General features: G+C 68.8%; 50 protein-coding genes and 1 tRNA gene (2 of these 51 only partly in view). 21 read left to right on the top strand and 30 right to left on the bottom strand.

Annotated elements, in window-relative coordinates; translation table 11 throughout:
* Positions 1-278: the end of a phytoene desaturase gene (locus FMM06_RS02955; RefSeq protein ID WP_143554720.1), read on the top strand. It extends 1,213 nt beyond the left edge of the window; 278 of the gene's 1,491 nt are visible here — the last part of the coding sequence; its start codon lies beyond the left edge, outside the window; it ends in the stop codon at positions 276-278.
* 4 nt (positions 279-282) lie between these two features.
* Here FMM06_RS02955 and FMM06_RS02960 read toward each other — a convergent pair whose 3' ends face one another.
* Together FMM06_RS02960 and rpoZ are read right to left on the bottom strand one after the other, a co-directional pair.
* On the bottom strand, positions 283-1,053 hold the full coding sequence (locus FMM06_RS02960) for a 3-hydroxybutyrate dehydrogenase (protein WP_143554721.1): 771 nt from the start codon (positions 1,051-1,053) through the stop codon (positions 283-285).
* A gap of 155 nt (positions 1,054-1,208) precedes the next feature.
* The gene (gene rpoZ / locus FMM06_RS02965) at positions 1,209-1,550 is read right to left on the bottom strand and encodes a DNA-directed RNA polymerase subunit omega (RefSeq protein ID WP_143554722.1); all 342 of its coding nucleotides are present in this window, start codon (positions 1,548-1,550) and stop codon (positions 1,209-1,211) included.
* Between the two features lie 226 nt (positions 1,551-1,776).
* Here rpoZ and rpsD point away from each other — a divergent pair, with 226 nt between their 5' ends.
* Positions 1,777-2,388 (top strand): 30S ribosomal protein S4, encoded by a 612-nt coding sequence (rpsD, locus tag FMM06_RS02970; protein WP_143554723.1) that lies wholly within the window; start codon positions 1,777-1,779, stop codon positions 2,386-2,388.
* A gap of 134 nt (positions 2,389-2,522) precedes the next feature.
* Here rpsD and FMM06_RS02975 read toward each other — a convergent pair whose 3' ends face one another.
* Genes FMM06_RS02975 through FMM06_RS02985 form a run of 3 tightly spaced genes read right to left on the bottom strand, consistent with a single transcriptional unit; the run spans position 2,523 to position 4,983 of the window.
* A complete protein-coding gene (locus FMM06_RS02975) occupies positions 2,523-3,299 on the bottom strand; it encodes a DsbA family protein (protein WP_143554724.1) in 777 nt (258 codons plus the stop codon).
* Positions 3,296-4,654, bottom strand: coding sequence for a M48 family metalloprotease (locus FMM06_RS02980; protein ID WP_143554725.1), 1,359 nt, complete (start codon positions 4,652-4,654; stop codon positions 3,296-3,298). The genes FMM06_RS02975 and FMM06_RS02980 overlap by 4 nt, the downstream gene beginning before the upstream one ends.
* Before the next feature lie 47 nt (positions 4,655-4,701).
* Positions 4,702-4,983 carry a YciI family protein gene (locus FMM06_RS02985; RefSeq protein ID WP_143554726.1) on the bottom strand — a complete coding sequence of 94 codons (282 nt, stop codon included), beginning with the start codon at positions 4,981-4,983 and terminating at the stop codon, positions 4,702-4,704.
* Between the two features lie 137 nt (positions 4,984-5,120).
* Between FMM06_RS02985 and FMM06_RS02990 the strand changes: the two genes are divergently transcribed.
* The 3 genes from FMM06_RS02990 to FMM06_RS03000 all read left to right on the top strand — a co-directional run bounded on the left by FMM06_RS02990 (position 5,121) and on the right by FMM06_RS03000 (position 6,513).
* A complete protein-coding gene (locus FMM06_RS02990) occupies positions 5,121-5,573 on the top strand; it encodes a PA2169 family four-helix-bundle protein (RefSeq protein ID WP_143554727.1) in 453 nt (150 codons plus the stop codon).
* A 101-nt stretch (positions 5,574-5,674) separates the two neighbouring features.
* A complete protein-coding gene (gene rpmB / locus FMM06_RS02995; protein WP_143554728.1) occupies positions 5,675-5,986 on the top strand; it encodes a 50S ribosomal protein L28 in 312 nt (103 codons plus the stop codon).
* 68 nt (positions 5,987-6,054) lie between these two features.
* A complete protein-coding gene (locus FMM06_RS03000) occupies positions 6,055-6,513 on the top strand; it encodes a RidA family protein (protein WP_143554729.1) in 459 nt (152 codons plus the stop codon).
* Here FMM06_RS03000 and FMM06_RS03005 read toward each other — a convergent pair.
* On the bottom strand, positions 6,479-7,507 hold the full coding sequence (locus FMM06_RS03005; RefSeq protein ID WP_143554730.1) for an esterase-like activity of phytase family protein: 1,029 nt from the start codon (positions 7,505-7,507) through the stop codon (positions 6,479-6,481). The genes FMM06_RS03000 and FMM06_RS03005 overlap by 35 nt on opposite strands.
* Positions 7,508-7,543: 36 nt before the next feature.
* Here FMM06_RS03005 and recQ point away from each other — a divergent pair, with 36 nt between their 5' ends.
* The gene (gene recQ / locus FMM06_RS03010; RefSeq protein ID WP_143554731.1) at positions 7,544-9,325 is read left to right on the top strand and encodes a DNA helicase RecQ; all 1,782 of its coding nucleotides are present in this window, start codon (positions 7,544-7,546) and stop codon (positions 9,323-9,325) included.
* Between the two features lie 144 nt (positions 9,326-9,469).
* Here the strand turns inward: recQ and FMM06_RS03015 are convergent, their stop codons facing one another.
* Positions 9,470-10,042 carry a glycine zipper 2TM domain-containing protein gene (locus FMM06_RS03015; protein WP_143554732.1) on the bottom strand — a complete coding sequence of 191 codons (573 nt, stop codon included), beginning with the start codon at positions 10,040-10,042 and terminating at the stop codon, positions 9,470-9,472.
* 163 nt (positions 10,043-10,205) lie between these two features.
* On the opposite strand from FMM06_RS03015, the gene FMM06_RS03020 reads away from it, so the two are divergent.
* Positions 10,206-10,511 carry a hypothetical protein gene (locus FMM06_RS03020; protein ID WP_143554733.1) on the top strand — a complete coding sequence of 102 codons (306 nt, stop codon included), beginning with the start codon at positions 10,206-10,208 and terminating at the stop codon, positions 10,509-10,511.
* Between the two features lie 136 nt (positions 10,512-10,647).
* On the opposite strand, the gene cobT is transcribed toward FMM06_RS03020, so the two are convergent.
* From cobT to FMM06_RS03040, 4 genes are all read right to left on the bottom strand, one after another.
* Entirely contained in the window at positions 10,648-12,495 is a 1,848-nt protein-coding gene (gene cobT, locus FMM06_RS03025; protein WP_143554734.1) for a cobaltochelatase subunit CobT, read from the bottom strand.
* Between the two features lie 6 nt (positions 12,496-12,501).
* Entirely contained in the window at positions 12,502-13,002 is a 501-nt protein-coding gene (locus tag FMM06_RS03030) for a DUF3291 domain-containing protein (RefSeq protein ID WP_143554735.1), read from the bottom strand.
* Positions 12,999-13,961, bottom strand: coding sequence for a cobaltochelatase subunit CobS (cobS, locus tag FMM06_RS03035; RefSeq protein WP_144237046.1), 963 nt, complete (start codon positions 13,959-13,961; stop codon positions 12,999-13,001). The genes FMM06_RS03030 and cobS overlap by 4 nt, the downstream gene beginning before the upstream one ends.
* Positions 13,962-14,034: 73 nt before the next feature.
* Positions 14,035-14,610, bottom strand: a complete 576-nt coding sequence (locus tag FMM06_RS03040; protein WP_143554736.1) for a J domain-containing protein — start codon at positions 14,608-14,610, stop codon at positions 14,035-14,037.
* Positions 14,611-14,675: 65 nt separating this feature from the next.
* Between FMM06_RS03040 and FMM06_RS03045 the strand changes: the two genes are divergently transcribed.
* Both FMM06_RS03045 and FMM06_RS03050 read left to right on the top strand, forming a co-directional pair.
* A complete protein-coding gene (locus FMM06_RS03045; protein WP_143554737.1) occupies positions 14,676-14,951 on the top strand; it encodes a BolA family protein in 276 nt (91 codons plus the stop codon).
* A gap of 34 nt (positions 14,952-14,985) precedes the next feature.
* Positions 14,986-15,058 (top strand) — tRNA-Thr (locus FMM06_RS03050).
* Positions 15,059-15,300: 242 nt separating this feature from the next.
* Here FMM06_RS03050 and FMM06_RS03055 read toward each other — a convergent pair.
* From FMM06_RS03055 to FMM06_RS03080, 6 genes are read right to left on the bottom strand one after another with little or no spacing between them, the layout of a single operon-like run.
* A complete protein-coding gene (locus FMM06_RS03055) occupies positions 15,301-17,034 on the bottom strand; it encodes an ABC transporter ATP-binding protein (protein ID WP_235889209.1) in 1,734 nt (577 codons plus the stop codon).
* Positions 17,034-17,495 (bottom strand): hypothetical protein, encoded by a 462-nt coding sequence (locus tag FMM06_RS03060; protein WP_143554739.1) that lies wholly within the window; start codon positions 17,493-17,495, stop codon positions 17,034-17,036. Before FMM06_RS03060 ends, FMM06_RS03055 begins: the two co-directional genes overlap by 1 nt.
* The gene (asnB, locus tag FMM06_RS03065; protein WP_143554740.1) at positions 17,492-19,270 is read right to left on the bottom strand and encodes an asparagine synthase (glutamine-hydrolyzing); all 1,779 of its coding nucleotides are present in this window, start codon (positions 19,268-19,270) and stop codon (positions 17,492-17,494) included. Before asnB ends, FMM06_RS03060 begins: the two co-directional genes overlap by 4 nt.
* Positions 19,257-20,384: a hypothetical protein gene (locus tag FMM06_RS03070; protein ID WP_143554741.1), complete on the bottom strand. Its 1,128-nt coding sequence runs from the start codon at positions 20,382-20,384 to the stop codon at positions 19,257-19,259. Before FMM06_RS03070 ends, asnB begins: the two co-directional genes overlap by 14 nt.
* A gap of 56 nt (positions 20,385-20,440) precedes the next feature.
* Positions 20,441-21,166 (bottom strand): FkbM family methyltransferase, encoded by a 726-nt coding sequence (locus tag FMM06_RS03075; RefSeq protein WP_143554742.1) that lies wholly within the window; start codon positions 21,164-21,166, stop codon positions 20,441-20,443.
* A complete protein-coding gene (locus FMM06_RS03080) occupies positions 21,163-22,281 on the bottom strand; it encodes a glycosyltransferase family protein (protein WP_143554743.1) in 1,119 nt (372 codons plus the stop codon). The genes FMM06_RS03075 and FMM06_RS03080 overlap by 4 nt, the downstream gene beginning before the upstream one ends.
* 112 nt (positions 22,282-22,393) lie before the next feature.
* Here FMM06_RS03080 and FMM06_RS03085 point away from each other — a divergent pair, with 112 nt between their 5' ends.
* On the top strand, positions 22,394-23,599 hold the full coding sequence (locus FMM06_RS03085; RefSeq protein ID WP_143554744.1) for a DegT/DnrJ/EryC1/StrS family aminotransferase: 1,206 nt from the start codon (positions 22,394-22,396) through the stop codon (positions 23,597-23,599).
* A 38-nt stretch (positions 23,600-23,637) separates the two neighbouring features.
* Positions 23,638-24,729 carry a glycosyltransferase gene (locus FMM06_RS03090; RefSeq protein ID WP_268900672.1) on the top strand — a complete coding sequence of 364 codons (1,092 nt, stop codon included), beginning with the start codon at positions 23,638-23,640 and terminating at the stop codon, positions 24,727-24,729.
* A gap of 67 nt (positions 24,730-24,796) precedes the next feature.
* On the opposite strand, the gene FMM06_RS03095 is transcribed toward FMM06_RS03090, so the two are convergent.
* Positions 24,797-25,339: a L,D-transpeptidase gene (locus FMM06_RS03095; protein WP_207790225.1), complete on the bottom strand. Its 543-nt coding sequence runs from the start codon at positions 25,337-25,339 to the stop codon at positions 24,797-24,799.
* A 495-nt stretch (positions 25,340-25,834) separates the two neighbouring features.
* On the opposite strand from FMM06_RS03095, the gene FMM06_RS03100 reads away from it, so the two are divergent.
* From FMM06_RS03100 to FMM06_RS03110, 3 genes are read left to right on the top strand one after another with little or no spacing between them, the layout of a single operon-like run.
* Entirely contained in the window at positions 25,835-27,490 is a 1,656-nt protein-coding gene (locus FMM06_RS03100; protein ID WP_235889042.1) for a ShlB/FhaC/HecB family hemolysin secretion/activation protein, read from the top strand.
* A 14-nt stretch (positions 27,491-27,504) separates the two neighbouring features.
* On the top strand, positions 27,505-31,140 hold the full coding sequence (locus FMM06_RS03105) for an MBG domain-containing protein (protein WP_143554748.1): 3,636 nt from the start codon (positions 27,505-27,507) through the stop codon (positions 31,138-31,140).
* Between the two features lie 22 nt (positions 31,141-31,162).
* Positions 31,163-31,768 carry a L,D-transpeptidase gene (locus tag FMM06_RS03110; RefSeq protein WP_144237047.1) on the top strand — a complete coding sequence of 202 codons (606 nt, stop codon included), beginning with the start codon at positions 31,163-31,165 and terminating at the stop codon, positions 31,766-31,768.
* 172 nt (positions 31,769-31,940) lie between these two features.
* Here the strand turns inward: FMM06_RS03110 and FMM06_RS03115 are convergent, their stop codons facing one another.
* The 3 genes from FMM06_RS03115 to FMM06_RS03125 form a co-directional block, all read right to left on the bottom strand.
* Positions 31,941-34,442, bottom strand: coding sequence for a glycoside hydrolase family 3 protein (locus FMM06_RS03115; RefSeq protein ID WP_144237048.1), 2,502 nt, complete (start codon positions 34,440-34,442; stop codon positions 31,941-31,943).
* A gap of 22 nt (positions 34,443-34,464) precedes the next feature.
* Positions 34,465-35,781 carry a sugar MFS transporter gene (locus FMM06_RS03120; RefSeq protein WP_144237049.1) on the bottom strand — a complete coding sequence of 439 codons (1,317 nt, stop codon included), beginning with the start codon at positions 35,779-35,781 and terminating at the stop codon, positions 34,465-34,467.
* Positions 35,782-35,911: 130 nt separating this feature from the next.
* Positions 35,912-38,374, bottom strand: a complete 2,463-nt coding sequence (locus FMM06_RS03125; protein WP_143554749.1) for a TonB-dependent receptor — start codon at positions 38,372-38,374, stop codon at positions 35,912-35,914.
* Positions 38,375-38,521: 147 nt separating this feature from the next.
* Here FMM06_RS03125 and FMM06_RS03130 point away from each other — a divergent pair, with 147 nt between their 5' ends.
* Together FMM06_RS03130 and FMM06_RS03135 are read left to right on the top strand one after the other, a co-directional pair.
* On the top strand, positions 38,522-39,742 hold the full coding sequence (locus tag FMM06_RS03130; RefSeq protein WP_143554750.1) for an MFS transporter: 1,221 nt from the start codon (positions 38,522-38,524) through the stop codon (positions 39,740-39,742).
* Positions 39,739-40,782, top strand: coding sequence for a LacI family DNA-binding transcriptional regulator (locus FMM06_RS03135; protein WP_143554751.1), 1,044 nt, complete (start codon positions 39,739-39,741; stop codon positions 40,780-40,782). The genes FMM06_RS03130 and FMM06_RS03135 overlap by 4 nt, the downstream gene beginning before the upstream one ends.
* A gap of 89 nt (positions 40,783-40,871) precedes the next feature.
* On the opposite strand, the gene FMM06_RS03140 is transcribed toward FMM06_RS03135, so the two are convergent.
* From FMM06_RS03140 to FMM06_RS03180, 9 genes are all read right to left on the bottom strand, one after another.
* Entirely contained in the window at positions 40,872-41,108 is a 237-nt protein-coding gene (locus tag FMM06_RS03140; protein WP_185965012.1) for a DUF2171 domain-containing protein, read from the bottom strand.
* Positions 41,109-41,205: 97 nt separating this feature from the next.
* Positions 41,206-42,615 carry a YncE family protein gene (locus tag FMM06_RS03145; protein WP_235889045.1) on the bottom strand — a complete coding sequence of 470 codons (1,410 nt, stop codon included), beginning with the start codon at positions 42,613-42,615 and terminating at the stop codon, positions 41,206-41,208.
* A 14-nt stretch (positions 42,616-42,629) separates the two neighbouring features.
* The gene (locus tag FMM06_RS03150; protein ID WP_143554753.1) at positions 42,630-42,965 is read right to left on the bottom strand and encodes a DUF305 domain-containing protein; all 336 of its coding nucleotides are present in this window, start codon (positions 42,963-42,965) and stop codon (positions 42,630-42,632) included.
* Positions 42,966-43,029: 64 nt separating this feature from the next.
* The gene (locus tag FMM06_RS03155) at positions 43,030-46,053 is read right to left on the bottom strand and encodes a TonB-dependent receptor (protein ID WP_185965013.1); all 3,024 of its coding nucleotides are present in this window, start codon (positions 46,051-46,053) and stop codon (positions 43,030-43,032) included.
* Between the two features lie 90 nt (positions 46,054-46,143).
* On the bottom strand, positions 46,144-47,073 hold the full coding sequence (locus FMM06_RS03160) for an SDR family NAD(P)-dependent oxidoreductase (protein WP_143554755.1): 930 nt from the start codon (positions 47,071-47,073) through the stop codon (positions 46,144-46,146).
* A gap of 34 nt (positions 47,074-47,107) precedes the next feature.
* Positions 47,108-47,893, bottom strand: a complete 786-nt coding sequence (locus tag FMM06_RS03165; protein WP_207790226.1) for an alpha/beta fold hydrolase — start codon at positions 47,891-47,893, stop codon at positions 47,108-47,110.
* 75 nt (positions 47,894-47,968) lie between these two features.
* Positions 47,969-48,985 (bottom strand): SLAC1 anion channel family protein, encoded by a 1,017-nt coding sequence (locus FMM06_RS03170; protein WP_207790227.1) that lies wholly within the window; start codon positions 48,983-48,985, stop codon positions 47,969-47,971.
* The gene (locus tag FMM06_RS03175; protein WP_143554756.1) at positions 48,978-49,727 is read right to left on the bottom strand and encodes an SDR family oxidoreductase; all 750 of its coding nucleotides are present in this window, start codon (positions 49,725-49,727) and stop codon (positions 48,978-48,980) included. Before FMM06_RS03175 ends, FMM06_RS03170 begins: the two co-directional genes overlap by 8 nt.
* Positions 49,724-49,957, bottom strand: coding sequence for a hypothetical protein (locus tag FMM06_RS03180; RefSeq protein ID WP_143554757.1), 234 nt, complete (start codon positions 49,955-49,957; stop codon positions 49,724-49,726). Before FMM06_RS03180 ends, FMM06_RS03175 begins: the two co-directional genes overlap by 4 nt.
* 119 nt (positions 49,958-50,076) lie before the next feature.
* Here FMM06_RS03180 and FMM06_RS03185 point away from each other — a divergent pair, with 119 nt between their 5' ends.
* From FMM06_RS03185 to FMM06_RS03205, 5 genes are all read left to right on the top strand, one after another.
* Positions 50,077-53,142, top strand: coding sequence for a TonB-dependent receptor (locus tag FMM06_RS03185; RefSeq protein ID WP_143554758.1), 3,066 nt, complete (start codon positions 50,077-50,079; stop codon positions 53,140-53,142).
* Between the two features lie 142 nt (positions 53,143-53,284).
* Positions 53,285-53,797 carry an RNA polymerase sigma factor gene (locus tag FMM06_RS03190; RefSeq protein WP_143554759.1) on the top strand — a complete coding sequence of 171 codons (513 nt, stop codon included), beginning with the start codon at positions 53,285-53,287 and terminating at the stop codon, positions 53,795-53,797.
* Complete coding sequence (locus tag FMM06_RS03195) at positions 53,794-54,810, top strand: FecR family protein (RefSeq protein WP_143554760.1); 1,017 nt, start codon at positions 53,794-53,796, stop codon at positions 54,808-54,810. Before FMM06_RS03190 ends, FMM06_RS03195 begins: the two co-directional genes overlap by 4 nt.
* A gap of 82 nt (positions 54,811-54,892) precedes the next feature.
* Positions 54,893-55,714, top strand: a complete 822-nt coding sequence (locus FMM06_RS03200) for an alpha/beta fold hydrolase (protein WP_143554761.1) — start codon at positions 54,893-54,895, stop codon at positions 55,712-55,714.
* Between the two features lie 84 nt (positions 55,715-55,798).
* Positions 55,799-56,700, top strand: the 5' portion of a protein-coding gene (locus FMM06_RS03205) for an MBL fold metallo-hydrolase (RefSeq protein WP_207790228.1). The gene runs 76 nt beyond the window's last position; only the first 902 of its 978 coding nucleotides appear in the window; it begins with the start codon at positions 55,799-55,801; the stop codon falls past the right edge of the window.

Genomic DNA, 56,700 nt, shown 5'->3' on the forward strand with positions numbered 1-56,700 from the left:
TCCTGCCCGGCCTGCGGAACGACCTGGTGACGATGCGCACCTTCACCCCGCAGGACTTCTCGACCGAGCTTAACGCGCATCTGGGCAGCGCCTTCAGCCTCGAACCCGTCCTCTGGCAGAGCGCCTACTTCCGCACCCACAACCGCGACGACGTGCTGTCGAACCTGTACTTCGTCGGCGCGGGCACGCACCCGGGCGCGGGGATCCCGGGGGTGGTGGGCAGCGCGAAGGCGACGGCGAAGCTGATGATCGGCGAGGGGGAGCGGGTGGCCGCTTAGGCAGTCACTCCATGAACCACCCATGGCTCACGACCACGCTCTGACCAGTCAGCGCGTTGGTCGGGAACGCCGCCAGGAACACCGCGGTGCGAGCGACGTCGTCGAGGGTGGTGAATTCGCCGTCGACCGTGTCCTTGAGCATGACCTTGGCGATCACGTCTGCTTCCGACAGGCCCAAGGCTGCGGCCTGTTCGGGGATCTGCTTGTCGACGAGAGGGGTGCGGACGAAGCCGGGGCAGATGACATTTGTCCGGACATTGTGCGCGGCGCCCTCCTTGGCGACGACGCGGGCGAGGCCGAGGAGGCCGTGCTTGGCGGTGACGTAGGGGGCCTTCAGCACCGACGCGGTCTTCGAATGGACCGAGCCCATGTAGATGATGCTGCCGCCTTGGCCCTTTTGCATGTGGCGCAGGGCGGCCCGGGTCGTGAGGAAGGCGCCGTCGAGATGGACGGCGAGCATCTTCTGCCAGTCGGCGAAGCCGAACTCGGCGACGGGGGCGACGATCTGGATGCCGGCGTTCGAGACGAGGATGTCGAGGCCGCCCCATAGTTCCGCGACGGCGTCGATGCCGGCGTCGACCTGGGGCTCGCTGGTGACGTCCATCGCTACGGGATGGGCATTGGGGCCGAGCTCGGTCGCGGTCTTGGTCGCGGCTTCGAGACTCAGGTCGGCGATGGCGACCTTTGCGCCTTCGGCGAGGAAGACTTTGGCTATTTCTCGGCCGATGCCGGAGGCTGCGCCGGTGACGAGGGCTCGTTTGTTCTGGAGAAGCATGGGGTGGGGTTAGCAAAGTAAGAGCGTCGCGGCAAAGCCGCGCCGTCGGACGGGCGGCGGCGTTGGGCCGCCGCTCCGCCGGCCGGAATAAGCGCGAGTCCGCGTCTAAGTCGGGGAACGCGAAGACGCGTTCGCCGCCTTAGCCTCGGCCGCGCTTATTCGTAATCCGGACCCATATTCTGGTTCCGCGGCGGCTGAGCAGCCGTCAGGCGCAGAGCCTCAGCAGACGCCGCCAGCGACCCGACCGCGTCGGGCGTATCGTCGTTGTCCGCGATCACCCGCTGCATCGACGCGACGAGCGCCTCCTGCAGCACCTTCGGCTTGACTGTCTGCTCGGCGATTTCGCGCAGGGCGACAACGGGGTTCTTGTCGCGGTCGCGGTCGACGGTCAGTTCGCCGCCGCTGCTGATCTGGCGGGCGCGGGTGCCGGCCATCAGGACGAGCTCAAAGCGGTTGGGGATCTTGTCGACGCAATCCTCGACTGTGACGCGCGCCATAGGTAACTCCGGGGTGTTCGGGAAAGGCGGGGCACTACGCCACGCGGGCCCGTCCGTCAAGGAAATCACCTTGACTGGCGCCTCCGCCAAGACTAACGGGCGCGCTTCGCAATTGGCCCTGCACCCCCGGTGAAGCAGTGGCCGCGCCCGGCAACAGGCCGTGCGGTGCGAGACCGGGGTATGCGCTGGCACTCCGCCCGCGCAGTCATAGCGAATTGGACCGACATTGACCAAGCGTACTAGCTCGAAGCACAAACTCGATCGCCGGATGGGCGAGAATATCTGGGGCCGCCCCAAGTCGCCCGTCAACAAGCGCGAGTACGGCCCCGGCCAGCACGGCCAGCGCCGCAAGTCGAAGCTGTCGGACTTCGGCATCCAGCTCAAGGCGAAGCAGAAGCTGAAAGGCTACTACGGCGACGTCACCGAGAAGCAGTTCCGCGCGACCTATGCCGAGGCCGTCCGCATGAAGGGCGATACCTCGCAGAACCTGATCGGCCTGCTCGAGCAGCGCCTCGACATGGTGGTGTATCGCGCCAAGTTCGTGCCGACGATCTTCGCCGCGCGCCAGATCGTCAACCACGGCCATGTCATGGTCAACGGCCGCCGCTGCAACATCGCCTCGGCGCGCGTGAAGCCGGGCGACGTCATTGAACTCGGCCAGAAGGCCAAGGACATGGCGCTGGTCATCGAGGCGCAGAGCCTCTCCGAGCGCGAGACGCCCGAGTATGTCGCGGTCGACGGCACCAAGGCGACCTACGTGCGCGTGCCGACGCTCGACGAGGTTCCGTACGCTGTGAAGATGGAGCCGAACCTGGTCGTCGAATTTTACAGCCGCTAAGCGCGGCGAGTGGGTAGCGTGGCGAACGCACTTCGCGTTCGCCACGCTACGCGCCGACTCGCGCAAGGCCGGCCGGCGGAGCGGCGAGCACATCGCAGCCCGCCCGACGGCGCGGCCTTGCCGCGACGCCCTTCCTACTTGTTGCTAGCCCGCGCCTCGGCCACCGCCGTCTTCAGCGCCTCATACCCCACCGCCCCCGACAGGATGCGGTTTCCGACGATATAGCTCGGCGTCCCCGTCAGCCCGAGCGCGCGACCCAGGTCGAGGTTCTTCTTGATCTCGGCCTTCAGCGCCGGCGAGTTCAGGTCCTTCGCCGTGCGCATCTCGTTCAGGCCGGCGGTGCGCACCGCGGCGATGGTCTTCTCGTGGCTCACCCGCCCGGCGCTGTCGAAGATGCCGTCGTGGAACGCCAGGTAACGGCCCTGCTGCGCCGCCGACAGGCTCGCCATCGCCGCCTCGGTGGACTGGTCGCTGAGCACGGGGAAGTCGCGGAAAACGATCTTCAGCCGCTTGTCCTCAGCCATCAGCCGCCGCACGTCGTTATGCGCCGCTTTGCAGTAGGGGCAGGCGTAATCGAAGAATACCACCAGCCGCACGTCGCCCTTGGGATCGCCCGCGAAGGCGCCGGCGAAGGGCGTCTCGATCTCCTTGCGGTTGTTCTCGATCAGCTTGGTGACCTCGCGGTTCTGCAGGCCGTTGATCGCCTCGGGGATGATCTCCGGGTGCGAGAGAATGTATTCGCGGACGATCGCCTCGATCGCGGCGCGGTCCTTCGGCGCGACGTTGGCGGCGGGGTCGCCGCGCGCTGCGCCGCTCAGCAGGACCGCGACGGTCACGCCCAGCACCGCCGACGCACCCACCGCAAGCTTCATGCCGCTATCCCATTTCCTGACGTGATCGATCACGCTCATCGCCGCTTCTTCCGGTCGGCAAGCTCGTTCGCCGCGACCTCGGCGATGTCGTCGGCGCGCAGCCAGTCGCGTGTGCCCTGCGGCAGTTGCGACCGCGCAAAGCGGGCCTTGGCGGCGGCCGAGCGCGCGTCGCCCGACAGGTTGGCGGCCTCCGCCTGCGCGAGCGCGGCGCGCGGTTCGTCGCGCTTGCGGTCGAAAATGACGCCGAGGTTGTACCAGGCGAACGGGTTCTCACGGTCCTGCGCCAGCGCCTTGCGCAGCAGCACCTCGGCCTCGGCGAAGTCCTTGGGGTCCTCGGTCGAGACCAGGGCATGACCGAGCTGGGTCGCGATCAGCGGCTGGTCGGGGGCGGCGGCGACGGCGCGGCGCAAAATCGGCACGGCCTCGGCCGGCTTGCCGCCTTCGAGCAGGATCTGGCCCTTCAGCTCGAGGAAATACGGGTCGTTCGGGCGGCCTTTCAGCAGCGCATCAATCTCGACGGCGGCCTGGTCGGCATAGGCGGTGCGGTGCCAGGCATAGGCACGGGCGTAGCGTGCCCCCTCCGAACCGTCGCGCTCGGGATAAACGACGAAGACATGCGAAGGGTCGTCGACATAGCCGACCAGCTTGCCCTTCACGCGCTTGAACCGCGCCTCGAGATTGGCGTCGGGGGGCGTGTCGTACGAGGGATCGGCGCGGTAGACGGCTTCCAAATTGTTGATGCGCGTGCCCGACAGCGGGTGGGTGCGGTCGTATTCATTGTCCTGCGCGATCGCGAGGCGGAATTCCTGTCCCTGCAACTTCTTGAAGAAGTCGATCGAGCCCTTGCCCGAGATCTTCGCAGTGCTGAGGAACTGTGCGCCGGCGGCGTCGGCGCGCCCCTCCTGCTCGCGACTGAATGCGAGGAACTTGCCCTGCGCGACCGTCGTGCCCGCGCCCAGGATTGCCATCCCCGCCTCGCCCGCACCGAGCGCCACCGCCGCGCCGGCAGCGAGCAGCGACAGGATCGAGATATTGGTCGCCGGCCCCGCGCCCTCGTTGAAGCGCACGTTGTGGCCGCCCGACAGATGCCCGAGCTCGTGCGCGACGACGCCCTGCAGCTCGTTGACGTCGTCGGCGGCGATGATCAGGCCCGAGTGAATGAAGACGTTCTGGCCGCCGCCGGCAAACGCGTTGATCGTCGGGTCGCCGACCAGCACGATCTGCACCGACCGCGGGTCGAGCCCGGCGGCGAGGATCAGCGGGCGCGCGAGGTCCTTGAAGAACGCCTCGGTCTCGGCATCGCGCAGGATCGACGGGCCGGCCTGCTGCGCCGCCGCAGGGACAGCTGCGACCAGGGCGAGCGCGGTCGCGGCGATGCGGAGGATGGATGGCACGCTGGGCACTTGTGCCGTCTAGACTGAACTCGGCCTGAAGGCGAACCTCAGGCCGGGAACACCTTGTGCCACGCGGTGATTGAGCGTGACGCGAAGAGGCCCGCGAGGTGGTACGGATCGGCGGCGGCATAGGCGACCGCGGCGTCGCGGTCCTCGAACTCGGCAATCAGCAGCGTGCCCATCGCCCGCCCGTCGTCCTTCAGCAGCGGCCCGGCGCACAGCAGGGCGTCGCCCAGTGCAGCGACGTGCGGCAGATGCGCGGCGCGGGTCGCAGCGCGCAGTTCGCCCGAATCGGGCTTGTCGATGCAGTGGATCGCGAAATAGGGCATCGGGACCGATCACCTCGCTGCGGCTGCCCGAGGCTTAGCCGGGCACCACCGGAGTCGGAAGCGCTTTTCGTGTCGCTGCCATGCACCCTTGTCCGGCGCGACGCGTTAGGCCGGTCCAACTTCAAGGAATTCCGACCATGGCCGGCACCGACCACGACATCTCGACCCTCAATTCGCTGATCGCCACGACGATCGACAGCGTTGACGGCTACACCGAAGCCGCCAAGGAGGACACGAGCTACACCGCGCGCTTCACCGCCAACGCCGCCGAGCGTCGCGCCATCGCGACGCAGCTGCAGGCCGAGGTCGCCCGCCTGGGCGGCGAGCCGCAGGACGACGGCACCGCGCTGGCGGGTGCCCACCGCATGTTCCTCAACCTGAAGGCGACGCTGACCGGCCATGACGACAAGGCGATCGTCAACGAGGTCGAGGCGGGCGAGGATCACATCAAGGCGAAGTTCGAGGACGCTCTCGACGACCGCGAGCTGTCGCCGGGCGTGCGCGACACGATCGAGGCATGCTATACGTCGGTGAAGCGCGGCCACGACGAGATGCGCGACCTCAAGCACTCGCTGCAGGGCGCCAACTAAGCCACGCTTAGACGGCAAAGAAGAGCCGGTGCGCCTTGACGGCGCGCCGGCTTTTCCTTATGCGCCACCGCTTTCCAGAACTGATCCTGTAGGAACGAACGATGTCGCGCATCTGCGAACTGACCGCCAAGGGGCGCATGGTCGGCCACAACGTCAGCCACGCCAACAACAAGACCAAGCGCGTCTTCCTGCCCAACCTGCAGAACGTCACGCTGATGTCGGACATCCTGGGCCGCTCGGTGCGTCTGCGCGTCTCGATGAACGGCCTGCGTTCGGTCGAGCATGTCGGCGGCCTCGACAACTGGCTGATCAAGACCCGCGCCGAGAAGCTGTCGGATCGCGCGCAGAAGCTGCGCCGCGAGATCAAGAAGAAGGTCGCCGCGACCGCCGCCGAGGCCGCTCCCGCCGCCTGATTTCGTTACGGGCATTGCGAAACTGATCGACCGGCTCTAGCGGGGGATACCCCTGCTGGAGCCGTTTCATGTCTGCCCGCTACCTCGCTGCGCTCGCCCTGCTGACCGCCACCGCAGCGACCGCGCGCGATCCGGCGAACGTCATCATGCCGACCGACCCCCGGGCGCTCGCGCAGCAGCAGCAGTACGGCTACGCCGGCGCGGTCATCGCGGGCGACACCATCTATCTATCGGGCGTCATCGCCGGCCCTGCCGCGACGCCGGCCGACATGGAGCCCGCCTATGAGCGCGCCTTCGCCCAGATCCCGGCGATCCTGAAGCGCAGCGGTGCGAGCTGGGACGATGTCGTCGACATGACGACCTACCACACCGACCTCGCCGGCCAGGCGGCGGCGATCTCGGCTGTCAAGAACCGCTATGTGAAGGCGCCTTTCCCGGCGTGGACAGCGATCCAGATCTCGAAGCTATTCGAGCCGAGCGGGATCACCGAGATCAAGGTCGTCGCGCGGAAGCCGGCGAAGCGTTGAGCAGCTCGAACTTGAGCAGCAGGGTGCGCTGGTAGCCGGCGAAATTATCGTCCGACGCCAGATAGACGAAGGTGCGGCCGTCCGCGCGCATCACGGCAATCCCCTCCATATTGTCGGTAGTCAGCGGCGGCACGAGACGCGCGACGACCTCGCCCTGCATCACCGGCGCCACAGTGGCCAGCGTGACCACTGCCGACATGCCCTCCATCGGCGTGAAGCGGCGGTTGACGATCAGCACCCGGCCCGGCGCGACTTCGGCGGCGTCGGTCGGGCGGAAGCCAGTCGGGGCGGCGTAGAGCAGCGCCGATACCGTGCCGTCGGGCGCAATCCGCAGCGCGGGTGAGCGTCCCTCGGCGTCCTGCCCGTCCTCCGCGAACCACAGCAACGTGCCGTCGCTCAGCCGCACCAGCGTCTCGCCGCCGCCATTGTCGGGCCAGCCGCTCGTCGCGGGCGTGCGGATGATGCGCGCGGCGCGGGTGCGCAGGCTGTCGGGGCGCGCCGGATCGATGCGCGGATAGACCGCGATGCGGTCGTCCTGCTCGAAGCTGACCGACGCGGTGCCGTCGGCGTCCCACACCACCGCCTCGGCATCGCCGGCCTTCTTGACCAGTGCCGCGCCGCCGATCTCGTCGAGCAGGGGGGCAATGACGCCGTCAGTCACGCCGACCAGCCGCCCGTGCTTCTCGACCGTCCGGAAGCCCACCCAGTTGCCGGTGTCGCTGACCGCGAGCAGCCAGCCGTCGCGCCCCGCCGCCAGCCCCGACAGGCCGCCGAACGTCACGTTGGTCGATTGCAGCTCGACCCCGCCCATGTAGCGCAGCCGCCCAACGTCACGCACCGCCGGGTCGCGCGGCGCGAGCGGCACGGGCGTCGCGGTAAGGGGCAGCGGCGCGACCCCGTCGGCGGCGGGCGGTGCTGCGGCGAGCACGCCGCCCACCACGACACCGCCCGCCAGCACCAGAAGAATTCGCGGCCACATTTCGCCCGCGCGCATAGCATCGCGGGCGCGCAGCCGCTACCAGCAGCGGCGATGCGATCCCCCGAACAAGTGCTCCACGAAGTCTTCGGCTTCCCCAGTTTCCGCGGGCAACAGGAAGGCATCGTCCGCGATGTCTGCGCCGGGCTCGACGCGCTCGCGATCATGCCCACGGGCGCCGGCAAGTCGCTGTGCTACCAGGTGCCGGCGCTGGTGCGGCCGGGGTGCGCGCTCGTCGTGTCGCCGCTGATCGCGCTGATGAACGACCAGGTCCGCGCGCTCCGGGCCTACGGCGTGCGCGCGGCGGCGCTCAACAGCCAGTCGGGCGACGGCGGCGAGACGATCGACGCGCTGCAGAACGGTCAGCTCGACCTGCTCTACGTCGCGCCCGAGCGCGCCGCGATGCCGGGGTTCCGCCAGCTCATCGCGCGCAGCGACATCGCGCTGGTGGCGATCGACGAGGCGCATTGCGTCAGCCAGTGGGGCCACGACTTCCGCCCCGAATATCGCCAGCTGCGCGCGCTGTGCGACCTGCTGCCCGGCACCCCGCGCATCGCGTTGACCGCCACCGCCGACGTCGCGACGCGCGCCGACATCCTCGACCAACTCGGTATCGCACCCGACCGCATGGTCGTCGCCGGCTTCGACCGGCCCAACATCCGCTACGAGGTCGCCCCCAAGGTCAACGCCGCGAAGCAGCTGCTGGCCTTCCTCGACACGCAGCGCGGGCGTTCAGGGATCGTCTATGCCTCGACGCGCAGCCAGACCGACAAGACGGCTGCCGCGCTGGTCGCGCACGGCATCAACGCGCGCGCCTATCACGCCGGCCTCGACGGCGTGGAGCGGGCGCGCAACCAGGATGCCTTCGTCCGCGCCGAGGACATGGTGATGGTCGCGACGATCGCTTTCGGCATGGGCATCGACAAGCCCGACGTGCGCTTCGTCGCGCACCTCGGCCTTCCCAAGTCGATCGAGGCCTATTATCAGGAGACGGGCCGGGCAGGTCGCGACGGCGACCCGGCGGTCGCGCACCTGCTCTACGGCGCCGACGACATCGCGCGCGCCCGCGGCTTCATCGGCGAGGGCGGAGCGGAGAAGATCGCCGCCGACACCGCGCGCCTCAACGCGCTGATCGCCTTCTGCGAGACGAGCGGGTGCCGGCGCGTGCCCCTGCTGACCTATTTCGGCGAGCCTGCGCCGCCGCCGTGCGGTAACTGCGATACCTGCCTATCACCGCCCGCGATGCGCGACGCGACGGAAGCCGCGCGCAAGCTGCTGTCGGCAGTTGTCCGGACAGGTCAGCGCTTCGGGGTCGGGCATCTGGTCGAGGTGCTGCACGGGACGGCGGGCGAGAAGGTCCGCAAGTTCGGGCATGACGCGCTGTCGGTGTTCGGCATCGGCGGCGAGCTCGACGCCAACGCCTGGCGGTCGCTGGCGCGGCAGCTCGAGGCAGGCGAGGCGCTGATCCGCGATCCCGAGTACGGCGGGCTGAAGCTGGGGCCGCGCGCCAAGGCGATCCTGAAGGGCGACACGCCCGTCGAGCTCCGCATCGAGGCGGCGCGGCCCGAACGCGAGCGCCGCCGCCGCGCGCCGGGGGTGCCGCCGGCGGGGCTTTCGGATGAGGAGGGCGCGCTGTTCGACGAGCTGCGGCGCGTGCGGCGCGAGATCGCGGCCGAGGCTGGGATGCCGCCCTACGTCATCTTCCACGACGCGACGCTGCGCGCGATGGCGAGCGAGCGGCCGCAGACGATGGACGCGCTGGGGCAGATTTCGGGGGTGGGGGCGCGCAAACTCGAGGCTTATGGCGCGGCGTTCTTGGGGGTGTTGAGGGGGTAGGTCAGGGGCGTCGCGGCGAAGCCGCGCCGTCGGACGGCACCGGGCGGTGGTCGCCCGGGCCGCCGGCCGGCTTCGCGCGAGTCCGCGCGTAGTGCAGGAAACGCGAAGCCGCGTTTACCGCACTACGCGCGGCCGCGCTTCAGCTCAACAACGTCCGTCGCGCTCGATGGCCGTACCAGCCACCGCGCCGATCCCGGCGCCGATGACCGTGCCTGCGCCGCGGTCGTAGCGGCTGCTCGCGGCGTTGCCGATCAGGCCGCCCGCAATGGCGCCGAGGACCGTGCCACGGCCGCTGGTGCGGCAGCGGTAGTAGCCGCGCCCGCCGCGATAGCCGTCGTCGTAATAGGCGACCGGACCGCCGTAGCCGCCGCCGTAGTAGCCATCGTAATAGCCGCCGCCATAGCCATAGGCGGGAACGACGACGACGCGGTTGCGGTACGGACGCCCGTAGTAGCCGCGATAGCCGCTACGATAGGCCGGGCGGTAATAGTCGCGCCCGTAGTGGCCGCGGTAGCCGCTGCGATACGAATGGCCGCGATAGCCGTCGCCGCGGTAGCGATCGCCGCGATAATGGTCGCCACGATAGCCGCCACCGCGATAGCTGCTGCCGCGGTCGTGATCGCCGCGGCTGTAGCCACCGCGATCACCGCGATCGGCCAGGGCCGGAGTCGCCGTCAGCGTGACCACGCCCGCGAGTGCGATGAGTAAAGTCTTCATCCCAATTCTCCTCGACGCTTACCTTGCCGAATCTCGAAACGTCTCCGGCACCCTCGAATATTCGTGCCCGCGGCGTGAACCGCCTCTGAACGCTGCGTTCACCGGGAACCAAGCTTGGGCAATCTACATTGTGCGGACGTTACGGTCACACAAGGAGCTTGCCATGCGCATCATCAACAGTCTCGTCATCGCCTCATTCGCCGCCGCGTCGTTCGCCGCAGTGCCCGTCCAGGCCCGCAAGAACGACCGCTATTACTACGGCGACCAGAGCTATTCGAGCTATGCGGCGTGCAAGCGCGCGCGTGACCGCGCCGGCAAGCGCGGCACGGTGATCGGCGCGGTCGGCGCGGGTGCCGGTGCAGCGCTGCTCGGCGGCAATGTCGGCGAATCGCTGCTCGGCGCAGGTGTCGGCGCGGTTGCCGGGAACCAGATCGGGCGTGCGACCGAAAAGAGCTGCCGTCGCCGCTGACGTAGCGCGGCCAAGCTGACGGCGGAATTTGCTCTTCGCGAATTCCGCCTTCAGCTCGGACTCGCGCAAGGCCGGCCGGCGGCCCGGGCGACCACCGCCCGGTGCTGTCCGACGGCGCGGCTTCGCCGCGACGCCCTTACTTCCCTGAACGACCTTCCTCAAACAACCCAGCCAGCTGGTCGACAATCGTCCCCCCCAGCTGCTCGGCATCCATGATCGTCACCGCCTTCGCGTAATAGCGCGTCACGTCGTGCCCAATCCCGATCGCCACCAGCTCGACCGGTGAGCGTCCCTCGATCCACTTGATCACCTGGCGCAGGTGCTTCTCCAGATACGAGCCGGTGTTGACCGACAGCGTCGAGTCGTCGACCGGCGCGCCGTCCGAGATCACCATCAGGATCCGCCGGTCCTCGGGCCGCGCAAGCAGCCGGGCGTGCGCCCACAGCAGCGCCTCGCCGTCGATATTTTCCTTCAGCAATCCTTCGCGCATCATCAGGCCGAGGTTCTTGCGCGCCCGCCGCCACGGCGCGTCGGCGGCCTTGTAGATGATGTGCCGCAGGTCGTTGAGCCGCCCGGGCTTGGCCGGCCGCCCCGCCGCCAGCCACGCCTCGCGCGACTGCCCGCCCTTCCACGCGCGGGTGGTGAAGCCCAGGATCTCGGTCTTGACCGCGCAGCGCTCGAGCGTCCGCGCCATGATGTCGGCGCAGATCGCGGCGATCGAGATCGGCCGCCCGCGCATCGACCCCGAATTGTCGATCAGCAGCGTGACCACCGTGTCGCGAAACTTGGTGTCGCGCTCGATCTTGTAGCTCAACGCGTGCATCGGGTTGGTGATGATCCGCCCGAGCCGCGCGGCGTCGAGCATCCCCTCTTCCTGGTCGAAGTCCCACGCACGGTTCTGCTGCGCCATCAAACGGCGCTGCAGGCGATTCGCCAGCTTGGTCACCGCCCCTTGGAGATGCACGAGCTGCTGGTCGAGATAGCCGCGCAGCCGCGTCAGCTCCTCGGGGTCGCACAGCTCCTCGGCGCCGACCGTCTCGTCGTACTTGGTCGTGTAGCTCGAATAGTCGAAGTCGGGCGGCAGGTCGCTGAGCGGCGTGTTGGGGCGCCACGGGGTCATGCCCTCGCGGCCTTCCTCGCCCATCTCGGCCTCGGAAACCTGGTCGGCCTCCATGTCGACGTCGCGCGTCTCGGTATCGTCGGAGGGGGGCTCGTCGGACTGTTCGGCGCGCGTCTCGACCGACTGGTCGGCCGACGATCCGGCGTCGTCCTGCGCGTCGCCGTCGTCGCCGGGGGCCTCGTCCTCGGCATCCTCCTCCTCGCCGCCGTCGTCGGGCTCGGGGTCGGCATCGGGGTCGATGCCCAGCCCCAGGTCGCTCAGCACGCGCTTGCACGCCAGCCCGAACGCCGCCTGGTCGCCGATGTTGGCCAACAGCGTGTCGAGGCTGCCCCCCGCCTTGGCCTCGATCTCGGCGCGCACCATCGCGACCGGCCCCTCGGCGAGGCGCGGCACCGCCTGGCCGGTCAGCCGCTCGCGCACAACGAGGCCCAGCGCCGTCGCCATCGGGACCTCGTCGGGGGTGCGCGCGCGGACGATCGCGTCGCTGCGTACCCGCGCCTCGGTCATGCGGTCGAGGTTGAGCGCGACGCCTGCCATGTCGCCCGACCCGATCGCCTCGATCCGCGCCTGCTCGACGGCGTTGAAGATGTCGCGCCCGACGCCTGCGTCGGGCAGGTCGGCGGCGTGCTGCTTCGCGTCGTGGTGGCGCTTGCGCAGCGCGAAGGCATCGGCATAGCCGCGCACCTCGGCGACCTGCTCGGGCGGCAGCGACCGCGTCGGCTGCGGCACGCGCGCCTGGTCGCCGTAGCACGACGGCTTGTCGGCGGTGTACGCCAGCTCGAAGTCGGGCTCGTGCCCGAGCGCGCGCAGCGTCGCGGCGAGAGCGACGCGGAAATCTTCGAGGGGGTTTTCGGGGGCGGGCATCGCAGTCTAGGCCCGCCCGACGCACCACGGGTCGGGCTGCATGTCGACCGGCGGTCCGGCGGCGTCGGCGGGGAAGCGCGCCTTGAAGGTGAAAGCCTGCGGGCTCGGGCCGTAGCGGTCGAGTATCCACAGGCGCGACAAGGCCTCGTCGACAGTCGGGCGATACCCGGCGGGAACCCACCACAGCGCCTGGAACGCGCCGTCGAAACGTTCGAACCACGACCGGCGCTTTGCCATGCGCGTCGTGTGGCCGCTGCGATAGACGTAGTCGAACAGCGCTTCGGCGTCGGTCCAGACCGAGATATTGACGATGAACAGCGGGTCGGGCGTCGGCTGCAGGTCGGTTGCGTCGTTGCCCTCGCCCTTCAGCCGCCAGACGAAGCCAGGGCTCGCATCGGCGAGCGCGTTGACCGCATCGAGCTCGGCGAAGAACTCCGCCACTCGCGCGTCACCCTTCGGTGCGGCGAGCCGCCCGACGTTGGTCTGCGCGAGCTGCCAGCGGCTCACCGCTTGCCCTTGACCGCCACGCTCTCGGGCAGGTCTTCGCCGAACACGCGCTGGTAGTATTCCGCGACGATCGACCGCTCGGCCTCGTCGCACTTGTTGAGGAAGCTCAGGCGGAAGGCGAAGCCGATGTTCTTGAAGATCCCGGCGTTCTGCGCCCAGGTCAGCACGGTGCGCGGGCTCATCACGGTCGAGATATCGCCCGACATGAAGCCCTGGCGCGTCATGTCGGCGACCTTGACCATGTTGGCGACCTGCTTGCGGCCCGCCTCGGTATCGAAGCCCGGGGCCTTGGCGACGACGATCCTGGTCTCGACCGCGGGCGCCAGATAGTTGAGCGTCGTGACCACGTTCCACCGGTCCATCTGGCCCTGGTTGATCTGCTGCGTGCCGTGATACAGGCCGGTCGTGTCGCCCAGCCCGACGGTGTTCGCGGTGGCGAACAGGCGGAAGAACGGGTTCGGGCGGATCACGCGGTTCTGGTCGAGCAGGGTCAGCTTGCCCTCGACCTCGAGCACGCGCTGGATGACGAACATCACGTCGGGGCGGCCGGCGTCATATTCGTCGAACACGAGCGCCGTCGGCGTCTGCAGCGCCCAGGGCAGCAGGCCTTCGCGGAATTCGGTGACCTGCTTGCCCTCGCGGAGGACAATGGCGTCCTTGCCGACCAGGTCGATGCGGCTGATGTGGCTGTCGAGGTTGATGCGGATGCACGGCCAGTTCAGCCGTGCCGCAACCTGCTCGATGTGCGTCGACTTGCCGGTGCCGTGAAAACCCTGGACCATGACGCGGCGGTTGAAGGCGAAGCCCGCGAGGATCGCCAGCGTCGTGTCGGGATCGAACACGTACGCCGGGTCGAGGTCGGGGACGCGCTCGTCGGCGACCGAAAAGGCGGGCACCTGGAAATCGACGTCGACCCCGAACACCGCACGCGCATCGACATGCATGTCGGGCGCGGCCATCGCGGCGGGCGCGTGGTCGTGAGCGTCGGGCGTATCGCTGTCGGCGTTGAGAACGGTGGCCAAGTGACTAACCTCAGGCGGTCTTGAAGGCGGGGGCGGACCGCAGGTGCGTATAGGCTTGCACCACGTCCTGCAACCGCCGCTCGTGGCTGCGGTCGCCGCCATTGGTGTCAGGGTGAAATTGCCGCACCAGCGCCTTGTACGCGCGCTTGATCGTCACGAAGCTCGCGGCGGCGTCGAGGCCGAGCACTTTCAGCGCCCGCACGTCGGCCTCGGCCAGCACGACGCCCGCCTTGGTGCGCCGTCCGGCAAAGGCATCCTGCCCGAACTTGCCGTGCAGAGCGTTCAGCGGATCGTTGAACTTATAGCCGTTGACGTCGTGGACGACGTGCGCCCAGCCCGCGAGCGGCGATTGCGCCTCGCTGATCGCGTCGGGGCTCATGCCGTCGAAAAAGTTATACCCCGCGTTGAACTCGCGGACATGGTCGAGGCACAGCCATTGCCACCCGCCGACATGCCCCGCGACGCGGTTCGACGCGGGTGCACGGAACTCGGCGGGCTGGTCGCAGCCGGGGTGTCCGCACGGCGTACCCTCGGGCAGGTCGACGCGGCCGTGGAAGCGCGGGCGGGGGCGGGGATGATCGGACAAGCTGACTCACTGGCGGGAACGAACTTCGAGATATAGGGATTAGCCTCAACGACGGGAGATGGTCGATGGGCGCGCGTGCAGACGAAATCGAGCGGCGTCTCGTCGCGGCCCTGGCGCCGGCCAGCCTGACGGTCATCGACGACAGCGACGACCACAGCGGCCACGCCGGCCATTCGGGCGAGGGCGAAAGCCACTTCACCGTGCGCATCGTGTCGGACGCCTTCGCGGGCCAGTCGCGCGTCGCGCGCAGCCGCGCGGTCTATGCGGCACTCGGCGACCTGATCGCCCCCGACCGCGTCCACGCCCTCGTCATCGAAGCCCACGCCCCCGGCGAGGCTTGACCGCCGCCCGCGCTGGGCATAGCGCGACGCCAACGCCGGCTTAGCTCAGATGGTAGAGCACCTGATTTGTAATCAGGGGGTCGCGGGTTCGATTCCTGCAGCCGGCACCGTCTGAATTGCTAGTTTAGTTGGGCGGCGATGTCCTTCGCTAATGGTTTCCCAACAGGCGCGAGCGCTGCTAGCGAACAGCGTTGCCACTGGTGATCCGCAACGATCCGGCCGCTAAGCTGCCGGCGTGGCCTAGTTTGGCGATCGCCGAAGGCGAGATTGCGCAACTTTGACGTGACGGCCTTGCCCGGCGTCCAGTAATCTTCCGCACGACGTGCCGTCAGTCGTACAAGGCGTCACCCTACTGCCAGCCCGAGGTCACGAATCTTTCGAAGATCGGGTCTCGGGCCACGAGGTCATCGAACTGGCCGTGATCGACGATGCGGCCGGCGGACATGAAGACGATCACGTCGCACGCGCGGACGGTTGCCAGCCGGTGGGCTACCGTTATCGTCGTGCGCTTTCTACGCAAAGCCTGGAGCGTGGCACCGATGGCTCGCTCGGTTTCGCTGTCGAGGGCCGATGTCGCTTCGTCGAGGATCAGTACCGGCCGCGCAGTGTAGAGCGCGCGGGCGAGACCGACGCGTTGCCGCTCGCCACCCGACAGGCGGCAGCCATCCTCGCCGACCGCCCCGTCGAGGCCGTGCACCGCGACGACGCCCTCGAGCTGGGCGAGCCCGACGATATGGTGCAGCTGCTCGTCGTCGATGTCGGCGTCGGCGAGACCGAAGGCGATGTTGGCGCGGAGCGTCGCGTCGATGATCGTGACGTGTTGCGGCACATAGGCGATCTGCCGCTGCCAGCCGGCCAGGTCCGACGCGATATCGACCCCGTCGATGGTCACCCGGCCACGCGCCGGGGGCACGAGGCCGAGCATGACGTCGAGCAACGTCGACTTGCCCGCCCCCGATGCGCCGACGATGCCGATCGACTGCCCCTTGCGGATAGTCAACGAGACGCCGTCGAGGGCAGCCTGCGTCGCGCCCCCGAAGTCTACGCCGACGCCCTCGATGCGAATCGCCTCGGCGAGGTCGGCAAGCGGACGCTGCGGCGACTCGGTGGCGGCGGGGTAGGCGGCCAAGTCGGCGCTGATTGCCTCGATTGCCGGGCGATACGCCTTTATGCTCGCCACCGCGCCGAGGGTCCGCGTCAGCGACGGGATCAGCCGAAGTCCGCCGATCGCGAACAGGCCGAGCACGGCGACCGCATCGCCCAGCTGGTCGGGGCGCAGGGTGACCAGCCCGACGATGACGGCGACCCACGCCATGACGATCAGCGGCTCGAGGACGAGGCGTGGCAGGGCGAACAGCATGTTGAGCTGCTGCTGCACCGCGCCGTCGCGGGTGCGTGCCTCGGCATATCGGGCCTCAAACCACGCCGGGCGGCCGAGAATACGGATTTCACGCAACCCGTCGAGCGCGTGCCGGATGGCCTGGACGCGGTCGGCGACGACGGCGGTGCCCTGTTCGCCGAGCGCATGCAGGCGGCGGCTGCTGTAGCGGGATACGGGCCAGAAGACGCCACCGACGGTGCTCGTCGCGACGAGCATCGGCAGCGGCGCCGCCCACAGCATGACGCCGAGAACGCCGACCAGCACGAGCCCCTCGGTGACCAGCACGATATGACTGCGCAAGGTCGTCACGAGCGGCCAGGTGGCAGCGCCGTCGGCGATGCCGATCAGCGCCGCGGTATTGCGCTCGAGATGGCGGAGCCAGGGCGCGGCCATGTAGCGGTGCAGCAGCCGCCGCGAGATGTCGGCCGAGACGCGCTGATACCAGCCCTCCTGAAACCGCAGCAGCCCGAAGTTGTAAACGCTCTTCACGACGACCAGCGCGAGGAAGCCACCCGATGCCGCGATCAGCGCCCGGCCGTCGCCGACGCTCTTCGACCCGATCAATTGCAACAGTGGATAGACCAGCGCGACGGTCAGCATCTCGAGCCCCGCCGCGCCCACCGTCAGTACCGCGATCAGGCTCAGCGCGCGTCGCCCGCGCCGGTCGAGCAGCGCCGCGAGGGTGCGCAGATGCGGTACCATCACAAATCGAGGTAATAGACGATATTGCCCGTGCCCGCCTCGGCATGCGACGCTGTGAAGCCCATTTTGGCGGCTCCGCGCACTGCGGCTGCATTGGCGGGATGCACCTTGCACATCATCCGCGTCGCGCCGGCCAGACGGCTGGTCAGGCGCGCCGAGGCCATGGCGACGTCGAGCACCTCGCGGCCTCTGAAGGCGGCGCTGACGGCCAGGCCGAACGCGGGGATGTCATAGCCCTCGTCCCAGCCGCGCAGGCTGACGATGCAGATCAGCGCGCCGCCCCAGAACAGCCCCGAATAGACGTCGCGGCGCGTCGCGGCGAGCAGCGCGGCGGTCGCGGCGGCGTCGCTGCCGAAGGCGTGGAAGAAGCGGAGATACTCCTCCGGCTGGGCGTCGATCAGGTCGCGGATGATTGCCACGTCACCGGCATCAAGCGGACGCATGGTGAGGCCTGTGGTCATGGCGCGCACCCTAGCATCGCGCGCCACCAATGTTCGAGGACCAGCGCCTTGAACGACAGCGGGGAGATCGCGCCGGAGGGGAAGGCGCCCTTGGCCAGCTCCCGCGCCGCCGCGCCGTCGAGGACGCCGGCACCGACCAGCGCGCCATCGATCAGCATCGTACCGTGCGCCGCGAACAGCGCTGCGTGCCACGCGGCCACAGGGGGCTCAAAGCCGCGCTTGGGGGCGTCGATGATGCTGTCGGGCACGAGGCCCCTAGCGGCCGCCTTGAGCCACGCCTTGGGGGGCAGGCCGCCGTCGCTGCGACTCTTGCGCAGGCCGACGATGGTTTCGACCAGCCCGTGATCGAGCAGCGGCAGGCGCAGCTCGACCGACGATGCCATCGCAAGGCGGTCGCCCTGGACAATACCGTTGCCGCGCAGATAGGTCGCGCAGATCGCCGCGGTCAGCGCGACATCGATGCCGTCGTCGGTCGCGACGGCGAGGTCCCGGTTCGGCGCGACAGCCAGCCGTGCGGCGAAATCGAGACTGTACTGTTTGGCAGCATGCTGCCTCGCATGGCGGTAATCCGGTGCATGTTCGTAGAATCGCACAGGCGATGCGCCTTGCCCGGTAATCTTCCGCCATAACCGCGAACGGTGCGCCGCCGTGCGCGCCGCACGCAGCTCGGAGTAGCCCCAGAACAGCTCGTCGCCGCCCTGGCCCTTCAGCATGACCTGCACGCCGTGACGGCGGGCGGCGCGCATCACTGCGAAATAGCCGAACCCCGCGATGTCGGCGACGGGGTCGTCGGCGGCCGCGACGAGCTCGCCGAAGCTATCGACGACGTCGGCGGTCGCGATCTCGACCTCATGAAAGTCGAGACCTGCCAGCTGTGCGAAGTCGCGCGCGACGTGCCGCTCGTCGCTCGGTGGGCGTCCGGCATAGCCGACCGTGAAGGCCGTGACGGGCCGGTGCCGCGCTGCGAGTGCGGCGACCAGGCTCGAATCAAGCCCGCCGCTCAGCGCGACCCCAACCGGCACGTCGGCGCGGGTCGCGAGTTCGACAGCCTCGTCGAGTGCTGCGGCGATGACCTTGGGAGGGTCTCCCGTAATCGCTGGCGCGTCGGCCATCCGCCAGTAGCGATGCTCGCGGACCTGCCAGGGGGCGACGTCGACGACCAGCATCGTGCCTGCATCGAGCTTGCGGACCCCGGTGATAGCGGTTTGCGGCTCGGGTACGTACTGGATGTGGAAGTATCGATCGACTGCTGCGGAATCGAGCCGCGCCTCGACCAGCTCCGATCGCAGCAGCGCCTTCATCTCCGACGCGAAGACCAGCGCGCGGCCGACCTCGCACAGGTAAAGCGGCTTCTCGCCCATCCGGTCGCGCGTCAGCACGAGCCGCCGGCGGTTCTCGTCCCACAGCGCAATCGCGAACATGCCGCGCAGATGATCGACGAAGTCGAGGCCGTGCCGTTGGTACAGCGCAGCGATGACCTCGCCGTCGCCGCCGCTGCGGAACGCGCCGCCGAGCTGCGCGCGCAGGGCGGCGTGATTGTAGATCTCGCCGTTGAAGACGACCGCGATGCTGCCGTCGTCGCTGAACATGGGTTGCGTTCCCCCGGCCAGGTCGACGATCGCCAGCCGCCGCATCGCCAGCGCGACATGCTCTGCATCGAAAACCCCGTCACCGTCGGGACCCCGATGCACGAGCGCGTCGCCTATCCGCGCGACGGCGGCGCGTTGCGGCGGCGTCAACGGCGCGGCGGCGACGATGCCGCTAATGCCGCACATCGGGGCCCGGCATGAGGTCGCGAAACTGTGGGTAGCGCTCGATGACGAAGGCGATGCTCTCCGCCAGAGCCGCGGGAGACGTCTCGATGGGCATGAAGCGTGTCCGGAAGAACAGGTCGCGCGGGTCGCTGCCGTTGAAGACGATGTCCTGCAGGAAGTTGCCCGAACGGTCGCCGCCGATCAGCTCGAAGCAGCTGCCCGCATGCGCCGACGGCAGGATCATGTTTGAGCCGTGCACCCCGACGACGACGTGGCTCTCGGCGTAGCGCGCCAGCCAGTCGCGGTCGCTGGCGGCATATGGTTTGGGCACGCGATGGTCGGCGATCCACTCGGGTAGGCCGCCCGGCGCGCCAATCCCCGCGACCGCGACGTCGAGTGCGGGTAGGCGGCGGCGGAGCATGGTCAGCAGATCGATCACGGCGCGCGTCTGGTGGTGCCGCGCCGTGAAACGGGGCAGCCCCGGCAGCCACAGGCGATCCTCGCGCCAGATGAAGGTCAGCGTCGGCGGCAGCTCGCTCCAGGACGCGGGATCGAATGGGCGAACGCGGGAGAAATTCTCAATCGAGAAGGTCGAGGGGTGTGGATGCGACTGCGCGGCGGCGAACGCGACACCGGGAAAGCGTGTCATCTGGGCGGCGAAATCGCGCGCGAGGCGGTCGCTCCACATCGCGCCATCGCGCAGCGGCAGGTCGACGACCCAGGTCTCGGCGACGCCGTCGGGCACCAGCGCCGCGATGCACGGCTGGACGATCGCGACGACGTCGACCTGGCCGGCGTCGAGGTAGCGCTGCACGTTGAACAGCTTGAGCAGCGCGTGACCGTACAGGACGTCGATGCAATTGAGGACGACGACCTGTCGCGTAGCGGGGTGATGCTGCCGGATGTGAAAGGCGGGTGACGCATCGCTGCGCTGGCGATGGGCGTCACGCAGCCAGTCCGACCACCAGGTCACACAGGCAGGATCGACGGTTTCGCCGGTCGACGCATCGAGCGCCACGGGCGAGAATTGCCCCTGCCCGACGGGCAGGTCGATGAACCAGTCCCGCGCACACGGCTCGCACCGGGCACGCGCCAGCTGGCGCATGCCTGGCATATACCATCCCAGCGTCGTCATCTCCCCACGGCAAGCTGGGCAGGGTGTCGAAACGTCCGGCAGGGGACACAGCTCTATCACGGTCGCGCGATATGCATCGCGAAGCGCGCGGTGCGAACGTCGCTGCCGCCGGGCCATAGCGGCTCGTTCGCGATCAGGTTTTCGAGCTTGTAGCCACAGTCCGTGAGAAAGGCCGCGAGCGCAGCGGGCGTGTTCCCCATGTCGAACGTCGCCTGGCCGAACTCGAAGATCACGCAGGCGATGCGAGATTCTGCGAGCATGGCGCGCGCGCCGCGCAGCACCTGCAGCTCGGCCCCCTCGACGTCGATCTTCAGCAGATCGATGCTGCGGATCGCGTTCGCCGCGCAATAGTCGTCGATCGTCGTCGCAGGCACCGTGTCGCGGCGCACCGGCCCAGGGTCGATGCCGTAGTCGGCGAAGGGTCGGTCGGCGAGCGAGTTGAAGGCACGGAACGGCCCGTCGTAGCTGTGGAGCTGGACGCTGCCTGCATGGTCCGACACCGCGACGGCGTTAACGACGAGATTGGCGATCCCGCGTATGTTCTCGCGCAGCTCGGCGGCGACCCCGGGATTCGCCTCGAAGGCGTGAACCGTTCCGCCGACGGCGAGGCTTGCGAACAGGCGGCTCAGTTCGCCGAGATGCGCGCCGACGTCGAACACCGTCATGCCGGGTCGCACGGTCTGGTGATAGAAGGCCCGCTCGGCTTGCTCGACAGCCTCGAACGACGCCGCGCCGGGCTGAAGACGCGCCGCGATCCTTCGCCAGAGATCGGCGGTGCTCACAGCGCTGCGCCGAGGATGGCGTCGAGCCGCTCGGCGCGGCGGTCGAAATTATGGTCTGCGAGCGTCCGCCGCTGGCCGGCCGCGGCGATGGCGGCGCGTTCGGCCGGATGGTCGGCGAGCCAGGCATAGGCCTCGATCGCCTCGTCGGCGCAGCCGTAGGACACGACCTCGCTGCCATCGGCGAAGAGTTCGCTCAGATTGTCGCGGCGATCGGTCAGCAGGCAGGCACCGACCCCCGTCGCTTCGAACAGCCGCATGTTGGAGGCGCTGCGCGGCGAGATATCGATATGGGAATTGAAGGTGACATGGCTGTCGCGCAGCGTCGCGAACATCGCCAGTCCGTACAGCGGCGGGCGGTCCGGCGAGGCCAGTGCCGGCACCTGCGGTGTCCCGCGTAACCGGTCGAGCCAGCGGCGCCGACGCGACCGCGTGTCCCCCGAGGGCGACCAGATTTCGAGCGGTGTTTCCTCGACCAGCCGCGCCAGCAGTGCGGCGCGCCCCCGGTGATAGCCGTCGCGCTGCCACACCGATCCGATGAAGCTGAAAGCAACCGACGCGGAATCGGGTGGGGCGAGCTGCTTGAGGATGCGCGGCTCGAAGCCATGGTCGACGTGATGCGTATCGAGCCCCGCGGCGCGGAACTCATCGACGATCTCGGGCACGCACGACAGCGCGATGTCCCATTCGCGCATCACCGTGAGGTCGCGATACGGCGCGCCGCACCAGCCGACGATCAACCGCAGCGACGGACAGGTCGCGCGCAACTGGCGCAGATAGGCGGGCGTGAAGGTCGAATAGTCCGCGATTAGCAGGATGTCCGGTGCGAAGGCCGCAACCTGCGCCGCGGTGACTGCAAACACTGTCTCGCAATCTGCCGCCAAGCCATTCTCGATCGCCCAGCGCGCCTGCAGCGGCGCTGCGTTGGCGATCAGGTCGCACGTCGCATAGCCGCGTCGTGTCAGGGCCGCGGTCCAGAAATCCGACGAGGCGGCGCGGTCCGCGATCAGCGCAGTGTGCTGCTCTGCATAGGGTGCGCCGACGAGCGCCGGGCGGTCGCGGTAGAAGCAATGCAGATAGGCGGCGTCATAGACTCCCAGCTTGAGCAGTCGCGCCATGCAGCCAACGTGCCCGCGGCGCGCGGCGAGAGCAAGGGCGGCGACTGGACGCCGCGCCGCGACGCGTTCATGCTGTGTGAACCAGTCTGTGGCTTTGGGGTAGCGTCGAGCGGTGAGTGATTTCGCCCATAGCCTTGACCGCGACGGCCCGGACGAACGGCGCCCGACGGCCAGCAGGCGAATTCCCCTTGCCCAGCCCGATCTCGGCGTCAACGAGGAAGCCTATGTTCTCGAGGCGCTGCGCAGTGGCTGGATCACGTCGCGAGGCAAGTTCGTCGACCGCTTCGAACGCGAGTTTGCCGATGCCGTCGGCAGCGCGGGTGCTCTGGCAGTGTGCAACGGTACCTCGGCTCTCTATCTTGCCATGTTGGGCCTGGGCATCGGCCCCGGCGACGAGGTGCTCGTCCCCAGTCTGAGCTTCGTCGCCACCGCCAACGCCGTGCGCTTTGCCGGCGCCGAGCCCGTCTTCGTCGATATCGACCCGGCGACGTGGTGCATCGACCCGCAAGCCCTGGCCGCCGCGATCACCCCGCGGACCCGGGCGATCCTCGCCGTCCACCTCTACGGCCATCCTGCCGACATGGATGCGATCAACGTCATCGCGGCGCAGCACGGTCTTTTCGTCGTCGAGGATGCAGCGGAGGCGTTCGGCGCAACCTACAAGGGCCGGCCGGTCGGTGCGCTCGGCGACGTCGGGGTGTTCTCCTTCTACGGCAACAAGATCCTGACCGCGGGCGAGGGCGGTGCAGTGACCGCTGCCGACCCCCGGCTCCTTGCGCGGATGCGGCTGCTGCGCGGCCAGGGCATGGACCCCGACCGCCAGTATTTCTACCCCGTCATTGGCCACAACTTCCGTCCGACCAATATAGCCTGCGCGCTGCTCTGCGCGCAGCTCGAGCGGGCACCTACGATGCTGAGCCGCCGACGGCAGATCTTCGCGCTGTATCGAAAAGGTCTGGCGGGCATTGCGGGGATCGGCAGGCAACCCGTCACGCCGGATGCGCGGCAGTCGCCCTGGCTGTTCAGCATGACCATCGATGCCGTCGTGTTCGGCATGTCGCGCGATGCACTGATGGCGCGACTTGCGGCGCTGGGCATCGAAACGCGACCCTTCTTCATCCCCAGCCACCAGCTGCCACCCTATCTCGACGCCGCGACCCGCCAGGGCGCTAAGCTGCCCGTCACCGACCGGGTCGCGGCGAGCGGGATCAACCTGCCGACCTTCACGACCCTGCCCGACGCTGCGATCGCCGAGATCTGCGCGGCGATCCGCAAACTGGCTTCGCGAGGAGAAGCCGCATTGCAACTATCGGCCTGACGCCCGAGTTTTTTCTGGGCTGGCAGGGCGCGCGCGACCTGTTTCAGCATATCGCCCAGTGCCTCGTCGCTGCTGCCGACGGTGATCAGATCGAGATCGCTCTGGGACGGGATGATCCGGGGCCTCTCCGGCGCACGGTTCGCGCTATTCGCCAGGCGGTCGGGTCGCGACCGTCCGATGCGGACGCCGTCGCCCTGCAGGTTCGTGAGCTGGTCGGCCCGGACATTCCGCTCGGTGACGGGCACGACGCCGACGTCATCGGGCCGTTCTGGACGGCGCAGGCGAAGTCCCAGAAGACACCGTGGGTTGGCTATATTGCTGACCTCCAGCATCGCAAGTTGCCGGAGCTGTTCTCGCCGGCCGAGCGACGGGCGCGCGACCGCGGCTTCCGGCGGCTCCTGCATCATGCGGATACGGTCCTCGTGCATGCCGGGGCGGTGCGTGACGATATCCTGCGGGAGTATGGCAGCGCCGCGCGCATCGTCGTGATTCCCTTCGCTCCGTGCCCCGAGCCCTGGTGGTTCGACGAGGACCCGACGATCCTGACGCGCTACGGTATCAAACGGCCCTTCTTCATGTGCTCCAACCAGTTCTGGAAGCACAAGAACCACCGCGTCCTGCTTGCCGCGATCGCCGAGGCCCGGCGCACCGGCGCCCCGATCCACGTCGTTTTAACGGGCGCCACCTCCGACCATCGGCACCCGGCTTATCTTGCCGAGCTTCAGGCTGAGATCGCAGACGCGGGGATCGCCGACGACGTCCGCATCCTCGGCCTGTTACCGAAGGCCGATCAGTTGAAGCTGATGCGGCACGCAACGGCGGTCGTTCAACCAAGTCTTTTCGAGGGCAGCCCGGGCGGAGGGTCGGTCCACCATGGCATTGCACTCGGCAGGCCAACGGTGGTTGCCGACTTACCGGTCAACCGAGAAATCTCGGACCTGGTGACGGCGTATTTCGACCCTCATGATCCGCATATGCTTTTGCATGCGCTCAAGAAGGTCGCATCACATCAGAGCGAAGCGAGTGATGAAGGCCTTTTACTGATGGGGCTGCGAAGGCGTCGCGCCGCCGGGGAAGTCATCAAGGCTGCCTTTCTGGAAGCCGGCTCGGACCGCAGGCTGAGGCAGTGAGAGCGGACCGACCTGGACGACATTGCCAAAGGCGAGTGCGCGTCCGTCCGCTCCCGAGTTCAGGTCTTTACACCGGAGGAATGGCGAACTCGGCGGCCGCCGACCGGGTTTCCGGCAGGATATATGCGATGCCCGGCGCGTGGCCGAAAGTCGGCTGAATGAAGCTGTCGTAGAACGCCGTCGCGACGTTCACGCAGCCCAGCGACACGCGCTTTTCGGCCGCCGTCGTGCTGCCCAGCCGCTCGACGCGGCTGCGCGCGCCCATGCCCGGCTTGCGGTCCGAGGCGCGGTGCAGCGACACCGCCGCGTCGTAATCGATCCAGACGATGTCCTTGCCCGCCATGTTCTTGCCCGCCTCGAGGACGAAGCGGCCAGCGGGCGTGATGCGTTCGGCGGGCGCGATCGCCGATAACTTGCGGGTCCCGATACCCGGCGGCGAATCGTCACCGCGCGCAAGGCCGAGCAGCACCGGGGTTGTCGCGCGCACCATGCCCGAAGCGTCGAAGAGCATCAGGCGCGCATTGGCCTTGTCGACCACGATGAAGGCGTTGCCGCCGTTGTCCCGCGACGCCACCACCCAGTCGACGACGCGCCGCGCCTCGGGCGACATGACGACGTAAGGTGTGGTGGCAGTGGCTGCGGCGGCAACCCCGGCTGACAGGGCGACGGCAACGGCGAGCGCCCGGGGGAGTTGGCGAATAATCGGGAAAGCCTTGCAAACAGTGCGAATAATTCGGTTAGCATTTCCGTAATTAAAGAACCAGCAATGATCTGTTAATCAACTGGGCGTTGAGGATGGTTTCTGTGCACTGCGCACTGCGCGCGAAACCGTGTGTGAAGCCGAACCGCGACACGATGGCGCAGTAACGGATCAACTATTCGGAAGTCAGCCGCTGATTCAGTCGCAGTATACTCGGGTTAACACCGCGATAAGGACAGGCCCGGTAGTTACCACATATGTCCCGGCCCGGCTCGACCGGCTCAAATGACACCTGCCTGCTGTCGGCGACTCACAAGGGTCTTCGGCAGCGGCGCCGGGACTTCCGTTGGCACTCTTCCCTCGGCGATCCGCGACGACAACGCCCACGCCGGGAAGGAATTTGGTTTGCGTAAGCGTCTCCCGCTCATTGTCCTGCTCTGCGCCGGGACAGCCGTGTCGGCCCAGCAGCTGCCCAGCGCCGGCGGCCAGTTGCAGCAGATTCCGCCGCCGCCCGCGCCGCGAACCGAGATCCCCGAAATCCGCGTCGAGCGTGCCGGGGCCGCCGCTACACCGGCCGATGCCGGGCCCGGCTTCCCGGTCACGGCCCTGCGCATCACAGGGCAGACGGCATTCACCGAGGCCGAGCTGCTGGCGGTAACAGGCTTTCAGCCCGGCGCGACGCTCAACCTCGGCGACCTGCGCGCCATCGCGGCGCGGATCACCGATTTCTACAGCCGCCAGGGCTATTTCGTCGCCCAGGCCTATCTGCCCGCGCAGGCGCTGGAGGGCGGCAGCGTCACCATCGCCGTCATCGAGGGGCGCTATGGCAAGGTCACGCTTAACAACTCGAGCCGCCTGTCCGACGGCGTTGCCAACAAGGTGATTGCCGGCCTCGACCCCGGCGACATCGTCGCCAACGCGCCGCTCGAGCGGCGCTTGCTGCTGCTGTCCGACATTCCCGGCGTCGCCGTCCGCTCGACGCTGGTGCCCGGCGAGGCGGTCGGCACCTCGGACCTCGTCGTCGACGTGCTGCCGGGGCGCAGCGTCACGGGCAGCGTCGAGGCCGACAATGCCGGCAACCGCTACACCGGCTATTTTCGCCTTGGTGGATCGCTCAATTTCAACAACACGCTCGGGATCGGCGACACGATCGGCGTCCGCGCGCTCGTCTCGGATCGCGGCCTGACCTATGTCCGCGGCTCATACCAGGCGCCGCTGTTCGGTGTGACGGTCGGCGTCGCCTATGCGCGGCTCGATTACCGCCTGTACCGCGAGTTCAAGAGCCTCGACGCGCACGGCTCGGCCGACATTGCCAGCGTCTACGCCAGCTACCCGCTGACCCGCTCGTACAAGGCCAACCTCAACCTCCTCGGCGGCGTCGACTTCAAGCGTTTCCGCGACGACATCGATTCGGTCGGCGCCACCAGCCGCAAGCGCTCGACGGTCGGCTTCGCGGGCCTTGCCGGCGACTGGCGCGGCAAGGGCAGCGCGAGCTATGCCTCGGCCGTCGTCAGCACCGGCGACCTCGACATCCGCACGCCGGCGGTGCGCGCGATCGATGCGCTGACGGCGCGCAGCAACGGCGGCTTCACCAAGGTCGCGCTGGCGGCGGGGCGCGTCCAGACGCTGTCGGGGCCGCTGTCGCTGTCGGTCGCGGCGCGTGGCCAGCTGGCGTCGAAGAACCTCGATATCTCCGAGAAGATGGAGCTGGGCGGCGCGTACGGCGTCCGTGCCTATCCCGAGGGCGAGGCATACGGCGACCAGGGCTATGTCGCCACCGCCGAGCTGCGCTTCGACCTGACCGCGCTGTCGCAGCGCGTGCCCGGCGACGTCCAGCTGTTCGCCTTCATCGACAACGGCGGCGTTACCTTCAGCCGCGACCGCTTCTTCGCAGGCTCCAACAGCACCAACCTGACCGGCGGCGGCGGTGGCGTCAGCTGGTCCGCGCCGGGCGATTTCCTCGTCCGTGCCTCCTACGCCCACCGCATCGGTGACACGCGTGTCGTCTCCCAGCCCGACAAGACGGGGCAGTTCTGGGTCCAGCTCACCAAGCTTTTCTGAACAGGGAAATCGTCATGCGTAGCCAGACCCTTGCCGTATCGCACCGCCACACCCTGCTGCTCGGCGGCGCGGTCGCCGCGCTGATCGCTGGCCCCGCCCTCGCCCTGCCGACCGGGGGTGCGGTCGCTGCGGGTGCCGCGACGATCAGCGCGGCGCCCGGCCAGATGACCGTCGCCCAGTCGACCCAGAATGCCGTGATTAACTGGCAGAGCTTCGGCATCGGGGCCGGGGAGGGCGTTACCTTCGTCCAGCCCAACAGCCAGTCGGTGGCGCTCAACCGCGTCGTCGGGCAGGACCCCAGCGCGATCCTCGGCAGCCTCAGCGCCAACGGGCGCGTGTTCGTCGTCAACCCCAACGGCGTGCTGTTCGGGCAGGGCGCGCAGGTCAACGTCGCCGGCCTCGTCGCCTCGACGCTCGACATCGCCGACGCCGACTTCATTGCCGGCAACTACCGCTTCAGCGGCGATAGCACGGCAGGCGTCGTCAACCACGGCACGATCGCCGCCAACGGCGGCTATGTCGCGCTGCTCGGTGCGACGGTCAGCAACCAGGGGCTGATCGCGGCACGGATGGGCACCGTGGCGCTCGCGGCGGGGTCGGCGGTGACCCTCGACGTCACGGGCAACGGCCTGCTGAGCGTCGCGGTCGACAAGGGTGCGGTCGGCGCGATGGCGCGCAACGGCGGCATCATCCGCGCCGACGGCGGCCAGGTCGTGCTGACCGCCAACGCCGCGAACAGCCTGATCCGCACCGTGGTCAACAACACCGGCGTGATCGAGGCACGGTCGGTCGGCAGCCGCGGCGGCGTGATCATGCTGCTGGGTGAGGGCGGCGGCATCGACGTCGCGGGGACGATCGACGCGACGGGCAGCGGCGCGGGCGAGCGCGGCGGGCGGATCGTAGCCACCGGCACCGCCGTCACGCTGGCGAATGCGACGATCGACGCCTCGGGCGCGGCGGGCGGCGGCACCGTGCTGCTGGGCGGCGGCTATCAGGGACGCGACGCGAGCGTCGCCAATGCGAGCAGCCTCGACTTCGGTTCGACCGCGACGGTGAAAGCCGACGCGACCGGCAGCGGCGACGGCGGCACGGTCGTCGCCTGGTCGAACGGCGAGACGCGCGTCGCGGGCACGATCAGCGCGCGCGGCGCGGGTGGTACCGGCGGCCTCGTCGAGACCTCCGGCGCGCATGTCGTCTTGGGAAAGACGGCGTTCGTCGACACGCGCGGCACCGGCGGCACGACCGGCCTGTGGCTGCTCGATCCGGTCGACTATAAAATTGCCATCGCGGGCGGCGACGAGACGCCGTCGCAGGTGACGATCAGCCTCGCGAGCTCCAACCGCCTGATCGTCGCCGATCACGACATCACCGTGTCCGACGCCGTCACCTGGACGACGCCGCAGACCCTCGAGCTGCGCGCCGGCAACGACGTGCTGATCAACGCCGCGGTCACCGCGAGCACCGCAGGTTCCAAGCTCCGCCTCGTCGCGGGCCGTGACATCCGCGTCAATGCGGCGGTCACGGCAAGTGCGCTGGGGTCGCTGATCGACTTCAACGCCGGTCACGACATCGTCCTGAACGGCGCGCTGACCGCGAGCGGCGGCGGCGCGGTGCTGCTGATCGCCGATGCCGACGGCTCGGGCGGGCTGGCGGGCGGCACGGTGCGGCTGAGCCCGCTGTTCCCCGTCACCTCGGTGTCGAAGACGATCTACTACTCGCCCGAGAACGGCTATGGCGCGCCCAACGACTATACCGGCTTCACGGCCTATATGTGGGTCTTCGCGGGGGCGCTCGACAAGGTCTACGACGGCACGACGCCTGCGACTTTGACCTTCCGCGGCGGCGACCCGACGGTCGGCGGATCGAAGGACGTGCGCCTCGTCGGCGGCACGGCGAACTTCAACAACCCCAATGTCGGCACGCTGAAGCCCGTGACCTTCAGCGGCGTCGGCCTCGCCGGTGCCGATCAGGGGGCCTACGCGCTGTTCGCCGCCGCGGGGATCACCACGGCGTCGATCACGCCTGCTGCGCTGACCGTCACCGCGAGCAATGTCGGCAAGACCTACGGCCAGGCGGTCGGCTTCACCGGCACCGCCTTCACGTCGGCGGGCCTCGTCAACGGCGAGACCATCGGCACGGTGACGCTGGCGAGCGCCGGGGCCCCCGCCACCGCGAGCGTCGCGGGCGGGCCGTATGCGATTCAACCCAGCAACGCGACCGGCGGCACCTTCGCGGTGTCGAACTACAGCGTCACCTACGTCAACGGCGTGCTGAGCATCAACCCTGCGCTGCTGACCGTCACCGCCAACAACGCCGTCAAGATCTACGGTGACGTCAAGGCGTTCACCGGCACCGAGTTCACCGCGGCCGGCCTGAAGAACGGCGACACGATCGGCACGGCGACCCTGGTCAGCGCCGGTGCGCCCGCCACCGCAAGCGTCGCGGGCGGGCCGTATGCGATCATCCCCAGCAATGCGGCGGGCGGCAGCTTCGTCGCGTCGAACTACACGACAAGCTACATCAACGGCACGCTGACGCTGACCCCGGCCAGCCTGGTCATCGCGGCGAACAGTGCGAGCAAGGTCTATGGCGACACGTTGACCCTGTCGCCGACGGGCTTCGTCGCGACGGGCCTGAAGAACGGCGACACCGTCGGCAGCTTCACCGCGACCAGCGCCGGCACGGTGGCGACCGCTGGGGTCGCAGGCGGCCCCTATGCGATCAGCGGCAGCGGCGCGGGCGGCGGCACCTACATGCCGGGCAACTATGTCGTGACCTATGTCGACGGCGCGCTGACCGTGACCCCGGCGGCACTGACCATCACCGCCAACGACGCGTCGAAGCTAGGGGGGACCGCACTGGTCTTCGCCGGCACCGAGTTCGCCGCCGACGGCCTGAAGAACGGCGACACGATCGCCCGGGTGACGCTGGTCAGCGACGGTGCCGCGAGTGCGGCGACCGACGGCCCCTATGCGATCGACGCGAGCAACGCATCGGGCGGCAGCTATGTCGCGAGCAATTACGCGACGACCTACACGGCAGGCACGCTGACGGTGGCGAGTGCGACGGTGCCGCCGGTCCCGACGCCGACCCCGACGCCCACGCCTACTCCGACGCCCACTCCGACCCCCACGCCTACGCCTACGCCCACTCCGACGCCGACGCCGACGCCGACTCCGACCCCGACACCAACTCCGACTCCGACTCCGACTCCGACCCCCACTCCGACGCCTACGCCGACGCCGACGCCTACTCCGACGCCGACGCCGACGCCGACCCCGACACCAACTCCGACGCCAACACCGACCCCCACTCCTACCCCAACGCCCACGCCCACGCCCACGCCCACGCCCACTCCGACACCGACACCGACGCCGATCGCCGATGGCGGTCTGTCGGGCGAGGGGCAGCGCTTCGTCGGCGACGATGTCGGCTCCGGGCAGGAGAATGGCGGCGGCGCAGGTGTCGTGGCGGTCGCGGCTCCCGCAGCGGGCGTCCAGTTCGCCGTGCTGAACGGCGGCGTGCGGATGCCCGCGGCGGCACCGGTGGCAGCACCTGCAGTCGAGGCCGCGGCACCCGCCGCCGTGGCGCGCCCTGCGCCCGCCGCGCCGGTGCCCGTGATGCGGGTCCCGAAGCCCGACCGCAACTGAGCCGGGGGGCACAGTGACGAGCATGCGGCGCGTGGTGCTGGCGGGGACAATGGTCTTCGCCAGCATTGCCGCAACTCCGGGCCGGGCGGCAACGCCGGTCGAGACGCTGACTGCCTGGGTCGTCGCCAGCGGCGACAATCGCGGCGTGCCCTTCGCGGTCGTCGACAAGCAGGCGGCGCGCGTCTTCGCTTTCGACGGCGCCGGACGACCGCGCGGGGACGCCCCCGTCCTCCTCGGCCTGGCGCGCGGCGACCATTCGGTGCCGGGCATCGGCGACCGGCCGCTCGCCAGCATCACGCCCGCCGAGCGCACCACGCCTGCAGGCCGCTTCGACGCCGCGATCGGCACCAACGCTGCGGGCCGCCGCATCCTGTGGGTCGATTACGCCGCCGCCGTCTCGCTTCACGCGGTCGTCACGGCGAAGCCGCGCGAGCGCCGCCTCGAACGCCTTGCGTCGCCGACCCCGGCCGACAACCGGATTTCGTACGGCTGCATCAACGTGCCCGTCGCGTTCTTCGCGGACACCATCGAGCCGCTGTTCATGGCCAGCGGCGGAGTCGTCTACGTCATCCCCGAGGTCGTCCCGCTGACCGAATTCTTCGTCGGGCTCGCCGCACCGGCTCGCTGATCCACTTGCCGCCGCAGCGCGGTGTGCATGACGGGCGCGCCGATATCGCGGGCGCGGAAGTGATCAACCTCACCCGGTCGCATACCCCGCGTTTCGCGGCCGAGCAGGCGGACATCGGCGCCCAAAATAGGGACCAGGCTGGGTCTCAACTTACAGGTCGGTGGAGCCTCACTCACCGCGCGCAAGCGGTCATCGGCACGTTGACGTAGACCTGGCGGACGGCCGACACCGACAGCGCGCCGGCACTGCTCGCGATCACCAGCGGGCTCGCGACCTGCGCCATGTCGATGCCCTGCTTGGCGAAACACTGCAGCGGAATGCTCAGCGTCGTCCATTCGCCCGGCTTGCTCGCCGCCAGCGTCGCGGGAAGCGCGATGGTCGCGACCTTGCCCGCCGTGTCGGCCATCGCCACCGTGACCGGCCCGACGGGCGCGGTGTCGACGCGAAACTCGACGGTCAGGCTGATTTCACCGTTGGTCTCGCGCGTCAGGTCGACCGGCGCGGGCGGCGTCAGGCGCAGCTCGGCGGGGCCGGTCCAGGTGAGGCGGCGCGAATCCTCCTGGCTCGCCCGGTCGACGGCCGTGACGACGAGCTTGCCGCCCGTCGACTGGCCGACCGCGCCGGTCAGCACGGCCACGGGCCCGCCGGGCTCGACAACGGCGAAGTTCCAGCCCTCGGGCACCGCGCCCTTGGCGAACAGGATGCCGCCGGTGTCGCTGGCCAGCCCCGCGGGCCGGGTCTCGTCGAGGGTCGGCACGGTGCCGGGCTTGGCGTAGCTCAGGCCATAGCCATAGGCGAAGAGCGGGTCGTAGGGCTTGTCGCGGCGGTTGAGCAGATATTGGTCGGGGCGCCGCGGCCAGGAGAAGCTCAACTTGCCGCGGAAGTCGTGCGCGATGCCGCCATCGGGCTTGCGGAACAGCACGTCGGCGATGGCAGCGCCCTCGCTGCCGGGCAGGAAGGCGGCGACGAAGGCATCCGACGCGTTGATCTCGGCATTCACCCACAGCGGGCGCCCCGACAGGAACACCGCGACGACGGGAATACCCGCCGCCTTGAGCTTGCGCAGCAGCGCGAGATCGGACTTGTCGCCGGCGCTGTAATCGAGCGTCGCGCGGTCGCCCTTGAACTCGGCATAGGGCTGCTCGCCGAAGACGACGATGGCGGCGGCGGGCGTCTTCGTGAAGCTGCCGTCGGGGGTCAGCGTCGCGCGGCCGCCGGCGGCGGCGACGGTGTCGCGGATGCCCGTCCAGATCGAGTGCGCGTTCGGGAAGGCGCTGTTGGGCATGTCGTCGCCCTGCCAGCTGAGCGACCAGCCGCCGGCCTGCTGGTTGATCTTGTCGGCACCGCCGCCGGCGACAAGAATCTCGGCGTTCGGGCGCAGCGGCAGGGTGCCCCGCTCGTTCTTGAGCAGCACCAGCGAGGCGCGTACCGCAGCCCGCGCGATCTCGCGATGCGCGGGCGCGTTGATCAGCTCGAACTTGCCCGCCAGCGGCCGCGACGACGGGCGACCCTTCTCGAACAGCCCGGCGCGGATCTTGGCGCGCAGGATGCGGCGCACCGCGTCGTCGAGCCGCGCCTGCGGGATCGTCCCCGCCATTGCCTGGGTGAGCGTGTTGGCGTAGAGCTTCTTCCAGTCGGGCCCCGAATACATGAACATGTCCATCCCGGCGTTGATCGCCGCGGCGCAGTCCTCGTTGGTGCAGCCGGGCACCTGGCCATGGCTGTTCCAGTCGCCGACGACGAAGCCGTCGAAGCCCATGCGGACCTTCAGCACGTCGGTCAGCAGGCTCTTGTTGCCGCTCATCTTGACGCCGTTCCAGCTCGAGAAGGACGCCATCACCGACTGGGTGCCGGCCGCGATCGCCGCGGGGTAGCCGCCCAGATGGATGTCGCGGAAGTCCGCCTCGGGCAGGCGCGTGTCGCCCTGGTCGCGCCCGCCGGTGCCGCCGTCGCCGAGGAAATGCTTGGTCGTCGCCAGCACGTGGCTCGAACTCAAAAACTCGGGCGTGCCGACCTTGCCCTGCAGCCCCTCGATCGTCGCGGTCGCATAGTCGGCGAACAGCGCAGGCTCCTCCGAATAGCTCTCGTAGGTCCGCCCCCAGCGGTCGTCCTGCACCACCGCAAGCGTCGGCGCGAAGGTCCAGTCGAGCCCGGCCGCCGCGGTCTCGAGCGCCGTGACGCGTGCGATCTCGCGCACCAGTGCGGGGTCGCGCGCCGCGCCCAGGCCGATGTTATGCGGAAACAGCGTCGCGCCGAAGATGTTGTTGTTGCCGTGGACCGCGTCGGTGCCCCAGATCACCGGGATCTGCGGCCGCCCGTCGCTGCGGGTCATCGAGGCGTCGTAGAACTTGTCCGCGAGCTTCAGCCACTCGGCCGGCGGCGCTAGGGGATCGCTGTTCGGGTCCGAATTTCCGCCGTTGAGGACCGAGCCAAGCTTGTAGGTCAGCAGGTCGGCGGGCGTCAGGCTGCCGATGTCGACCTGCAGCAGCTGGCCGACCTTGTCCTCGATGCTCATTTTGGCAAGCAGCGCGTCGATTTGCGCCTCGACCTTGGCATCGCGTACCGGGCGCGCCGCGACCTTCGGCCAGAGCGCGGGGTTTGCGACGGGCGACAGCGCGGGCTGCGCGGCGGCTACGGCAGGCAGCGAAACCCCGGCCAGCGACGCGGCGATCATCAGGAAGCGCAACGCAATTCTCCTAGGCGACGGCGGGGGCGCCGGCATTGGTCTCGACACCGGCGACCGGATGGGCGCCGCAGTAGCGTCCGAACAGCGCGATGCCGGCATAGCAGAGCGCCGGCACGAGCAGCGCGCCGCGCAGCGACGTCGCGTCGGCAGCGAAGCCGACGAGCAGCGGGATCACCGCGCCGCCGACGATCGCCATGCAGATGATCCCCGACCCCTCCGCGGCGCGCGGACCGAGGCCCGCGGACGCGAGGCTGAAGATCGTCGGGAACATGATCGAGTTGAACAGCCCGATGCCGATCAGCGCGACGCCCGAGATGGTGCCGCTGGTCAGGCCCGAAACCGCGAGCAGCGTCATCGTGCCAATCGCCGCGCACAGCAGCACCGTCGAGGGCGCGACGCGCCGCATCAGCGCCGCGCCGATGAAGCGCCCGACCATCGCACCGCCCCAGTAGAAGGCGACCAGCTCGCCGGCGGTCTGCGCGGTCAGGCCCATCGTGTCGCGCTGCATCAGGTAATTGACGAGCAGCGAGCCGATCGCGACCTCGGCACCGACGTAGAGGAAGATGCCGAGCGTACCGAAGGCGAAGCGCGGCCGGCGGAGCAGGTCGAACGCCGCCAGCACATTGCCACCCGGCGGGGGCAGTTCCTCGCGCAGCCGGTTGCGCCGGATCCAGACGAGCGCCGCGACGACGAGGAGCGCGACCGCGATGCCGAGATAGGTCTGGTCGATGACCCGCGTCTCCTGCGCGCGGTAGGCTGCAAGCGCAGCGCCGGTCAGCCTGGTCTCGTCGACGACGGGCAGCGAGCCGAGGATGATGATCGCACCGAAATAGGGGAAGACGGTCGTGCCGAGCGAGTTGAACGCCTGTGCGAAGGTCAGCCGCGCCGGCGCGCTGGCGGGCGGCCCGAGCAGCGAGATCAGCGGGTTGGCGACGACCTGGACGATGGTGATGCCCGACGCGAGGACGAACAGCGCGCCGAGAAAGGCGACGAACATGCCCGACGACGACGCCGGGATGAACAACAGGCACCCCGCCGTCATGGTCAGCAGCCCGACCACGGTGGTGCGCATGAACCCCAGCCGCCGGACGAGCGCCGCGGCAGGCAGCGAGACGAGGAAATAGCCGAGGAAGAACGCCGACTGGACCAGCATCACCTCGCCGTAGCTCAGCGTGAACAGGTGCTTGAGCTTGGGGATCAGCACGTCGTTGAGACTGGTGATCCCCCCGAAGATGAAGAACAGCCCGAAGATGAAGATGCGCAGGTCGGCGACGCCGCCGGTGACCTGGCCGGTCGCGGGGGCCGGGGTCGAGGAATTCAACGCCATGACGGTCTCACCAGAACTGCCGCCGCCCGGCGGAATGGCGGCGGCGGCATGCGCCAGGCACATGCCGCCGCCGAGTTTGACGATGTCCGGGGAAAGATCGACATCATCGATACCAAATTGATCGAACGACCTAGAAGTTCAGCCGGGCGCGGGCGCCGAAGGTGCGCGGCGGCTGCAGGTTCGACAGGAACACCGGCGCATAGCGCGTCGGTCCGAAGGTCGAGGCGTTGGTGCGGATCTTCCCGTCCTCGATGTTCTGCACGAAGGCCTCGAGCAGCCACTTGTCCTCGGGCGCGGTGTAGCGCAGCGCGAAATCGCTGCGCGAATACGACTTCTGCTTGTCGAAATCGGTGCCATAGTTGACCGGCACGCCGCCGACGACGCGGTTGGTCCGGTCGCCGTTGAAGAAGCTCAGCCAGCTGCGCGTCTCGTAGTGGATCGTGCCGCGCGGCGTGATCGTCCCGCCGCCCGCCAGGTGGAAGTCGTGCTCGTAGGTCGCGGTCGCCGAGAAGCGCGGGGCGTGCGCCAGCTCGTTGCCTTCCAGGTCGCGCTGGTTGGCGACATTGCCCGCATCGTCGAAGCGGCCGTCGACGGTGATCAGCGTCTTCAGCTTGGTCTTCTGGACGGTCGCAGCGAGCTGCAGCCGGTCGTCGTCGGTGAAGTTGGCCACTGCCTCGGCCTCGAAGCCGTAGGCGGTCGCACCCTCGGCGTTCTCGGTGACGATCTGCGACGCGATGACATTGCCCGCGGAATCGCGCGTGTTGCGGACCTGGTTGACCTGGTAGTCCTTGAAGTCGCTGTAATAGGCGGCGAGGTTCAGGGTCAGGCGGCGGTCGAACAGGCGCGTCTTGATGCCAACCTCATAGTTGGTGATCGTCTCCGGGTCGGTGGTTTCGCCGCCGTCCTGGATGTTGCCGCCCTTGAAGCCGGTGCTGACGCTGGCATAGCCCAGAGTGTCCTGCGCCAGGTCGGCATCGACGCGCGCCAGCCAGCTGAGCTTGTTCCAGCTGCCCTTGACGTCGTTGTTCGAGATCGAGAACGCCCCGCCCTGCGCGTTGAGCAGCGCGACGAGCTCGGCCGCGGTCGCGTTCGGGAACTGGCCGAAGATGTTGACATTGCACGGCCCGGTCGCGGGGCAGCCGAAGGCGGTGACGTTGCGGCCGCCGATGTCCTCCTTCTTGTCGTGCGTGTAGCGCAGACCGCCGGTGGCGCGCAGCGCGTCGCTGACGTTCCAGGTCAGCTGGCCGAAGCCGGCGAGCGAGTCGATCTGGCGGTTGGCCTGGATGAAGCTGCCGACGAAGGCCCGCGTGCCGCCGAAGCGGTAGCCGTCGCGCTGGTCGACGTCGAAGCGGATATAGTTCTTCTCGTGGCTGTAATAGACGCCCGCGATCCAGTCGAAGGCCTGCTCGCCCGCCGACTTGAGCTGGAATTCGTGGCTCATGAAGTCGAAGCGCGAGGCGATCGTCGCGTTCTCGCCGAAGCCGCCGAGGAACAGCAGCTTGGTCGGATCGGCGGGATCGAAGCCGCCGGTCGGGGGCAGGGCGCCGGCGTCGGCGTCGGTCCGCGTGCTGCCGCCGATGCGCGAGAAGCCGGCGATATAGGTCGCGGTGATGCCGTCGGTGATCGAGTAATCGATGTTGCTGCGCACCGCGACCGAGTAGCGGTCGGTGTCGGGCGCGGTGTCACTGAGCGTCGACCAGCGCTTGGTACCGGGCCGCGGCGTCTGCAGCAGGCCGATGACCGGCGCGCCCTTGTCGAGGAAGCCCTCGGCGCTGAGGTTCCAGGTCAGCCGGTCGCTCGGCTTCCACAGCAGGCTGACGCGCGCCGAAGACTGGTCGCGGGCGTAGTATTTCTTGCCCGAGGTGACGAAGGCTGCGGGGTCGATGCCGGGGGCGTTCGGGGCGGGCTGGAAGTCGGCATAGCCGTCGTTGCGCTCGGTCGCGAAGCCGATGCGCAGCGCCAGCGTGTCGCTGAGCGGCAGGTTGAGCGCGCCGCGGGCGCCGAAGCGCTGATAATCGCCGGCGATCGCCTCGACATAGCCCGAGACGCCGTCGAAATTCGGCTTGGCGCTGACGAAGCTCAGCGCGCCGACGGTGGCGTTGCGGCCGAACAGCGTCCCCTGCGGCCCGCGCAGCACTTCGATGCGCTCGAGGTCATAGGCCAGCACCGATGCGCCCTGCGAACGCGGGCTGTAGACGCCGTCGATGTAGATCGCGACTTCGGGGTCGGCGACCTCGGTATAGGCGCTGTCGTTGCCGATGCCGCGCAGCGTCAGCACGACCGCCGACTGGTCGCCCTGCTGGCTGAACTGCAGGCTGGGGACGAAGCGCGCGAGGTCGGTGATGTCGCGGACCTGCTGGCGGTCGAGCGTTGCCTGGCTGAATGCCGAGATCGCGATCGGGGTCTTCTGCAGGCTGCTCTCGCGCCGAGTCGCGGTGACGATGATGTCGCCCTCGTCGACGCCGGTGTTGGCTGGCTGCGCCGAATTCTGCGCCTCGGGTGGCGGCCCCGACGGGGCGGCGGTCTGGGCGACGGCGGCCGTTCCGGCGAGGAGCGAGGCCACGAGGGTAAGCGCGGAAATCTGGTAATTCATCGTTAATTCCTCCCTGAGTCGCCCTCAACGTGGCTTGATGCCCGTGTCTTGCGGATTGACAGCGTTGTCAAATCGTATTCGACAGCGTTGTCACTTATTTTCTGTTGATGTGTTCCGGAAGCTGCGGTGACGCTGTAAGGCGTATGAATGGATGGGGAGGCACCAGCGCGGACGAGCGGTCAGGACGCGACGCGTCAGCTGTTCCTGCTGTCGATCGGCGTGTTCTTCATCGGCGGCTTCCTGACCGCGATCGTCAGCCTGCTGGTGCCGCGCTTCCGCGCCGTCTTCGACCTTGGCTATGCCGAGGCGCTGATGATCCAGTTCGCGTCGCATCTCAGCTATCTGATCTTCGCCGTGCCGATCACCGCGATCATCGTGCGCAGCGGCTATATGCGGTCGATCGCCACCGGCCTCGCCGTGATGGCGCTGGGCTGCCTCGCGTTCGTCGCGGCGAACAACAGCCGCGATTTCGGCCTGGTGCTCGCGGCGCTGCTGCTGCTCGCGCTCGGGATCACCTTCCTGCAGATCGCGGCGAACACCGTCGTGACGATCGTCGGCCCGGCGGCAGACGCGGCGTCGCGACTGACCCTGCTGCAGGGGTTCAACTCGCTCGGCACAGTGCTCGGACCGCTGCTGACCGCGCCGCTGCTGCTCGCCGGGGCGAGTGGCGCGGCACCGTCGGATTTCTCGGTCGGCCTGCCTTTCCTGCTGTGCGCGCTGGTGCTGGCGGGCTTGGCGCTCGCCTATTTCTGGCGGCGCGAACTGCTCGGGCGGCAGCAGACGGCAACCGACCGGCTGCCCAGCGTCGACAATCTTCGCCTGCTGCTGCGCGACCGGCGGCTGGTCGCCGGCACCGCGGCGATGTTCGCCTATGTCGGTGCGGAGGTGACGATCGGCGCGCTGCTGACCAACTACCTGATGCGCGGCGAAATCCTCGCCGCGAGGCCGGTCGTCGCGGGGCAGATGGTCAGCCTCTACTGGGGTGGCGCGATGATCGGGCGCTTCGCCGGCGCCGCGCTCATGCAGCGGCTGGCCCCCGCCCGCGTGCTGATGGCCGCCGGCGCCGCGGCGACGATCCTGACCTTGGTCGCGACGACCGCGAGCGGCGTCACCGGGGCGGCGGCGCTGCTGCTCGTCGGGCTGTGCAACTCGATCATGTACCCGACGATCTACGCCCTCGCGATGCCCGACGATCATCGCTCGGCACCACTCGCGTCGATGCTGCTGTGCATGGCGGTGGTGGGTGGTGCGATCGTGCCTGTGGTAACCGGTGTCGCGGCCGACGCCTCCAGCTTGGGCGCGTCGCTGCTCGTGCCGGCGCTCTGCTATGTGGGCATCGCGCTGTTCGCGCGATTTGTCCGGACATGAGGCCGGTCACCCTCAAGGACGTCGCGCTGCGCGCCGGGGTGTCGCCCAAGACCGTGTCGCGCGTCATCAACGGCGAGCTGCACGTCCGGCCCGAGGTGCGCGCCGCGGTCCAGCGCATCGTCGACGAGCTCGACTATCGCCCCAACGCCTTCGCGCGCAGCCTGTCGAGCTCGCGTTCCTACCTGCTCGGCCTGTTTCTCGACGATCCGGGGTCGGGCTATGCCGCCGACCTGCAGCTCGGCGCACTGATGCGCTGCCGCGAGCGCAGCTATCACCTCGTCGTCGAGCCGCTCGATATCACCGCGCCGAACTGGGCGGGGCAGATCATCGACAGCATCCGCGCGCTGCGTCTCGACGGCGCGATCCTGACGCCGCCGATCTGCGATTCGGAGGCGCTGCTCGACCTGCTCGACAGCGAGGGGCTGGCGTACGTCCGGATTTCGCCGCGCGGCGATGCGACGCGTTCGGGCCTGATCGAGATGGACGACCGCTCGGCGGCACGCGAGATGACCGAGCATCTGATCGGCCTCGGGCACCGCCACATCGGTTTCATCAAGGGCGATCCGGCGCACAGCGTGTCGTTGAAGCGGTTCGAGGGCTTCACCGACGCGATGACCGCGGCGGGCCTGACATTGCGACCCGGCGATGTTCGCGAAGGCGATTTCTCTTTCCGTTCGGGGTTGAGGATAGGCGAGGAAATGCTGGGCGGCACCGCCTTCCCCAGCGCGATCTTCGCGAGCAACGACGATATGGCGCTGGGCGTCCTGATCACCGCGATGCGGCTGGGGATCGGCGTGCCCGACCGCCTGTCCGTCGCGGGCTTCGACGACGCCCCGACGTCGCGCGCGGCGTGGCCGCAGATCACGACGATCCGCCAGCCGAAGGGCGAGATGGCGGCCGGTGCCGTCGATATCCTCGTCGACCCGAGCTACCGCGCCTCGCCGACCAGCGCCCATTTTCGGCGCCTGCTCGACTATGAACTGGTCGACCGGCTGAGCACGGGGCCGAACACGCGCGACGGTTCAAGCCAGCGTTCTTGAACGTAGCCGCTACTAAACTACGTGCCTCAAAAGAGCGTGGCCAGCGACGCTGCGTCGCTGGCCGGCTTGTCGCGCCGCCGAGTTAGAACTCAGGCCTCTTCTTCGAAGGTAACGGCAACGTCGCCGTTCGCCGACAGGCGGACCTTGTCGCCTTCGACGCCGGCGACCAGGCCGCCGGGGATGAAGTGGTGGTGGCCTTCGTGGCTGCCTTCGCCGCTGTCCTTCTTGGTCAGCTTGATGCGTCCGCCCTCGACCTTGTCGACGGTGCCGACATGGACGCCGTCGGCGCCGATGACTTCCATATGCTCACGAACCTGATCGATCATTTCGTAGACTCCTGATTGGGACGGGGGTGTAACGCGGCGTTTCCGCATGGGGTCCGTGGACCAGGCATATTGCGGATTTGCGAACGGGGCAGGGCGATCAAGGTCGCTGGACCTGTACCGCTTGGGCCGGCGAATCCGATCCTTGAACGACGATCTCGAGCCAGCGCCGGGTCGTCCCGCCGTCCCGCACGATCTGGCGGATCTGTCCCGTTGCATTGACGATGGCCGCGCCTGCCGGATTGGTCGTAAACGATGCCAGCGGCTCGAAGGCGCCGGCCGCGTCCCTGAAGCCGAGGACGTAATTCGCACGTGGCGCCAGCTCGGTGACGGCTGCCTCGAGCACCTGCACCAGGCCCTGATCGTACAACGCGACGGTGGTCGGCGCGGCACCGTCCTGGCCGGGCGGTCCCATGGCCAGATGAAAGGCATTGCCCGCGAGGCCCAGAGGCTGCAGCCCCGCCGTGCCGTCGCCGACCGGCACCGCGCCGGGAACATAGTTGAGGGCCTGCGCGCCTTGCCCGATCGGCACCCGCGCCACCACGTTGTTGGTGCGGGTATCGATCGCGACGAGCTCGTCGCCGCCCTCCAGACCGACATAAACGCGGGTCCCGTCGCCCGATGGCCAGATGCCGTGCGGCAGGCTGCCGACCGGGATCGTCACAACCTTGGTGAAGCGCCACCGGTCGAAGACCTGGACCTCGTTCAGCCCGCCGACGGTGACGTAAGCGAAGCGTCCCCGGGCGGTGTCGACGAAATTGACATGGTTGGTGATTGGTCCGGTGTCGAGGGTCGCCAGCGTTGCGAACGGTGGCGCGGCGTCGATGACGACGGTCTTGCCGATGTCCTTCAGCGTGTACCAGACCTGCTTGCCGTCGGGCGTCGCGGCGATGTTCGGGCAGAACGGGCTGGGCTGCGCGACACGCCCGGCCTCGGCGCGGGAAGCGACGTCGAACACCACGAGCGTCGGCGTGAACGACGAGCAGACATAGGCGTAGCGGCCGTCGGGGGAGAAGATCGTCATGCCCGGACCGTTCGGCGTCCTGACCCGGGCGACCTCGGCAAAAGTCGTGGCGTCGAGCACGGCGATATAATCCTCGCCGCGCACCGTGACCCAGACCTCGCGGCCGTCGGGGGTGTAGAAGGCCTCATGAGGCGAGCGTCCGACATAGGTCGTGTGCTTGACCGCATTGGTCGCGGTATCGATGAAGCTGACCCCGTTGGAGCCGATCGAGACGACCGCGATCGTTCGACCGTCGGGCGCGAAGCCCATGCCATGCACGAGGACCTGGCCACGGTAGAGCGGGCTGAAATTGGCGGGCTGCGGGTCGCCGAGGCGGATCACGCCGAGCAGCCGGTTGGTCGACGGATCGGTCACCGAGACCGTGTTCGAAAACTGCTCGGCCGCATAGACGCGGTCGCGGCTGCTGATCGGCGTGTCGGGCGCGGCCGCGGGGAAGGGCGCCTGCGCGGCTTGGGCGACGCCGGCCAGCGCGAGGCCGGCCAACATGGCAAGGCAGCGTCTCATCGCTTGCTACCGTCGGCGGGTGCCGGGTGCCTGAGCGCGAGGCGCATGGCGTCGATCTCCTGCCGCTGCGACACGACGATGCCCTGGGCGATGCGGCGCAGCTGTTCGTTCCTGCCGTAGCGGAGTTCGAGCAGCGCCATCGCGACGGCACCCTGGTGGTGCGGCACCATCATGTTGACGAAGTCGGTGTCGACGTTGCCGCTCGACGCGACGTGCATCGCGGCCATCATCTCCTGCATCGCGCGCGCATTGGCGATCGCGAAGGCCTGGCTGTCGGTCGGCGCGGGTGCGGCGGCGAGCAGCGCGAATGCGATCAATATCGTCTTGGCCATCGGCGTCTCCAGCTTTCGAAAGGACAGGACGCACGCGGGCTGGAAAGCCCCATCGCAGCGGGCGTCAGCGCCCGGCGAGCGGGACGTCGAGGGTCAGCTGGAACCTGCGGCGGCGCGGATCGCCGTAGAAGCTGTACCCCGGCCCGTTCGGGTCGACGACCGTCGGCGGCCGGCGGTCGAAGACATTCGACAGGCCCCAGCGCAGTTCCGGGCCGCTTGCGGCATCGTTCGGGCCTAAGCGATAGGTGCCGTAGAGATCGACGTAGAACTGCGCCGGAATATGCAGGGCGCCCTGCGCCTTGATGGTCTGCGCTTCCGTCGCCGTGGTGACGGAGCGGACCACACGATAGCGGCTGTAGAACTGGCCGTTGCACCCGACCGTGAAGCGGCCGCGCGACCAGTCGAGACCGGCGTTACCGCGCCATTCGAGTGGCCCGTCGACGTAGCCGACCCGTTCGATCGCCAGCGCGCCGGGTCCGGCCTGTTGCGTGAAGGTCGGTTCCCAGGTGGCCCGGAGATACGCGTTGAAGTCGCCCGCCGGCGCGCTGAAGCTGTGGTCGAAGGCGACATCGACCGCGTCGATCCGCGTCCGGCCGAGGTTGATGCTGCTCAGGTCGATCCTTGTCACCGGTCCTGCGGTAAAGCCCAGCACGCGGTCGGCGTCGCTCAGCGGGGCGCGCGTGATGCGATCGGGGTAGATTGCCTCGTTGGCCAGCAGCAGCGCCTCGTTGCCGCCGAGGAGCGGCACGATCTCGTCGCGCTTGGTGATGCGCGTGAAGTCGACCGACAGGCGCGGACTGGCGCCATCGCCCAGCGACACGATGGCACCGGCCGAGATACTTCGCGCTCGCTCCGGCCGCAGGTCGGATCGTCCGCCGGTGACGAAGGTCGTCGTGACCTCCCTACCCAGAAAGCGACCGCCGCGCTGCGGATCCGGCGTCGAATTCGACCCCGTCGACTGCCGTGCGCCGATCTGGTCGGTCGCGGGCGGTAGTGCGCCGGTCGCGGTGCTGGCGCGCAGCAGCAGGCCAGGCATCGGCGCGACGCGAAAGCCCGCGGTGTACATCGTCGTGCTGTTGCGCTTGGCGTAAGGCGGTGGGTCGGTTTCGAAGAACGTTACTGCGCCGGGCAGGGTCGTCCGGGTCCAGTCGTGGCGCAGCGCCAGCTGCAGCTCCAGCCTGCTGAACAGCCCGGCATCTGCAGTCAGGGGCAGCCGGCCCTCACCGTACAGCGACTGCACCTTTCGCGCGACCCGCGGCAGGTTGAAGACGATCGGCTCATCGCTGAAGAACAGGAGTGTCTGGCTTTCCGCGATGGTTTCCCGCCGGTTTTCGGCGAGCAGGGTCAGCGCAGCAGGCCCGCCGGCGAGTTGCAGGACTGGCCCGGCGAGCCGCAGAGCGAGATTGCGGAAACGGTCGGACTGGCCGCTCGTGGTGGCACGGGCCTTTGCATAAGACCCGATCGCCGTCGTGAATTCGTCCCAGTCCCCGAGCGGCCTGAGGACAGGCTTTCCGGCCGGCGTCACGTCGCGATAGAGCGCGAGAAAAAGGTCATCGGTTTCGCCGGTCACGGTCGCCAGAGTTGCGGCGCGGGCATGGCCCCGGCCGATCTCGGCATTGGCGCGCCAGCGGCCGGGTAAAGGCACGGTCAGGCTGGCGGTCAAGCGCTGCGTATCGTTGATCGTGCGTTCCAGCGCGACCCCCAGCGGGTCGGCCGGGATGGCGAGAAAGACCGTCTGCTGAAACGGGTTGTTCGGCTGGCTCGCCGGGATCGGGTAGATCGACGAACTATAGGATGCCGAGCGGCGGCGCCCGCGATTGCGCGTGTCGATCAGGTCGACCGCCGCTTCGACGCCGCCGCCGAAATCGTGCCGGACGTTCAGCAAGATCGACCGGACTTCGGGCGACCCCTGGACGCTGGCCCCGGTACCGCGGACGCCCGGCGCCTGGTCGAGCGTGAGGGTGCCCGCATTGGCGACGAGCAAGGCGTTGCGCGTCGCGACATCGGCACCCAGGCCGAGCGGCAGCGTCGTGAAGCGCGCGCCCAGCGCCGTGCCGCCGAATTCAGGATCGAGGGTGAGCGGCTCGGTGCCGATGATGTTGATGCCGTTGCCGGTCGGGAAGGGGGAAGCGCCCAGTACGGTCTCGGGATCGTTGGCGAAGCGTCGCCTTGCCGCCCGATCGAGATAGTCGCGCTCGCCGGCCTGCAGGATCGCTTCCCGCGCCCAGCTGGCCGCCAGCATGACGTTGGTGCGGCCGTTGTCGGGGGTAAAGCCGACCCGCCCGAACAGCCGGTATTCGAAGGCGTCCCCGCGCGAACTGACGCCGGTGGTGGCGCTGACCTCCGCCCCGCGAAAGTCGTTCTGCAGCACGATGTTGACTGCGCCCGAGGTGGCGCCGGTGCCATAGACGCCGCCCGCCGTGGCGGTCAGCACCTCGATCCGGTCGATCATCTCGACCGGAATGCCGTTGACGTCGGGCTGGTTGAACGAGAACGGCGGGCTGGGCAGGTTGGGCATGCGCCGGCCATCGACCAGGATCAGCGTCTGGTTCGCACCCAGCCCGCGCAGGTTGATTTCCGACCGGGTGTTGCTGCCGGTCTGGCGCGGCGAGGCGATCTGCGCGTTGGCCGGCAGGCGGCTGCGCGCGAAGGCTTCGATCGAGCTGCTGCGGGCGCGCTGCACGTCGTGGCGGCTATAGACCTGGTAGGGCTGGATATCGTCCTGCGTCCGCCGGATATCGCTGTTCTGTACGCGGCGGCCGATGACCAGGATTTCGGGAATCGCTTCCTCGAACTCGGTCGGCGCGACTGCGGCCTGCTCGATGATGTAGGCACCTTCGGCAGTCCGGCGGTAGGTCAGACCGCTGCCTGCCAGCAGCCGGGCGAGGGCGTCACCCGGCGCGACCTCACCACGCAAGGCAGCGCATTGCCGGTCGCCGATCACTCTGTCGGAAAACAGGATGTCGATGTTCGCCTGGCGACCCAGCGCGGTCAGTGCGGCCGACAACGGTCCGGCGGGCACATCGACGCCGGGTACGACCGCCGCACTCACGGGCGTGGCCACGAGAGCCGCGACGACGAGCGCCAAGCAATCTACCCCCGATGACCGCATCTCGGCTCCAGGGCATCAGAATAACCCTTCACGGGCCGCAGAGGAACCCGGACCTGCGAACGCCGATTAGGCTGCAGCGTCCTCGACCATCCGCAGCGACATGTCCCACAAGCGGTCGGCATTGGCCGGATCGAGCGCGTAGCCCGCATAGCCGCCCGAAAAGTCGGTCGGACGCCGCGCGACCTGGACCGCTTCGTTGCAGTCCTCGAAATAGCGCCCGCCGATGCCGTCCAGCAGCGGCGACGCGGCCAGCAGCACGGTGGTGGCAGCTCCCTGTTCGGGCGTCTTGCGGCGTTCGACCGGGGTCTTGAGACCGCCGCTGTGCTTCTGAAGTCCGGTCGCGATGGCACCAGGGTTGAGCGCGTTGGACAGGATGCCGTCGTCGGCCCAGCGCCCGGTGATCCCCACCGCCAGCAGCGCGGTCGCCGACTTCGACTGCCCATAGGCCCCGATCGGCGTGTAGGGCACGAAGTCGAAGCCGAGGTCGTCGAAGATGACCGGCGAAAAGAAGTGCCCGCTCGAACTCACCGAGACGACACGCGCGCCGTCCGCTGCCGCGAGGTGGCGGTGCAGCCCCATCGCCAGGGCAAAATGGCCGAGATAGTTGGTGCCGAACTGAAGCTCGAAACCCTGCGCCGTCCGCCCGAGCTCGGGCACGGCCATGATGCCGGCATTGTTGATCAGGACGTGGAGCGGACCGGCCCAGTCATCGACGAAGGCGCGCACCGAGCGGAGGTCCGACACGTCGAGCGGCCGTACCCCGATTGCCGGATTGCCGGTGTCGCGGCGCAGCGCCTCGGCGACGGCCAGCGCCGCCTCCGGGCGCCGGACCGCCAGCGTGACCTGCGCACCCGCACCGGCCAGCGCGCGGGCGGTTTCCACGCCGATCCCGCCCGCACCGCCGGTGATGACGATCCGCTTGCCGGCAAGGTCGATATCGCGCGCGACGTCCGCAGCGGTCGACCGAAACCCGAAGGGGGTAGTGAGACGCTGCATGATTTCCTCGCGAGTGATGTGCGTGCCGGCGGCCTCAGTTCTGACCGGCAGCGCGCTCGATCATGCGCGCGACCTCGCGCGGGTGCGAGACCATCACGACGTGCGAGGCACCGGCGATGGCGACCGTCGCCTTCGCCCCCGCACGCTTCGCCATGAAGGCGTGCAACGCGGCCGGGATGTTCTTGTCGAGCGAACCGTAGATGAAATAGCTCGGCAGGGTCTTCCAGGTCGCCGGTGCCGCGGACGCCTCGCCGAGCGCCTCGAGCGGGATCGGGCGCTGGGTCGCCGCCATCTGCATCGCGGCCTTCAGCGGCACGTCGGCAGCAAACTGGGCGTGGAACTTGGCCTGGTCAATATAGACGTCGCCGCGGCCATCCGCCTGGGGGACGGGCTTGGTCAGCGTCTGGCCCAGCGTGCCGGTGGGAAACTGGTTGCCCAAGCTGACCGCGCTCTCGCCGGTCTCGGGCGCGAAGCCGGCGACGAAGACGAGTGCCTTCACATTCGGCGCGTCGGCAGCTGCGGCGTTGATCACCTCGCCGCCATAGGAGTGACCGACCAGGACGACCGGCCCGTCGATCGAGCGCGTCAGGCGCGCCACATAGTCGCCGTCGCCCGCCACGCTGCGCAGCGGGTTGGCAGCGGCGATGACGCGGTAGCCGCCGGCCTGCAGCTCGCTGACTACAGCGTTCCAGCTCGACGAGCCGGCGAAGGCGCCGTGGACGAGAATGATCGTCGGGCGTGCCGCCGGCTGCGCCGTCGCGGAGCCTGCAAGTGCAAGCGCACCCAGTGCAACTGCCATGCCGAATTTGCTCATTGTCATCGTCTTCACTCCGTCGGGCTGGGGGTTCGGAAAGGGAGACGCACCGGGCGTGAGAAACCTCACCAGGCCCGATGGTCAGCTGCTCAGGGTCCTCAGTTCGCCGCGCGCGATACCGAGCAGGGTGCGGCCCGCAAGGCCGGCGATCACGAGCGAGGCCAAGGCCAGCAGCGCGAGAGCGACTACGTCCGCGATCAGGCCGGGCATCGTCGTGGCAAAGCGGATTGCGGCCGCGGCGGCGGCTGCCAGCGGGAAGCTGACCGCCCACCACGACGTCCGGAACGGGCAGCAGCGGCCCAGCAGCCGCAACCGGCCGAGCAGCACGGTCAGGACGAACAGGGTCAGCGCGTACAGCGCCTGCGCGAACAGGTCGACGCTGCCGACCGTCGCGACATAGGTAGAGAAGCCGACCGCGAACGGTGCCACCAGAATGAGCAAGGTCGGCTGCAGCGCATCGGACAGCGGTGCCTCGAACAACAGCCGGGCGAAGACCATCGTGAACAGCGGCACCGCGAAGAACAGGCCGATCGCGAGGCAGGCAACCATCAGGCCGTGCATCGGCGGCAGCTCCAGGCCGGGCAGCGCCAGCGGCACGTCGAGCAGCCCGACGACCGGCACCATCCACGCCGGCGTCGCGTGCGCGACCTGCTGGCGGTCGCTCATCCAGCGGTCGATCATCAACCAGGCGAAGCCGAGCATTCCGATCGCGCCGACGATCCACATCGCCTGCGCGACCCGCAGCGCGACCGGCGCGATGACGATCGGCAGCAGCAGCAGGCTGATAAGAACCGTGCCGAACAGATTGCCCGCGACCGGGTGCGCGAATTCGGCCCGGACGGCGTCGGAGGCGGCGAACAACTTGACGAGGTAGGCCGCGCTTATCGCGACGAACGCCAGCACCGCCGCGCCGGCGAGCCCGTGCGCGATCCAGTCCGGCGCGCCGTACCGCCCCGCAGCCAGCCGCCACGCGACGCTGAGCCCGGACAGGCCCATCACCGACGCGAACAGCGCAACGGGCAGATATTCGAGGCGGCGCGGCCGGGCCGCCGGCGCGCTGCCTGGCATGGTCACGACGGACGCGAGGGCGTCACGCATGGCCTTCGCCGCCATCGACGAAAAGTTCGGAGCCGGTCACGAAGCTCGCATCGTCCGACGCGAGGAACAGCGCCGCACGCGCGATCTCCTCGGGCTGGCCGACGCGGCCCAAAGGCACGCCGAGCGCGAACTGGTCGAGCAGCGCCTGCTGCTGCGCCGGATCGTCGCCCGCCAGACCCTTGAGCCCGGTGGTGCCCGTCGGCCCCGGGACCAATGTGTTGATTCGGATGCCGCGACCCTTCAGGTCCGCCATCCAGTTACGCGTGAAGGCATGGACCGCGGCCTTCGACGCCGAATAGACGCTGAAACCGGGGGTCGACTTGGCGGCAGCGGTCGACCCGGTGAGGATGATCGACGCGCCCTTCGCGAGCAGCGGCAACGCCTTCTGCACGGTGAACAGCACGCCCTTCACGTTGCGGCCGAAGGTGTCGTCGAAGTGCGCCTCGGTAATGTCACCCAGCGGTAGCAGCGAGCCGCCGCCGGCGTTGGCGAAGACCACGTCGAGGTGGCCGAACTTTGCCGCGATGGACGCGAAGACCGTGTCGAGGTCGGTCAGCACCGACGAGTCGGCGCGGTAACCGGTGGCACCCGGGATTGCGGCGACCGCCGCGTCGAGTTCGGCCTGGCGGCGGCCGGTGATGATCACCCGCGCCCCTTCGCTGGCGAACAGGGTGGCCGTGGCCAGTCCGATGCCGGACGTTCCGCCGGTGACGAGTGCGATCTTGCCTTCGAGCTTGTTCACGGGATCATCCTTGCAAAGCGCGGCGCGACGGCCTGCGGGGTGGGATTCGCGGTGGCGGCCGCCTGACCGATCGCGGCGAGCCCGACCCGGATCAGCGGGCGCAGGTCGTCGTCGAGCTGACGCTCGATCAGGTGCAGCGCGCTGGCGGCGACCTGCAGCAGATTGCACAGGTCGCCCCGCGCCGCGGGCGGCTGGCGGTATGCGGCGCTGTCGATGGCAAGGGCGGTCATGGCGGTCTCCCCGAAAGACGTGATCGTCTCGCGGTGATTGACGCAGCCGTTCCGGAAACCCGCACGGCCGACTCGTACCCTTAACGAAAATCAATTATCTGGGTTGTGACGGAGCGGCCATGACCCTGCGCGCCACATTCCTGCTGCTGGCAACGGTTCTCGCCGCCGAGCCTCTGTCTGCGACCGACGCCGCAGCCGTGCCGCTTCGCTTCAGCATCCCAGGCGCCGGCCTGTCGTCGGCGCTGACCATCCTCGCGACGCAGGCGGGCATCGAAATCCTGTTCTCGGACAAGTTGGTCGGCGAGCGCCTGGTGCCGCCCCTGTCCGGGGAGATGACGGTCGATACCGCGCTCGAGACGCTGCTGGCCGGCACGGGGCTCGTCTTTCGCCGGACCGGCGACGGGGCCCTGATCGTCAGCCGGCCGCTCGATGCGCCGACCCTGGCTGCGGCAGAGGACGGCCTTCCCGAGATCCTCGTGATCGGCCGCCGCGTCGAGAACAGCGACATCCGCCGCACCGAGGGCGATATTCAGCCGTATCGGGTGTTTACGCGCCGCGAGATCGAGAATGCCCACACCGGCTCGATCGATGCCTTCGCGCGAACCCGCCTGTCGGCCAACACGCAGACCATCGCGCCGGGCCAGAACGTGCGCAGCGGCACCGGCTCGAATCGCTCCGAGATCAACCTGCGCGGGCTGGGGGCAAGCCAGACGCTGCTGCTGGTCGACGGGCGACGCCTGCCCGGCATCTCGCAGCCGCTGGGCGGCGACCTGCAGCCGGATATCAACGGCATCCCGCTCGAGCTCATCGACCGTATCGAGGCGCTGACCGCAACCGCCGGCGGGATCTATGGCATCGGCGCGACCTCGGGGGTGCTCAACGTCGTGCTGCGGCACGACTATAACGGCGGCGAGGTGGCGCTGACGACCGGGCTGACCTCGCGAGGCGACACGTTCGAGCGGCGTATTTTCGGTCGCTTCGGCCTGTCGTTCAATGGCGGGCGCACCGGCGTCATGGTCGCCGCCGGGCATTCGCGCGCCGACCCGCTGCTCGTGCGTGACCGCGACTATCTGCGCGGCGCCCGCGAGCGCGCCCTGGCCAACGATCCCGAGAACTTCCTGGCGACCTACCCCGCCGGCAACGGCATCAACGTCTTCGCCGACTCCGATCTCGTCCTCGACGAAAGTCAGGGCGGCGCGGCGCTCGGCGCGAAGCGTACATTCATCCCGCTCGGGCTGGGCGCGTCCACCGGCGTCCGCAACACGCTGTTGCTGGTCAACGCGGGTACGACCGAACTGTCGGCGGTTGACGCCGGACGGCGCAACACCATCACCACCCGGCCCGACGTCCGTTCGATCTTTGCCGATTTCCGGCACGACTTCGGCGGCGGCTTCGTCGCGTTCGCCAACATCCTGTCCAACCGCAACATCGGCAGGTCGTCGCTCGGTGGCCAGTCGACGGCGTTCACGAGCATCGCCGCCGACAGCGCGCTCAACCCGTTTCAGCAGGACGTCGTCATCGCGGCACCCGTACCCGGTACCGGCATCGATACCGTCAGCCGGATCACGACGACGCGCTACACGATCGGTCTCCTGACACCGCTATCGGGCGACTGGAAGATGAACCTTGAATACAACGGCGGCGGCACGCGGTCACTCTTCACCACGACGAGCGTGCTTGGCTCGGGTGATCTCTTCGATGCGATCTTCTTCGGCCAGGTGCCGGGCAAGCCGGCCCTCGACCCGCTGGCCGACTGGGCGAGCTTCGTTGCCGCGGCGCCGGCCTATCTGGGACGCTCGACGAGCGTGGCGCCGCGCACCAATGAATTCGACGACGCGACGCTGCGGGTCGCGGGACCGGTCGCCAACCTTCCCGGTGGCGCGATGACACTGACCCTGCTGGGCGAAGCGCGCCGCGAGGTGACGGCACGCAGCGTGACGAGCCAGATTTCCGAGGCATTCCGCTTCACGAGTCCGTATCCGCGGATCGAGCAACGCGTCCTCTCGCTGTATGGCGAAACACGCGTGCCGCTGTTTGCCGACCGCGGGCTGCTGAGCGGGCTCGAATTCCAGCTTGCGGTGCGGCAGGATTGGATCAGGCTGCTCGTCCCCGGCCCGCCCGCCGTGGTCAACGATGATCCCGTGGTAATCACCGCACGAAATACCAGCCCGGCGCTGACCTTCGGGACCCGCTTCCGCCCGCTGCCCGGCGTGCTGGTCCGCGGCAGCATCGGCACCGGGTCGCTGCCGCCGACTTCGGACCAGATCACCCGGGTGGAAGTCACCGGCGGCGACTTTCGCGGCGATCCAGCGCGGGGCGGGCGACAGCTCGGCAGCGAGGGCGACGTGACCTTCCTGTATGCTGGCAACCCCGACCTGCGCTCGGAACGGGCGCGAAGCCTGTTGATCGGCACCGTGCTGACGCCCGCCGGTGATACCGGTCCGCGGCTGTCGATCGACTACACCAGGATCGTCAAGCGCGGCGAGATTCAGGAGTTTCCCCTCGCCGATGTCGACGCCCTTCTGGCGGCCGAGCCCCTGTACGCGAGCCGGATAACCCGGGCACCGCTCACCGACGCTGATCGGGCGCTGGGCTTCACTGCCGGGCGCATCACCCGGCTCGATTTCGGTCTGCGCAACATCGGGCGGACCCGGATCGATGCGATCGACGTGGCGATCGACTATCCGTTCGAAGTCGCGAACCTCGGCAGGTTCAAGGCCTATCTCAACGCGACATGGGAGCCGCATTACCGGCAGCAGAACGTCGCGGGCGGCCCCGTCGTCGAGCGGGTCGGCTTTGCCGACGGCCCCCTCGAATGGCGCGGTAATGCCGGCATCGACTGGTCACGAGGGCCGTGGTCGGCCGGGCTCAACGCGCAATTCTACAGCCGCTACAGGGTCACCAGCGCCCTTCCGGATGCGTTCGGGAATGAGGAACTGCTCGCCTATAATGGCCGCAGCCGCGTCCCCGCACAAATCTATGTCGACCTGGCCGGCCGCTACCGGTTCGATGACGCGCAACCGGTCCCGCGCGGTACCGAGATACGCGCCGGCATCGTCAACCTGTTCGATCATCGGCCGCCGACCATCGCCGACCTGAGTTCGTCGGGTGTCAGCTATTATGGCGACCCGCGCCGCCGCCGCGTCGAGGTGACGGTCGCTGTGCCGCTGCAAGGCAATCGATGAGGCGAAGTGTGGGTTTCCGCAGCGCCTGCGTCCTGGTCTTTCGAGATCATGGTCCGGAGCTGCCGTCACGCCTGTCCCGTCGCCCCAATGCGCTCACGCCGGTCTGGACCGTTACGGCCAGATACCGCATCATCACAGGGTGATGAGTGCGAGCGACCCTGTGCGCGGCGCGCCCGCCGCGATGCCCGAGGCGGCGGTCTATCGTCCGGCGCTGATCCAGTATTTCCGGCGCAAGACCCGCGACCAGACCGAAATCGAGGATCTGGTGCAGGACGTGTTCCTGCGCATCGCCGCCCGGCGATCGGGCGAGGCGGTGGAGAATCTCGCGGGCTATGTCTTCCAGACGGCGGCGAGCGTGCTCGCCGACCGGCACCGCCGCCGTACCGTTCGCCACGCCGACGCGCATGTCGAGTTCGACACCGAGCGCCACGGCAGCACCGATTTCGACGCGGTGCGCATCCTCGAGGCACGGCAATCGCTGCAGAAGGCGGTCGCCGCGCTCCAGTCTCTTCCCGAAAGGACCCGAACCATCTTCGTCCTACGCCGCCTCGAAGGCCATGCCTATCGCGACATCGCGAGCCAGTTCGGCATCTCGGTCAGCGCGGTCGAGAAGCACATGGTTCGCGCCGTCCAGCACCTGGTATCCCTGTCATGATCCGTGAAATCCTTACCCTCGAGCAGCTGGAGCGGCTCGGCGCGCCCGAGGCGGCAGCGCTGCTCCGCGTCCGTCAGGATGCCGGCGGCGACGACCATGACGATGCGGTGTTCGACGAATGGATCGCCGACCCGGCAAATGCCGAGGCCTGGACGCGCGTGTGCGGCGTCTGGGCAAGCTTCGACGACGCCGGCGACGATGCCGGGCTGCAGGACCTCCGCGAGGCAGCGCAGGAAAAGCCCGCTCCGCGCCAGCGCTGGGGCTTCGCGATCGCCGCCTCGCTTGCGGTCGTCGCCGCGACCGGCGGCGCGCTGATGCTCAACCGGCCGGACGACAAGGGACCGGCAGGCGGCACTTTGGTTGCCGATGCCGGCACGGTGCAGACGCTCACGACCGCGAAGGGCGAGCATCGCAGCTTCGCGCTTGCCGACGCCAGCACGGTGACGCTGAACACCGACAGCGTCGTCGCGGTCGCGTACCGCCCCGGCGGCGAGCGGCGGCTGCGGCTGCTGCGTGGGCAGGCCTATTTCAAGGTCGCGCCCGACAAGGCACGACCCTTCGTCGTCGCGTTCGAGGACCGAACCGTAACCGCACTGGGCACGGCGTTCGAAGTCAGGGCCGAGGGCGACGCGATGCGCGTCGTGCTCGTCGAGGGCCGGGTCAGCGTCAGCCGTACCGGCGGTGCGCCGGTGGTGATGCGTGCCGGGCAGCAGCTGCTCGCCGGACCGCAGGGCCTGACGCTGTCGACCGCCGACGTCGGCGCCGTCGACGACTGGCAGCGCGGCGTCGTGACCTTCCGCAACACGACGCTGAAGGCAGCGGCGGCGGAGCTCAATCGCTACGCCGACCAGCGGCTCGTCGTCACCGATCCGCGGGTCGCGCGGCTGACCGTCAGCGGGGTGTTCCGCACCGACGATACCGGCCGCTTCGCCCGCACCGTCGAGGCGATCCTGCCGGTGCGCGTCGCGGCAAAGGGCGACACGCTCGAAATCGCCGCCGCCGATACGAATTAATCGAGACCGGTGGTGCGGATTTGCGAGTGACCTGCGTCTGACCATTCGAGACCTCCCGGGCGAGGTCGACAGGGAGCAAAACATGAGCAGCATCACCACCAAGGACGGCGCATCGATCTGGTACCGCGACTGGGGCACCGGTCCGGTGGTCATGTTTTCGCACGGCTGGCCGCTTAATGCCGACGCCTGGGAGGACCAGATGTTCGTCCTCGCGTCGAACGGCTTCCGCTGCATTGCGCACGACCGTCGCGGCCATGGCCGCTCCAGCCAGACCTGGGACGGCAACGACATGGACACCTATGCCGACGACATGGCGGCGGTGGTGCAGGCGCTCGACCTGAAGGCGGTCACCCACGTCGGCCATTCGACCGGCGGCGGCGAGGTAGCGCGCTATATCGGCCGCCACGGCACGGCCCGCGTCGCCAAGGCGCTGCTGCTTTCCGCCATCCCGCCGGTCATGCTTAAGTCGGCGACCAACCCGCTCGGCTCGCCGATCGAGGCGTTCGACGAGATCCGCGCCGGCGTCGCGGCCGACCGCTCGCAGTTCTACATGGACCTCAGCCTGCCGTTCTATGGCTACAACCGGCCGGGCGCGAAGGTCAGCCAGGGCATCCGCGACGCCTTCTGGGCGCAGTCGATGACGGCCGGGCTGAAGGGCGCCTATGACTGCATCAAGCAGTTCTCGGAGCAGGATTTTCACGAGGACCTGAAGAAGTTCGACGTGCCGACGCTGGTCATCCACGGCGACGACGACCAGATCGTTCCCATCGACGCCGCCGGCCGCCTGACGGCCAAGCTCGTCAAGGGTGCCGAGCTCAAGGTCTATCCGGGCGCGCCGCACGGCTTGATGGTCACACACCGCGACCAGTTCAACGCCGACCTGCTGGCCTTCGTCCGCAGCTGACCGCCGCCGCACGCGCGGCACCGCACCAGAGTTCGAAAAGACGCGGGCGCCGCGACCGATGTCGCGCGCGCCGAGGAGATCATCATGCGCGAATCGCTCGTCCAGCGCTGCACCGGCACACGGCCGGCTACGTCGAACCGCTATGTCGGGCCCGCCGTCGCCATCCTGATCGGCATCGGCCTGCTCACTGCCCCCGCCAAGGGTGTCGGCAAGCCGACGCCGTACGACATGATCAACGCGTCCGCCGCGAGCTCGCCGATCACCGTGCACAAGTTGCGTGGCGGGGTCGCGATGCTGGAGGGGTCGGGCGGCAATATCGGCGTGCTCGTCCAGCCGGGTGGCAATCTGATGGTCGATGCCGGCATCGCGGTCTCCGAAGCCAAGATAAAGGCGGCGTTGCGCGGCCTCGGGCCGGAGCCGCTGAGGACCGTGATCCTGACCCACTGGCACTGGGACCATAGCGACGGCGACGCCTGGGTGCGCCGCACCGGCGCGACGCTGCTTGCCGACCCGAAGGTCATCCTGCGGCTGAAGCAGACCAACCGCATCGTCGAATGGGGCCACACCTTCACGCCGGTCGCCGCGGCGGCGCTCCCCAACGAGGCGCTGACCAGCGACCGCACGATCCGCTTCGGCGCGGAGACCGTACTCGTCCGCCATTATCGCCCGGGTCACACCGACGGCGACGTCTCGGTCTATTTCCGCAAGGCCGACGTCCTCCAGACCGGCGATACCTTCTGGAACGGCGTCTATCCGTTCATCGACTACGTCACCGGAGGCAGCATCGACGGCGCGATCGGCGCGGCGAACGAGAACCTCCGCCTCGCCCGGCGCGGCACCATCGTCATTCCCGGTCACGGCCCGGTCGGCGACTATGCCGGGCTCGTCGCCTTCCGCGACATGCTGGTCGACGTGCGCGGCAAGGTCGCGGCGCTGAAGGGGCAGGGCAAGTCCCTCGCCGAGGTTCAGGCCGCGCGCCCGACCGC

Source organism: Glacieibacterium frigidum, from assembly GCF_007097155.1.
Classification (GTDB): domain Bacteria; phylum Pseudomonadota; class Alphaproteobacteria; order Sphingomonadales; family Sphingomonadaceae; genus Glacieibacterium; species Glacieibacterium frigidum.

What these genes read in the sequence shown, in the direction of transcription:
- rpmB (WP_143554728.1), top strand. Translation starts at nt 5,675, where the DNA reads ATGTCGCGCATCTGCGAACTGACCGCCAAGGGGCGCATGGTCGGCCAC.
- FMM06_RS03145 (WP_235889045.1), bottom strand. Translation starts at nt 42,615, where the DNA reads ATGTTGGCCGGCCTCGCGCTGGCCGGCGTCGCCCAAGCCGCGCAGGCG.
- FMM06_RS02990 (WP_143554727.1), top strand. Translation starts at nt 5,121, where the DNA reads ATGGCCGGCACCGACCACGACATCTCGACCCTCAATTCGCTGATCGCC.
- FMM06_RS03200 (WP_143554761.1), top strand. Translation starts at nt 54,893, where the DNA reads ATGAGCAGCATCACCACCAAGGACGGCGCATCGATCTGGTACCGCGAC.
- FMM06_RS03055 (WP_235889209.1), bottom strand. Translation starts at nt 17,034, where the DNA reads ATGGTACCGCATCTGCGCACCCTCGCGGCGCTGCTCGACCGGCGCGGG.
- FMM06_RS03115 (WP_144237048.1), bottom strand. Translation starts at nt 34,442, where the DNA reads ATGATCGCCGCGTCGCTGGCCGGGGTTTCGCTGCCTGCCGTAGCCGCC.
- FMM06_RS03080 (WP_143554743.1), bottom strand. Translation starts at nt 22,281, where the DNA reads ATGGCGCGACTGCTCAAGCTGGGAGTCTATGACGCCGCCTATCTGCAT.
- FMM06_RS03020 (WP_143554733.1), top strand. Translation starts at nt 10,206, where the DNA reads ATGCGCATCATCAACAGTCTCGTCATCGCCTCATTCGCCGCCGCGTCG.
- FMM06_RS03125 (WP_143554749.1), bottom strand. Translation starts at nt 38,374, where the DNA reads ATGAATTACCAGATTTCCGCGCTTACCCTCGTGGCCTCGCTCCTCGCC.
- FMM06_RS03110 (WP_144237047.1), top strand. Translation starts at nt 31,163, where the DNA reads ATGCGGCGCGTGGTGCTGGCGGGGACAATGGTCTTCGCCAGCATTGCC.
- FMM06_RS03150 (WP_143554753.1), bottom strand. Translation starts at nt 42,965, where the DNA reads ATGGCCAAGACGATATTGATCGCATTCGCGCTGCTCGCCGCCGCACCC.
- cobT (WP_143554734.1), bottom strand. Translation starts at nt 12,495, where the DNA reads ATGCCCGCCCCCGAAAACCCCCTCGAAGATTTCCGCGTCGCTCTCGCC.
- FMM06_RS02960 (WP_143554721.1), bottom strand. Translation starts at nt 1,053, where the DNA reads ATGCTTCTCCAGAACAAACGAGCCCTCGTCACCGGCGCAGCCTCCGGC.
- recQ (WP_143554731.1), top strand. Translation starts at nt 7,544, where the DNA reads ATGCGATCCCCCGAACAAGTGCTCCACGAAGTCTTCGGCTTCCCCAGT.
- FMM06_RS03105 (WP_143554748.1), top strand. Translation starts at nt 27,505, where the DNA reads ATGCGTAGCCAGACCCTTGCCGTATCGCACCGCCACACCCTGCTGCTC.
- FMM06_RS03015 (WP_143554732.1), bottom strand. Translation starts at nt 10,042, where the DNA reads ATGAAGACTTTACTCATCGCACTCGCGGGCGTGGTCACGCTGACGGCG.
- FMM06_RS03045 (WP_143554737.1), top strand. Translation starts at nt 14,676, where the DNA reads ATGGGCGCGCGTGCAGACGAAATCGAGCGGCGTCTCGTCGCGGCCCTG.
- FMM06_RS03190 (WP_143554759.1), top strand. Translation starts at nt 53,285, where the DNA reads ATGAGTGCGAGCGACCCTGTGCGCGGCGCGCCCGCCGCGATGCCCGAG.
- FMM06_RS03095 (WP_207790225.1), bottom strand. Translation starts at nt 25,339, where the DNA reads ATGTCGCCCGAGGCGCGGCGCGTCGTCGACTGGGTGGTGGCGTCGCGG.
- FMM06_RS03165 (WP_207790226.1), bottom strand. Translation starts at nt 47,893, where the DNA reads ATGACAATGAGCAAATTCGGCATGGCAGTTGCACTGGGTGCGCTTGCA.
- FMM06_RS03130 (WP_143554750.1), top strand. Translation starts at nt 38,522, where the DNA reads ATGGATGGGGAGGCACCAGCGCGGACGAGCGGTCAGGACGCGACGCGT.
- rpoZ (WP_143554722.1), bottom strand. Translation starts at nt 1,550, where the DNA reads ATGGCGCGCGTCACAGTCGAGGATTGCGTCGACAAGATCCCCAACCGC.
- FMM06_RS03185 (WP_143554758.1), top strand. Translation starts at nt 50,077, where the DNA reads ATGACCCTGCGCGCCACATTCCTGCTGCTGGCAACGGTTCTCGCCGCC.
- FMM06_RS03170 (WP_207790227.1), bottom strand. Translation starts at nt 48,985, where the DNA reads ATGCGTGACGCCCTCGCGTCCGTCGTGACCATGCCAGGCAGCGCGCCG.
- FMM06_RS03140 (WP_185965012.1), bottom strand. Translation starts at nt 41,108, where the DNA reads ATGATCGATCAGGTTCGTGAGCATATGGAAGTCATCGGCGCCGACGGC.
- FMM06_RS03000 (WP_143554729.1), top strand. Translation starts at nt 6,055, where the DNA reads ATGTCTGCCCGCTACCTCGCTGCGCTCGCCCTGCTGACCGCCACCGCA.
- FMM06_RS03160 (WP_143554755.1), bottom strand. Translation starts at nt 47,073, where the DNA reads ATGCAGCGTCTCACTACCCCCTTCGGGTTTCGGTCGACCGCTGCGGAC.
- FMM06_RS03060 (WP_143554739.1), bottom strand. Translation starts at nt 17,495, where the DNA reads ATGACCACAGGCCTCACCATGCGTCCGCTTGATGCCGGTGACGTGGCA.
- FMM06_RS03005 (WP_143554730.1), bottom strand. Translation starts at nt 7,507, where the DNA reads ATGCGCGCGGGCGAAATGTGGCCGCGAATTCTTCTGGTGCTGGCGGGC.
- FMM06_RS03135 (WP_143554751.1), top strand. Translation starts at nt 39,739, where the DNA reads ATGAGGCCGGTCACCCTCAAGGACGTCGCGCTGCGCGCCGGGGTGTCG.
- FMM06_RS03180 (WP_143554757.1), bottom strand. Translation starts at nt 49,957, where the DNA reads ATGACCGCCCTTGCCATCGACAGCGCCGCATACCGCCAGCCGCCCGCG.
- FMM06_RS02975 (WP_143554724.1), bottom strand. Translation starts at nt 3,299, where the DNA reads ATGAGCGTGATCGATCACGTCAGGAAATGGGATAGCGGCATGAAGCTT.
- cobS (WP_144237046.1), bottom strand. Translation starts at nt 13,961, where the DNA reads ATGGCCGCGCCCGACATGCATGTCGATGCGCGTGCGGTGTTCGGGGTC.
- FMM06_RS03070 (WP_143554741.1), bottom strand. Translation starts at nt 20,384, where the DNA reads ATGACGACGCTGGGATGGTATATGCCAGGCATGCGCCAGCTGGCGCGT.
- FMM06_RS02985 (WP_143554726.1), bottom strand. Translation starts at nt 4,983, where the DNA reads ATGCCCTATTTCGCGATCCACTGCATCGACAAGCCCGATTCGGGCGAA.
- asnB (WP_143554740.1), bottom strand. Translation starts at nt 19,270, where the DNA reads ATGTGCGGCATTAGCGGCATCGTCGCCGCCGCGCCGTTGACGCCGCCG.
- FMM06_RS03120 (WP_144237049.1), bottom strand. Translation starts at nt 35,781, where the DNA reads ATGGCGTTGAATTCCTCGACCCCGGCCCCCGCGACCGGCCAGGTCACC.
- FMM06_RS03195 (WP_143554760.1), top strand. Translation starts at nt 53,794, where the DNA reads ATGATCCGTGAAATCCTTACCCTCGAGCAGCTGGAGCGGCTCGGCGCG.